This is a genomic window from Acidovorax sp. GW101-11A03 (genome assembly GCF_059424825.1).
This window is the reverse complement of record NZ_JBWKZU010000037.1, coordinates 1-54,892: the sequence shown is the minus strand read 5'-3', so window position 1 is coordinate 54,892 and position 54,892 is coordinate 1. Positions and strand designations below refer to the sequence as shown.

General features: G+C 66.8%; 55 protein-coding genes (1 of these 55 cut by a window edge). 28 read left to right on the top strand and 27 right to left on the bottom strand.

The features are described from left to right. From AC07Z7_RS16050 to AC07Z7_RS16015, 8 genes are all read left to right on the top strand, one after another. Positions 1–345 carry the final stretch of an ABC transporter ATP-binding protein gene (locus AC07Z7_RS16050; RefSeq protein WP_094289440.1) on the top strand. 441 nt of this gene lie to the left of the window's left edge, so 345 of the gene's 786 nt are visible here — the last part of the coding sequence; its start codon lies beyond the left edge, outside the window; the stop codon is at positions 343–345. A 28-nt stretch (positions 346–373) separates the two neighbouring features. Further along, positions 374–1,303 (top strand): branched-chain amino acid ABC transporter permease, encoded by a 930-nt coding sequence (locus AC07Z7_RS16045; protein ID WP_094289159.1) that lies wholly within the window; start codon positions 374–376, stop codon positions 1,301–1,303. 29 nt (positions 1,304–1,332) lie between these two features. Next, positions 1,333–2,409 carry a branched-chain amino acid ABC transporter permease gene (locus AC07Z7_RS16040; protein WP_094289161.1) on the top strand — a complete coding sequence of 359 codons (1,077 nt, stop codon included), beginning with the start codon at positions 1,333–1,335 and terminating at the stop codon, positions 2,407–2,409. 135 nt (positions 2,410–2,544) lie between these two features. Next, on the top strand, positions 2,545–3,870 hold the full coding sequence (locus tag AC07Z7_RS16035) for an ABC transporter substrate-binding protein (RefSeq protein ID WP_094289163.1): 1,326 nt from the start codon (positions 2,545–2,547) through the stop codon (positions 3,868–3,870). Between the two features lie 223 nt (positions 3,871–4,093). Beyond that, positions 4,094–4,903 (top strand): ABC transporter ATP-binding protein, encoded by an 810-nt coding sequence (locus AC07Z7_RS16030; RefSeq protein ID WP_094289442.1) that lies wholly within the window; start codon positions 4,094–4,096, stop codon positions 4,901–4,903. A 221-nt stretch (positions 4,904–5,124) separates the two neighbouring features. Further along, positions 5,125–6,372 (top strand): phenylacetate--CoA ligase family protein, encoded by a 1,248-nt coding sequence (locus tag AC07Z7_RS16025; RefSeq protein WP_094289165.1) that lies wholly within the window; start codon positions 5,125–5,127, stop codon positions 6,370–6,372. 359 nt (positions 6,373–6,731) lie between these two features. Further along, positions 6,732–7,718: a tripartite tricarboxylate transporter substrate-binding protein gene (locus AC07Z7_RS16020; RefSeq protein WP_094289167.1), complete on the top strand. Its 987-nt coding sequence runs from the start codon at positions 6,732–6,734 to the stop codon at positions 7,716–7,718. Between the two features lie 281 nt (positions 7,719–7,999). Beyond that, complete coding sequence (locus AC07Z7_RS16015; protein ID WP_494766872.1) at positions 8,000–9,118, top strand: Bug family tripartite tricarboxylate transporter substrate binding protein; 1,119 nt, start codon at positions 8,000–8,002, stop codon at positions 9,116–9,118. A gap of 36 nt (positions 9,119–9,154) precedes the next feature. Here the strand turns inward: AC07Z7_RS16015 and AC07Z7_RS16010 are convergent, their stop codons facing one another. Then, positions 9,155–9,541, bottom strand: coding sequence for a nuclear transport factor 2 family protein (locus AC07Z7_RS16010; protein ID WP_494766871.1), 387 nt, complete (start codon positions 9,539–9,541; stop codon positions 9,155–9,157). Between the two features lie 2 nt (positions 9,542–9,543). Beyond that, entirely contained in the window at positions 9,544–9,861 is a 318-nt protein-coding gene (locus AC07Z7_RS16005; RefSeq protein WP_494766870.1) for a DUF1840 domain-containing protein, read from the bottom strand. A gap of 157 nt (positions 9,862–10,018) precedes the next feature. On the opposite strand from AC07Z7_RS16005, the gene AC07Z7_RS16000 reads away from it, so the two are divergent. The 6 genes from AC07Z7_RS16000 to AC07Z7_RS15975 are packed head-to-tail and all read left to right on the top strand — an operon-like array spanning position 10,019 to position 17,002. After that, entirely contained in the window at positions 10,019–12,370 is a 2,352-nt protein-coding gene (locus tag AC07Z7_RS16000) for a bifunctional salicylyl-CoA 5-hydroxylase/oxidoreductase (protein WP_494766869.1), read from the top strand. Positions 12,371–12,376: 6 nt separating this feature from the next. Next, positions 12,377–12,868, top strand: a complete 492-nt coding sequence (locus AC07Z7_RS15995) for a MarR family winged helix-turn-helix transcriptional regulator (RefSeq protein ID WP_494766868.1) — start codon at positions 12,377–12,379, stop codon at positions 12,866–12,868. Continuing rightward, positions 12,865–13,719 carry an enoyl-CoA hydratase family protein gene (locus AC07Z7_RS15990; protein WP_494766867.1) on the top strand — a complete coding sequence of 285 codons (855 nt, stop codon included), beginning with the start codon at positions 12,865–12,867 and terminating at the stop codon, positions 13,717–13,719. Before AC07Z7_RS15995 ends, AC07Z7_RS15990 begins: the two co-directional genes overlap by 4 nt. A 4-nt stretch (positions 13,720–13,723) precedes the next feature. Then, a complete protein-coding gene (locus tag AC07Z7_RS15985; protein ID WP_494766866.1) occupies positions 13,724–14,929 on the top strand; it encodes an acyl-CoA dehydrogenase family protein in 1,206 nt (401 codons plus the stop codon). Between the two features lie 4 nt (positions 14,930–14,933). Next, positions 14,934–16,601, top strand: a complete 1,668-nt coding sequence (locus tag AC07Z7_RS15980; RefSeq protein ID WP_494766865.1) for an AMP-binding protein — start codon at positions 14,934–14,936, stop codon at positions 16,599–16,601. Between the two features lie 2 nt (positions 16,602–16,603). Next, positions 16,604–17,002, top strand: coding sequence for a RidA family protein (locus AC07Z7_RS15975; RefSeq protein ID WP_055400021.1), 399 nt, complete (start codon positions 16,604–16,606; stop codon positions 17,000–17,002). Here the strand turns inward: AC07Z7_RS15975 and AC07Z7_RS15970 are convergent. Continuing rightward, on the bottom strand, positions 16,947–17,915 hold the full coding sequence (locus AC07Z7_RS15970) for an EamA family transporter (RefSeq protein ID WP_494766864.1): 969 nt from the start codon (positions 17,913–17,915) through the stop codon (positions 16,947–16,949). The two genes, AC07Z7_RS15975 and AC07Z7_RS15970, sit on opposite strands and share 56 nt — an antisense overlap. 97 nt (positions 17,916–18,012) lie before the next feature. Here AC07Z7_RS15970 and AC07Z7_RS15965 point away from each other — a divergent pair, with 97 nt between their 5' ends. Next, on the top strand, positions 18,013–18,474 hold the full coding sequence (locus AC07Z7_RS15965) for an Lrp/AsnC family transcriptional regulator (RefSeq protein WP_494766863.1): 462 nt from the start codon (positions 18,013–18,015) through the stop codon (positions 18,472–18,474). Positions 18,475–18,510: 36 nt separating this feature from the next. Here the strand turns inward: AC07Z7_RS15965 and AC07Z7_RS15960 are convergent, their stop codons facing one another. The 12 genes from AC07Z7_RS15960 to phnG form a co-directional block, all read right to left on the bottom strand. After that, positions 18,511–19,095 (bottom strand): phosphonate degradation HD-domain oxygenase, encoded by a 585-nt coding sequence (locus tag AC07Z7_RS15960; protein WP_494766862.1) that lies wholly within the window; start codon positions 19,093–19,095, stop codon positions 18,511–18,513. Between the two features lie 12 nt (positions 19,096–19,107). Next, positions 19,108–19,914: a phosphonate ABC transporter, permease protein PhnE gene (phnE, locus tag AC07Z7_RS15955; RefSeq protein WP_252659789.1), complete on the bottom strand. Its 807-nt coding sequence runs from the start codon at positions 19,912–19,914 to the stop codon at positions 19,108–19,110. 37 nt (positions 19,915–19,951) lie between these two features. Continuing rightward, positions 19,952–20,899 (bottom strand): phosphonate ABC transporter substrate-binding protein, encoded by a 948-nt coding sequence (gene phnD / locus AC07Z7_RS15950; RefSeq protein ID WP_494766861.1) that lies wholly within the window; start codon positions 20,897–20,899, stop codon positions 19,952–19,954. 45 nt (positions 20,900–20,944) lie between these two features. Next, positions 20,945–21,805, bottom strand: coding sequence for a phosphonate ABC transporter ATP-binding protein (gene phnC, locus AC07Z7_RS15945; RefSeq protein WP_494766860.1), 861 nt, complete (start codon positions 21,803–21,805; stop codon positions 20,945–20,947). Positions 21,806–22,010: 205 nt separating this feature from the next. Next, the gene (locus AC07Z7_RS15940) at positions 22,011–23,165 is read right to left on the bottom strand and encodes an alpha-D-ribose 1-methylphosphonate 5-triphosphate diphosphatase (RefSeq protein WP_494766859.1); all 1,155 of its coding nucleotides are present in this window, start codon (positions 23,163–23,165) and stop codon (positions 22,011–22,013) included. Beyond that, positions 23,162–23,893, bottom strand: a complete 732-nt coding sequence (gene phnL, locus AC07Z7_RS15935) for a phosphonate C-P lyase system protein PhnL (RefSeq protein ID WP_494766858.1) — start codon at positions 23,891–23,893, stop codon at positions 23,162–23,164. The genes AC07Z7_RS15940 and phnL overlap by 4 nt, the downstream gene beginning before the upstream one ends. Continuing rightward, positions 23,890–24,678 carry a phosphonate C-P lyase system protein PhnK gene (phnK, locus tag AC07Z7_RS15930; RefSeq protein WP_252659784.1) on the bottom strand — a complete coding sequence of 263 codons (789 nt, stop codon included), beginning with the start codon at positions 24,676–24,678 and terminating at the stop codon, positions 23,890–23,892. The genes phnL and phnK overlap by 4 nt, the downstream gene beginning before the upstream one ends. Further along, positions 24,675–25,136: a GNAT family N-acetyltransferase gene (locus AC07Z7_RS15925; protein ID WP_494766857.1), complete on the bottom strand. Its 462-nt coding sequence runs from the start codon at positions 25,134–25,136 to the stop codon at positions 24,675–24,677. Before AC07Z7_RS15925 ends, phnK begins: the two co-directional genes overlap by 4 nt. Then, complete coding sequence (locus tag AC07Z7_RS15920; protein WP_494766856.1) at positions 25,133–26,053, bottom strand: alpha-D-ribose 1-methylphosphonate 5-phosphate C-P-lyase PhnJ; 921 nt, start codon at positions 26,051–26,053, stop codon at positions 25,133–25,135. The genes AC07Z7_RS15925 and AC07Z7_RS15920 overlap by 4 nt, the downstream gene beginning before the upstream one ends. Further along, positions 26,050–27,153 (bottom strand): carbon-phosphorus lyase complex subunit, encoded by a 1,104-nt coding sequence (locus AC07Z7_RS15915; protein ID WP_494766855.1) that lies wholly within the window; start codon positions 27,151–27,153, stop codon positions 26,050–26,052. Before AC07Z7_RS15915 ends, AC07Z7_RS15920 begins: the two co-directional genes overlap by 4 nt. A gap of 2 nt (positions 27,154–27,155) precedes the next feature. Beyond that, on the bottom strand, positions 27,156–27,794 hold the full coding sequence (gene phnH / locus AC07Z7_RS15910) for a phosphonate C-P lyase system protein PhnH (RefSeq protein ID WP_494766854.1): 639 nt from the start codon (positions 27,792–27,794) through the stop codon (positions 27,156–27,158). Continuing rightward, positions 27,791–28,303 (bottom strand): phosphonate C-P lyase system protein PhnG, encoded by a 513-nt coding sequence (gene phnG / locus AC07Z7_RS15905; RefSeq protein WP_494766853.1) that lies wholly within the window; start codon positions 28,301–28,303, stop codon positions 27,791–27,793. Before phnG ends, phnH begins: the two co-directional genes overlap by 4 nt. Before the next feature lie 75 nt (positions 28,304–28,378). On the opposite strand from phnG, the gene phnF reads away from it, so the two are divergent. From phnF to AC07Z7_RS15880, 5 genes are read left to right on the top strand one after another with little or no spacing between them, the layout of a single operon-like run. Further along, complete coding sequence (phnF, locus tag AC07Z7_RS15900) at positions 28,379–29,161, top strand: phosphonate metabolism transcriptional regulator PhnF (protein ID WP_494766852.1); 783 nt, start codon at positions 28,379–28,381, stop codon at positions 29,159–29,161. Continuing rightward, positions 29,148–29,876: a DUF1045 domain-containing protein gene (locus AC07Z7_RS15895; RefSeq protein ID WP_494766851.1), complete on the top strand. Its 729-nt coding sequence runs from the start codon at positions 29,148–29,150 to the stop codon at positions 29,874–29,876. Before phnF ends, AC07Z7_RS15895 begins: the two co-directional genes overlap by 14 nt. Continuing rightward, positions 29,873–30,487, top strand: a complete 615-nt coding sequence (gene phnN / locus AC07Z7_RS15890) for a phosphonate metabolism protein/1,5-bisphosphokinase (PRPP-forming) PhnN (RefSeq protein WP_252659772.1) — start codon at positions 29,873–29,875, stop codon at positions 30,485–30,487. The genes AC07Z7_RS15895 and phnN overlap by 4 nt, the downstream gene beginning before the upstream one ends. Next, entirely contained in the window at positions 30,484–30,906 is a 423-nt protein-coding gene (arsC, locus tag AC07Z7_RS15885; protein ID WP_252659771.1) for an arsenate reductase (glutaredoxin), read from the top strand. The genes phnN and arsC overlap by 4 nt, the downstream gene beginning before the upstream one ends. A 39-nt stretch (positions 30,907–30,945) precedes the next feature. Next, positions 30,946–32,145: an MFS transporter gene (locus AC07Z7_RS15880; RefSeq protein ID WP_494766850.1), complete on the top strand. Its 1,200-nt coding sequence runs from the start codon at positions 30,946–30,948 to the stop codon at positions 32,143–32,145. 4 nt (positions 32,146–32,149) lie between these two features. Here the strand turns inward: AC07Z7_RS15880 and AC07Z7_RS15875 are convergent, their stop codons facing one another. Next, the gene (locus AC07Z7_RS15875) at positions 32,150–32,824 is read right to left on the bottom strand and encodes a DNA-3-methyladenine glycosylase I (RefSeq protein WP_494766849.1); all 675 of its coding nucleotides are present in this window, start codon (positions 32,822–32,824) and stop codon (positions 32,150–32,152) included. A gap of 82 nt (positions 32,825–32,906) precedes the next feature. Between AC07Z7_RS15875 and AC07Z7_RS15870 the strand changes: the two genes are divergently transcribed. The 3 genes from AC07Z7_RS15870 to AC07Z7_RS15860 are packed head-to-tail and all read left to right on the top strand — an operon-like array spanning position 32,907 to position 35,192. Further along, on the top strand, positions 32,907–34,079 hold the full coding sequence (locus AC07Z7_RS15870; RefSeq protein ID WP_494766848.1) for an aminopeptidase: 1,173 nt from the start codon (positions 32,907–32,909) through the stop codon (positions 34,077–34,079). Further along, positions 34,072–34,479, top strand: coding sequence for a polyhydroxyalkanoic acid system family protein (locus AC07Z7_RS15865; protein WP_252659767.1), 408 nt, complete (start codon positions 34,072–34,074; stop codon positions 34,477–34,479). Before AC07Z7_RS15870 ends, AC07Z7_RS15865 begins: the two co-directional genes overlap by 8 nt. Positions 34,480–34,487: 8 nt before the next feature. Further along, positions 34,488–35,192, top strand: coding sequence for a nitroreductase (locus tag AC07Z7_RS15860; protein ID WP_494766847.1), 705 nt, complete (start codon positions 34,488–34,490; stop codon positions 35,190–35,192). A 21-nt stretch (positions 35,193–35,213) separates the two neighbouring features. On the opposite strand, the gene ocd is transcribed toward AC07Z7_RS15860, so the two are convergent. Beyond that, the gene (gene ocd, locus AC07Z7_RS15855) at positions 35,214–36,275 is read right to left on the bottom strand and encodes an ornithine cyclodeaminase (RefSeq protein WP_494766846.1); all 1,062 of its coding nucleotides are present in this window, start codon (positions 36,273–36,275) and stop codon (positions 35,214–35,216) included. 198 nt (positions 36,276–36,473) lie between these two features. On the opposite strand from ocd, the gene AC07Z7_RS15850 reads away from it, so the two are divergent. Continuing rightward, positions 36,474–37,394: a hydroxymethylglutaryl-CoA lyase gene (locus AC07Z7_RS15850; RefSeq protein WP_494766845.1), complete on the top strand. Its 921-nt coding sequence runs from the start codon at positions 36,474–36,476 to the stop codon at positions 37,392–37,394. Positions 37,395–37,459: 65 nt separating this feature from the next. On the opposite strand, the gene AC07Z7_RS15845 is transcribed toward AC07Z7_RS15850, so the two are convergent. After that, complete coding sequence (locus AC07Z7_RS15845; RefSeq protein WP_494766844.1) at positions 37,460–37,714, bottom strand: acyl-CoA-binding protein; 255 nt, start codon at positions 37,712–37,714, stop codon at positions 37,460–37,462. A gap of 151 nt (positions 37,715–37,865) precedes the next feature. On the opposite strand from AC07Z7_RS15845, the gene AC07Z7_RS15840 reads away from it, so the two are divergent. After that, positions 37,866–39,500 carry a wax ester/triacylglycerol synthase family O-acyltransferase gene (locus AC07Z7_RS15840; protein WP_494766843.1) on the top strand — a complete coding sequence of 545 codons (1,635 nt, stop codon included), beginning with the start codon at positions 37,866–37,868 and terminating at the stop codon, positions 39,498–39,500. A 211-nt stretch (positions 39,501–39,711) separates the two neighbouring features. Here AC07Z7_RS15840 and AC07Z7_RS15835 read toward each other — a convergent pair whose 3' ends face one another. Beyond that, positions 39,712–40,320 (bottom strand): TetR/AcrR family transcriptional regulator, encoded by a 609-nt coding sequence (locus AC07Z7_RS15835; protein ID WP_494766842.1) that lies wholly within the window; start codon positions 40,318–40,320, stop codon positions 39,712–39,714. Positions 40,321–40,409: 89 nt separating this feature from the next. On the opposite strand from AC07Z7_RS15835, the gene AC07Z7_RS15830 reads away from it, so the two are divergent. Beyond that, a complete protein-coding gene (locus AC07Z7_RS15830; protein ID WP_094289230.1) occupies positions 40,410–40,877 on the top strand; it encodes a nuclear transport factor 2 family protein in 468 nt (155 codons plus the stop codon). Positions 40,878–40,949: 72 nt separating this feature from the next. On the opposite strand, the gene AC07Z7_RS15825 is transcribed toward AC07Z7_RS15830, so the two are convergent. The 4 genes from AC07Z7_RS15825 to AC07Z7_RS15810 all read right to left on the bottom strand — a co-directional run bounded on the left by AC07Z7_RS15825 (position 40,950) and on the right by AC07Z7_RS15810 (position 46,424). Next, positions 40,950–42,584, bottom strand: coding sequence for a tannase/feruloyl esterase family alpha/beta hydrolase (locus tag AC07Z7_RS15825; protein ID WP_494766841.1), 1,635 nt, complete (start codon positions 42,582–42,584; stop codon positions 40,950–40,952). A 173-nt stretch (positions 42,585–42,757) separates the two neighbouring features. Beyond that, a complete protein-coding gene (locus AC07Z7_RS15820) occupies positions 42,758–43,777 on the bottom strand; it encodes a response regulator transcription factor (RefSeq protein WP_494766840.1) in 1,020 nt (339 codons plus the stop codon). 237 nt (positions 43,778–44,014) lie between these two features. Further along, positions 44,015–45,112 (bottom strand): M14 family metallopeptidase, encoded by a 1,098-nt coding sequence (locus tag AC07Z7_RS15815; protein ID WP_494766839.1) that lies wholly within the window; start codon positions 45,110–45,112, stop codon positions 44,015–44,017. 100 nt (positions 45,113–45,212) lie between these two features. After that, entirely contained in the window at positions 45,213–46,424 is a 1,212-nt protein-coding gene (locus tag AC07Z7_RS15810) for a M20 aminoacylase family protein (protein WP_494766838.1), read from the bottom strand. Between the two features lie 77 nt (positions 46,425–46,501). On the opposite strand from AC07Z7_RS15810, the gene argE reads away from it, so the two are divergent. Next, entirely contained in the window at positions 46,502–47,662 is a 1,161-nt protein-coding gene (gene argE / locus AC07Z7_RS15805; protein WP_494766837.1) for an acetylornithine deacetylase, read from the top strand. 45 nt (positions 47,663–47,707) lie between these two features. Here the strand turns inward: argE and AC07Z7_RS15800 are convergent, their stop codons facing one another. After that, entirely contained in the window at positions 47,708–48,856 is a 1,149-nt protein-coding gene (locus tag AC07Z7_RS15800) for an ABC transporter substrate-binding protein (protein ID WP_494766836.1), read from the bottom strand. Between the two features lie 134 nt (positions 48,857–48,990). On the opposite strand from AC07Z7_RS15800, the gene AC07Z7_RS15795 reads away from it, so the two are divergent. Then, positions 48,991–51,084: a molybdopterin-containing oxidoreductase family protein gene (locus tag AC07Z7_RS15795; protein ID WP_494766835.1), complete on the top strand. Its 2,094-nt coding sequence runs from the start codon at positions 48,991–48,993 to the stop codon at positions 51,082–51,084. A 97-nt stretch (positions 51,085–51,181) separates the two neighbouring features. Here AC07Z7_RS15795 and AC07Z7_RS15790 read toward each other — a convergent pair whose 3' ends face one another. The 3 genes from AC07Z7_RS15790 to AC07Z7_RS15780 all read right to left on the bottom strand — a co-directional run bounded on the left by AC07Z7_RS15790 (position 51,182) and on the right by AC07Z7_RS15780 (position 54,684). Then, positions 51,182–52,246 (bottom strand): alpha/beta hydrolase family protein, encoded by a 1,065-nt coding sequence (locus tag AC07Z7_RS15790; protein ID WP_494766834.1) that lies wholly within the window; start codon positions 52,244–52,246, stop codon positions 51,182–51,184. Positions 52,247–52,403: 157 nt separating this feature from the next. Continuing rightward, the gene (locus tag AC07Z7_RS15785; RefSeq protein ID WP_494766833.1) at positions 52,404–53,567 is read right to left on the bottom strand and encodes an iron-containing alcohol dehydrogenase; all 1,164 of its coding nucleotides are present in this window, start codon (positions 53,565–53,567) and stop codon (positions 52,404–52,406) included. Positions 53,568–53,766: 199 nt separating this feature from the next. Next, positions 53,767–54,684, bottom strand: a complete 918-nt coding sequence (locus tag AC07Z7_RS15780) for a LysR family transcriptional regulator (RefSeq protein WP_494766832.1) — start codon at positions 54,682–54,684, stop codon at positions 53,767–53,769. Positions 54,685–54,892: the final 208 nt, after the last annotated feature.

Here is a 54,892-nt window from a genome sequence, read left to right as displayed (position 1 = left end):
ATCCAGGCCCACCGCAAGACTCCCGTGGGCCAGCTGCCCTATGGCCTGCAAAAGCGCGTGGACCTGGGCCGGGCTCTCGCCATGGAGCCGCAGGTGCTGCTGCTCGATGAACCCATGGCCGGCATGAACGTGGAAGAGAAGCAGGACATGTGCCGCTTCATCCTGGACGTGAACGATGAGTTCGGCACCACCATCGTGCTCATCGAGCACGACATGGGCGTGGTGATGGACATCAGCGACCGCGTGGTGGTCCTGGACTACGGCAAGAAGATCGGCGACGGCACGCCCGACGAGGTGCGCAACAACCAGGACGTGATCAGCGCCTACCTGGGCACATCGCACTGAAGCCCCCGAAAGCGCAGGAGACAACAACATGGGATTTTTTCTTGAAACACTGCTGGGCGGCCTCATGGCCGGCATGCTGTATTCGCTGGTGGCGCTGGGCTTTGTGCTGATCTACAAGGCCTCGGGCGTGTTCAACTTTGCGCAGGGCGCGATGGTGCTGTTTGCGGCGCTGGCCATGGCCCGCTTTGCCGAATGGGTGCCCAAGTGGACTGGCCTGGACAACCAGATCGCCGCCAACCTGATCGCCTTTGTGCTCGCAGGCGCGGTGATGTTTGTGGTGGCCTGGGTGATCGAACGCCTGGTGCTGCGCCACCTGGTCAACCAGGAAGGCGCCACGCTGCTCATGGCCACGCTGGGCATTGCCTACTTCATGGAGGGCCTTGGCCAGACGATATTTGGTGGCGACATCTACAAGATCGACATCGGCATGCCCAAGGACCCGATGTTTGCGCTGGAAAGCCTGTTCCAGGGCGGCATCCTGATCAACAAGGAAGACGTGATTGCCGCCGCCATTGCCGCCGCGCTGGTGGTGGCCCTGTCGCTGTTCTTCCAGAAGACCTCCACCGGCCGTGCGCTGCGCGCCGTGGCCGACGACCACCAGGCCGCCCAGTCCATCGGCATCCCGCTCAACCGCATCTGGGTGATCGTGTGGTGTGTGGCCGGCGTGGTGGCCCTGGTGGCCGGGATGATCTGGGGCAGCAAGCTGGGCGTGCAGTTCTCGCTGGCCACGGTGGCGCTGCGTGCGCTGCCAGTGGTGATCCTGGGCGGCCTCACCTCGGTGCCGGGCGCCATCATCGGTGGGCTGATCATCGGCGTGGGCGAGAAGCTGTCGGAGGTGTACCTGGGCCCCTATGTGGGCGGGGGCATCGAGATCTGGTTTGCGTATGCACTGGCGCTGGTGTTTCTTCTCTTCAGGCCACAAGGCTTGTTTGGGGAGAAGATCATTGACCGCGTGTAACTCATAACAAGAACAACAGGAGACCTCCCATGCTTTACCGCGAAAACGGCCAGTTCAAGACCAGCTACCGCGCCGACCAGCAGATCTTCCCGATCGCACAGGACCGCATCGCCATCGCCCTGCTGCTGGCCGTCGCCTTTGTGGCGGTGCCCATGCTCGCCAGCGACTACTTCTTCCGCGCCATCCTGATCCCGTTCGTGATCATGTCGCTGGCGGCCCTGGGGGTGAACATCCTCGTGGGCTATTGCGGCCAGATCTCGCTGGGCTCGGGCGCCTTCATGGCCGTGGGGGCCTACGGCGCCTACAACTTCTTTGTGCGGCTGCCCGGCCTGCCGCTGATTCCCGCACTTATCCTGGGCGGCCTGTGCGCCACGTTCTTCGGCATCCTGTTCGGGTTGCCCAGCCTGCGGGTGAAGGGGCTGTACCTGGCGGTGGCCACGCTGGCCGCACAGTTCTTCAGCGACTGGATGTTCCTGCGCATCCGCTGGTTCACGCTCGACACGCCCTCGGGCTCGGTGTCGGTGTCCAACCTGCAGGTCTTCGGCCTGCCAATCGAAAGTGCCACCTCCAAGTACCTGTTTTGCCTGGCGATCCTGGTGGTCATGGCACTGATGGCCAAGAACCTGGTGCGCGGCGCCATTGGCCGTGAGTGGATGGCCATCCGCGACATGGACGTGGCCGCCTCGGTGATCGGCATCCGCCCCATGTACGCCAAGCTCAGCGCATTTGCCGTCAGCTCCTTCATCATCGGCGTGGCCGGTGGCCTGTGGGCCTTTGTGTACCTGGGCGCCTGGGAACCCGGCGCGTTCTCGGTGGACATGTCGTTCCGCCTGCTGTTCATGGTGATCATCGGCGGCATGGGTTCCATCATGGGCAGCTTCTTCGGCGCGGCCTTCATCGTGGTGCTGCCCATTGCGCTCAACCAGTTCCTGCCACTGTTCCTGGGGCTTTTCGGCATCAGCATCTCCACCGCCGGTGTCTCGCACGCCGAGCTGATGATCTTTGGCGGCCTGATCGTGTGGTTCCTGATCGTGGAACCCCATGGCCTGGCCAAGCTGTGGTCGATGGGCAAGCAGAAGCTGCGCCTGTGGCCCTTCCCGCATTGAGCGGCTGCCCCGACTTTTCCGCATCCACCAAGAGGCTTGCTCGATAACACCGATGCGTTCTGCAGCGATTGTTGTTTGACTGAAGGCCCATGTGATTTCGCAGTGCTTCAACCACTTTATTGACAGGAGACAACCATGAAGCTTCGTACCCTGGTTCTGGCCGTGGCCGCTGTGGCCGCCGGTGCATCGGTCGTATCGACCAGCGCCTTCGCGCAGGCCAAAGAACAGTTCATCCCGGTGCTGTCGTACCGTACGGGCCCCTACGGCCCGAACGGCGCGCCCTGGGCCAATGGCTACGTGGACTACCTCAAGCTGGTGAATGCCCGGGGCGGCATCAATGGCGTGAAGCTCGCGTTTGAAGAATGTGAAACCGGCTACGACACGGCCCGCAGCGTGGAGTGCTACGAACGCCTCAAGGGCAAGGGCGCGTCGTTCGTGCAGCCCCTGTCCACGGGCGCCACGTTTGCCATCACCGAGAAGGCCCCTGCCGACAAGATCCCGGTGGTGACCATCGGCTATGGCCGCTCCGAAAGTGCGGACGGCAGCGTGTTCAAGTGGAACTTCCCGATCGCGGGCACCTACTGGGTGGCGGCCGATGCCATCCTGCAGGCCATCGGCAAGAAAGAAGGCGGTCTGGACAAGCTCAAGGGCAAGAAGATCGCCCTGGTCTACCACGACAGCCCCTATGGCAAGGAGCCCATCCCGCTGATGCAGGAGCGCGCCAAGATGCACGGCTTTGACCTGCAGCTGCTGCCCGTGACGGCGCCCGGCGTGGAACAGAAGGCCACCTGGCTGCAGATCCGCCAGGCACGACCCGACTACGTGGCACTGTGGGGCTGGGGCGTGATGAACTCCACCGCCATCAAGGAAGCCCAGGCCACTGGCTACCCGCGCGAGAAGATGTACGGCGTGTGGTGGGCCGGTGCCGAACCCGACGTGAAGGACGTGGCCGACGGCGCCAAGGGCTACAACGCCGTGACCATGCAACACGGCGCCGAGCCCCAGTCCAAGCTGGTCAAGGACGTGCTGGCCCAGCTGCACGACAAGGGCCAGGGCACAGGCCCCAAGGACGAAGTGGGCCAGGTGCTGTACATGCGCGGCGCCATGAGCGCGATGCTGGGCGTGGAAGGCATCCGCGCTGCGCAAGAGCGTTTTGGCAAGGGCAAGGTCATGAGCGGCGAGCAGGTGCGCTGGGGCCTGGAAAACCTGAACCTGACCCAGCCCAAGCTGGATGCGCTGGGCTTTGCAGGCGTGATGCGCCCCATCAGCACCTCGTGCACCGACCACATGGGCGCCGCCTGGGCACGCATCCACACCTGGGATGGCAAGGCCTGGAAGTTCACATCCGACTGGCTGCAGGCTGACGAGCAGATCATCAAGCCGCTGGTGAAGGCAACGGCAGCGAAGTACGCAGCCGAGAAGAAGCTGACGCCGCGTACGCCGGAAGACTGCCAGTCTTGAGGTCATCCCCCTGAGGCGCTAACGCGCCTTCCCCCTTCTCTCGGCTTCGCCGGGAAGGGGGACGCCACCAGCGCGGCGGGGCGGCCCTTGCGCGGTCGCACTGGCATTGGGCTGCAACCGTGTTTGCGGCCTGTGATTTGTGGTTGCTCCTTCTGGGGCAGCCGCCAATCCAAAGAGTTGCCCCTGCAGCAGCTTTTTGGATTGGCACAGCGAAGGCAACACCATGGACTCTAAAAACATTGTTCTCAACGTCAACGGCATCGAGGTCATCTACAACCACGTGATCCTGGTGCTCAAGGGTGTGTCCCTGCAGGTGCCGGAAGGCTCCATCGTGGCCATCCTGGGGGGCAACGGCGCGGGCAAGACGACCACGCTGCGCGCCATCTCCAACCTACTGCAGGGCGAGCGGGGCGCGGTCACCAAGGGCAGCATCGAGCTGCGCGGCGAGCGCATCGAGAATTTGTCGCCCGCCGACCTGGTGCAGCGCGGCGTGGTGCAGGTGATGGAGGGGCGGCACTGCTTTGCCCACCTGACCATTGAAGAGAACCTGATGACGGGCAGCTACACCCGCACCAGCAAGGCCGAGATCGCGGCGAACCTGGAGAAGGTCTACAACTACTTCCCGCGCCTCAAAACGCGCCGCACCTCGCAGGCGGCCTACACCTCGGGCGGCGAGCAGCAGATGTGCGCCATTGGCCGCGCACTGATGGCCAACCCCAGCATGGTGCTGCTGGACGAACCCTCGATGGGTCTGGCGCCGCAGATCGTGGAAGAGGTGTTCAACATCGTGCAGGACCTGAACAAGAAGGAAAAAGTGACCTTCCTGCTGGCCGAGCAGAACACCAACATGGCGCTGAAGTACTCCGACTACGGCTACATCATGGAAAGCGGCCGCGTGGTGATGGACGGCGCCGCGAGCGACCTGGCCAACAACGAGGACGTGAAGGAGTTCTACCTGGGCGTGGGCGGCGGCGAGCGCAAGAGCTTCAAGGATGTGAAGAGCTACAAGCGGCGCAAGCGCTGGCTTGCTTAAGGTGCCCCCTGAGGCGCTGGCGCGCCTTCCCCCTCAGGGGGACGCCACCAGCGCGGCGGGGCGGCCCTGGCGCGGTGGCGCTGGCATCGGCCGCGCCAGTTTTCAAGGCAGCGTCTTTTCGAACCCAGTTTCAACAACTCCTGTTTTTATAGCTGCTTACGCTTGATGCAAAAGCGCTAGAGGCATATTTCACTCAAACAACCTCACAAGGAAACCCAGGCATGAGCACGTTCTATGACGCCCTGGAAACGCGCAGCCCCGCCGAGCGCGAAGCGGCCTTGATGGCGGCGCTGCCGCAGCAGATCGCCCATGCCCAGAAGGCGTCGCCCGCCTTTGCCGGCATCCTCGCGGGTGTGGATGCCAAAACCATCACCAGCCGCGCCGCCTTGGCGCAGCTGCCCGTCACGCGCAAGTACGAGCTGCTGGAGCGCCAGCAGGCAGGCCGCGCCACCAATGTGTTTGGCGGCTTCAGCGCGCTGGGATTTGGCCCCGGCATGACGCGTGTGTTTGCCAGCCCCGGCACCATCTACGAGCCCGAGGGCACGCGGCCTGACTACTGGCGCATGGCGCGCGCCATCCACGCCGCTGGCTTTCGCGGCGGGGAGCTGATCCACAACAGCTTCAGCTACCACTTCGTACCTGCGGGTTCGATGATGGAAACCGGCGCGCACGCGCTGGGCTGCACCGTGTTTCCCGGCGGCACGGGCCAGACCGAGCAGCAGGTGCACGCCATGGCCGAGCTGAAGCCTGCGGGCTACATCGGAACGCCCAGCTTTCTGAAAATCATTGTCGAGAAGGCCGCCGAGCTGGGCGTGGCGCTGCCCACCGTCACCAAGGCCCTGGTGTCGGGCGAGGCCTTCCCGCCCTCGTTGCGCGACTGGTTTGCCGAGCGCGGCATTGCGGGCTACCAGTGCTACGCCACCGCCGACCTGGGCCTGATCGCCTATGAAACATCAGCCCGTGAAGGCCTGGTGCTGGACGAAGGCGTGATCGTGGAGATCGTGCGCCCCGGCACCGGCGACCCGGTGCCCGAGGGCGAAGTGGGCGAGCTGGTCATCACCACGCTCAACCCCGACTACCCGCTGATCCGTTTTGGCACCGGCGACCTGTCGGCCGTGCTGCCCGGCCCCTGCCCCACCGGCCGCACCAACACCCGCATCAAGGGCTGGATGGGCCGTGCCGACCAGACCACTAAGGTGCGTGGCATGTTTGTGCATCCCGGGCAGATCGCCACGATTGCGCGGCGCTTTCCGCAGGTGCTGCGCGCGCGTCTGGTGGTCAGCGGCGAAATGGCCAACGACCAGATGGTGCTGCAGGTCGAGACCACCGAGACCGCCGAGGGCCTGGCCCACCAGCTGGGCGACGCCATCCGCGAAGTGACCAAGCTGCGCGGCGAGGTGCAGATGGTGGCGCCGGGCACGCTGCCCAACGACGGCAAGGTGATCGAGGACGCGCGGAGTTATCGGTAACCGGGGCCGCTTGCGACGCCGCCCCCTGGGGAACGCCACCCGTGGCCTGGCAAAGCCGGTTCCACGCTGGCTCTGGCATTGGCAGGTGCCGGTTTCAGGGGCCCGCTGCGGGTTTTCGCCCCGGAGGAGACGGGTTTGCGGCAGCGCAAGACATGTCCACTTCATGCCCATTTGGCGCGCCGGGGAACCGCAGTGTTTACCCTAACAATCGCTATATTATTGATAGCGTACAAGGCAATACAGACGAGCGCAACAGGCCTGTAGAGCTTAAAAACCATGCCACCAGTGTGCTACGTACTATCCGCAATGTTTCCGCAAATCCCCCTCGCTATCATGGCCCGTCATTTACAGGAGAGACCATGAAAAAGATGCTGAAACTCGCACTGATCGCTGCCGCCGCAGCCGCTGCCTTTGGCGCCAGTGCCCAAGAGTTCCCCGCCAAGGACAAGACCGTCACCATCGTGGTGCCCTTTGCCGCCGGTGGCCCCACTGATCGCGTGGCCCGTGACCTGGCCGAAGCACTGCGCAAGCCCCTGGGCGCCACCGTGGTCGTAGACAACACCGCCGGTGCGGGCAGCTCCATCGGCGCCGCCCGCGTAGCCCGCGCCACCCCCGATGGCTACACGCTGCTGCTCAACCACATTGGCATGTCCACCATGCCTGCGCTGTACCGCAAGCTCTCGTTCAGTGTGCCCAACGACTTTGAATACCTGGGCATGGTCAACGAAGTGCCCATGACGCTGATCGCGCGCCCCACCATGCCCGCGAACAACTTCAAGGAACTCACGGCCTGGATCCAGCAGAACAAGGGCAAGATCAACCTGGGCAACGCCGGCCTGGGCGCTGCGTCGCACCTGTGCGGCCTGATGTTCCAGAGCGCCATGCAGGTGGACATGACTGCCGTTCCCTACAAGGGCACCGCCCCCGCAATCACCGACCTGATTGGCGGCCAGATCGACCTGCTGTGCGACCAGACCACCAACACCACCTCGCAGATCGAAGGCAAGAAGGTCAAGGCCTATGCCGTGACCACCGCCAAGCGCCTGACCACGCCCGCCCTGAAGGACTTGCCCACGCTGGCTGAATCGGGCCTGAAGGACTTCAACGTGAGCATCTGGCACGGCCTGTACGCGCCCAAGGGCACGCCTGCCGATGTGCAGAAGAAGATCAACGACGCCCTCAAGACCGCTCTGAAGGACCCCGAGTTCATCAAGAAGCAGGAAGCCCTGGGCGCCGTGGTCGTGACCGACAAGCGCGTGGACGGCCCCGAGCACAAGAAGTTTGTGGCCGCCGAAATCGACAAGTGGGGCGCCGTGATCAAGGCCGCCGGCACCTACGCCGACTGACCTGGCAGCAGCGCTGCCCAACCGGGCGGCGCGGCATCGCATCACCGCCCTCCTCCAGCCACCGCGCCCCACGGCCCGGTGGCTTTCTTTTTTTGATGCCCCGTTGCGGCACCCCGACTGGCCCATCACGGCGACACGCGCGACGACTTGCAAGGTCGCGACACCCTCGGGTAATCCCATCTGCCCGGGCCGCACACACCCGCGTAGAACAGAGGGCAGACACGCCGATCAAGCACAGGCAGCGGCGCAGCTTCCACTGGTTTCAACGAGGAATGGCTTCCATGGCACAAGCACACGACTTTCGCACCCCGGCGCGCTCCAGCGCGCAGATCCAGGCCCGCGCCCATGCGCGCAGCCGCCGCAAGGCCGTGGCCCTGGCCTTCACCCTGAGCGCGCTGGGCGCACTGGCCGTGGCCGCCGCCGGTGCGCTGCTGGCACCGGGCACGGCCCATGCCCAGGCGGCCGCCCCTGCAGGTGCGGGCTGGCCGACCAAGCCCGTGCGCATCGTGGTGCCGTTTGCGCCTGGGGGTACCACCGACATCCTGGCGCGCGCCATGGCGCCGGAGCTGTCCAAGGCCTTCGGCCAGCAGTTCATCGTGGACAACCGCGCAGGCGCTGGCGGCAATGTGGGCGCCGAGGTGGTGGCCAAATCACCCGGCGACGGCTACACCCTGCTCATGGGCACGGTGGGCACCCACGGCATCAACCGCGCGCTGTATGCCAAGCTGCCCTACGACCCCATCAAGGACTTTGTGCCCATCACCCTGGTGGCCGCCGTGCCCAACGTGATGGTGATGAACACCGACAAGGCCAAGGCCCTGGGCGTGACCAATGTGCAGGACTTCATCCGCGTGGCCAAGGCCAGCCCCGGCAAGATGAACATGGCATCGAGCGGCAACGGCACCTCCATCCATCTGGCAGGCGAGCTGTTCAAGAGCATGACCGGCACCTTCATGCTGCACCTGCCCTACCGGGGCTCGGGACCGGCGCTCCTGGACATGGTGGCGGGCAACGCCGACGTGATGTTCGACAACCTGCCCTCGTCCATGGCGCAGATCAAGGCGGGCAAGCTGGTTGCGCTGGCCGTGACCAGCGCAGAGCGCTCGGGGGCCTTGCCCGACGTGCCCACGGTCGAGCAGGCAGGCGGCCCCACACTCAAGGGTTATGAGGCCAGCTCCTGGTTCGGCCTGCTGGCCCCCGCGGGCACACCGCCCGACATCGTGAACCGCATCCAGCAGGAGGTCGCCAAGTCCCTGGCTACACCGGCCATGAAGGAACGGCTGCTGGCCCAGGGCGCCATCCCCGGCGGCAACACCCCGGCCGACTTTGCCAAACACATCGACAACGAACACCGGAAATGGGCGCAGGTGGTAAAGACCTCGGGCGCCAAGGTGGACTGATACAGACAGGGGGCACAGCCCCGTCAGGGTGCGCGATCAGCCTGCAGGCAGCGCAGGGGGCCCCAGGCGCTTGGCCCCGGTGGCGAACGATGCCCGCTGGATGCGCCCACCCACCACCTCGTAAACACACAACATTTCCACCGTGCCCAGGCCCTCGGGGAAATTGCGGGTGATCAGCTCATAGTCCACCACCATGGCGCCCACCACGGTGCGCGACAGCAGGCGCGCATGCAGGTCGGGCTCGGCAAAGCGCGCCAGAAACCGCTCCCGCATCTGCGCATGGCCCTGGGCCAGACGCTCACCGTGCAGCACATACTGCTCGGCATCGGGGGCATAGGTGGCCAGCAGCGCGTCGATGTCCTTGGCGTTGTAGGCATCCAACTGCGCCTGCACCACGGCAAGGGGTGGGAAGACCGAGGCCATGGCTACACCCCCCAGACCACATCCACCTGCTCGGCGGCACTGCGGCGCAGCATCTCGATGAAGGGCGCCACGCGCTGGCGCAGGCGCACGGCCTCCATGCGCTCTCGTTCGGTCACCTCTTCACCCGCTTCATCCCCCGATGGCTGCGCCTCTTCGGCGGCCACCGCCGCCTCCAGCGCGGCAATGGCCGCAGGAATCTGGGCGGCAGTCACGATTCCGCTCGGCCCGGGGGTCTTGCCCATGATGGTCACGATCTGCCGCCCCTGGGGTTCCAGCATGATCAGATCGGCGGCGGCGCGGGACTTGAATTTGTAAAGCATGGGATAGGAAAGCCTTCTCAGGTCAGGTCACAAAAGGGCGTGCAAACGCATGCCCCCTAGGCCCTTGATTGTGCGCCGGACAGGCCGGGGTGCCCCCAAAGACCCGCACGGGAACCCCCCATTGACAGCAGTTTGTTTAGGTCTAAACTATTTTGACATGAACATCCTCTGCATTGGCGGCGGGCCCGCCGGTCTCTATTTCGCCCTGCTGATGAAGCAGCAGAACCCCGCGCACCGCATCACGGTGGTCGAGCGCAACCGGCCGTTCGATACCTTCGGCTGGGGCGTGGTGCTGTCGGACCAGACGCTGGCCAACCTGCAGGCGGCCGACGCGCCCACGGCAGCCCTGATCGGCGACGCGTTCAACCACTGGGACGATATCGAGGTGTTTTTCAAGGGGCGCAGCGTGCGCTCCACCGGCCACGGCTTCTGCGGCATCGGCCGCAAGCGGCTGCTCAACATCCTGCAGGACCGGTGCCTGGCGCTGGGCGTGGAGCTGGTGTTCGAGACGGACGTGGCCGACGACCAGGCGCTGGCCGCCCAGTACAACGCCGACCTGGTGATCGCGAGCGATGGCCTCAACAGCCGCATCCGCACCCGCTACGCCAGCGTCTACCGGCCCGACATCGACCTGCGCCAGTGCCGCTTCGTGTGGCTGGGCACCAAGAAAAAATTCGACGCTTTTACGTTTGCTTTCGAGCAGACCGAGCATGGCTGGTTCCAGGCCCATGCCTACCAGTTCGACGCCGACACCTCCACCTTCATCGTCGAAACGCCCGAGGCCGTGTGGAAGGCCCACGGCCTGGACGCCATGGAACAACCCCAGGCGATTGCATTTTGCGAAAAGCTCTTCGCGAAGTATCTGGACGGCAACGCCCTCATCAGCAACGCCACACACCTGCGCGGCTCGGCCAACTGGATCCGCTTTCCGCGCGTGATCTGCAACACCTGGGTGCACCGTGAACCCATCGGCGGCAAGCAGGTGCCCATCGTGCTGATGGGCGATGCCGCGCACACGGCGCATTTCTCGATTGGCAGCGGCACCAAGCTCGCGCTGGAAGACGCCATCGACCTCGCCAACGAGTTCGCCACCGGCCTGCCCATCGACGACGTGCTGCAGCACTACGAGGCGCGCCGCAGCGTGGAGGTGCTCAAGATCCAGAATGCGGCGCGCAACTCTACGGAATGGTTTGAAAACGTGGCGCGCTACACCGGCATGCCCATCGAGCAGTTCACGTACTCGCTGCTCACGCGCAGCCAGCGCATCAGCCACGAGAACCTGCGGCTGCGCGATGCGGCGTGGCTGGAGGGTTACGAGGCCTGGCTCGCACGCGGCAAGGCGGCGATTCCGCCCATGCTCACGCCTTTCACGCTCAAGGGCCTCACGCTCAAGAACCGCATCGTCGTCTCGCCCATGGCCACCTACAGCGCGGTTGAGGGCGTGCCGCAGGACTTCCACCTGGTGCACCTGGGCGCGCGCGCGCTGGGCGGCGCCGCCCTGGTGATGGTCGAGATGACCAGCCCCACGCCCGAGGGCCGCATCACCCCCGCCTGCCCCGGCCTGTGGAACGATGCGCAGCAAGCCGCCTTCACGCGCATCGTGAACTTTGTGCATGGCAGCAGCACGGCCAAGATCGGCCTGCAGCTAGGCCACAGCGGCCCCAAAGGCTCCACGCGTGTCGGCTGGGAGGGCACGGACGAGCCCTTGGAGAGCGGCAACTGGCCCCTGCTGGCCGCCAGCCCCCTCGCCTACGGCGCGCAGAACCAGACCCCTGCCGCCATGACCCGCGCCGACATGGACCGTGTGACCGCCGCGTTTGTGGACAGCGCCCGCCGCGCCGTGGCCTGCGGTTTTGACTGGCTGGAGCTGCATTGCGCACACGGCTACCTGCTGGCCAGCTTCTTGAGCCCCGCCACCAATCAGCGCACCGATGAATACGGCGGCAGCCTGGAGAACCGTTGCCGCTACCCGCTGGAGGTGCTGACCGCGCTGCGCGCCGTGTGGCCCGCCGACAAGCCGCTCTCTGTGCGCATCTCGGCCCACGACTGGCTCCCCGATGGCAACACCGCCGACGACGCCATTGCCATCGCGCGCTTGTTCAAGGCCGCAGGCGCCGACCTGATCGACGTGTCCTCCGGCCAGACCACGCGCGACTCACGGCCCGTGTATGGCCGCATGTACCAGACACCGTTTGCCGACCGCATCCGCAACGAGGTGGGCATTGCCACCATGGCGGTGGGCGCGATCACCGAGGCCGACCACGCGAACAGCATCATCGCGGCCGGCCGCGCCGACCTGTGTGCCATTGCCCGCCCGCACCTGGCCGACCCGGCCTGGACACTGCACGCCGCCGCGCAGCTGAGCCCCGTAGCCGCCGCCCACACCGACTGGCCGGTGCAATACCACAGCGGCCGCGACCAGATGCTGCGCGAGATCGCCAAACAAAAGCAGATGGCCGCGCAGGGCGCACCGGCGCAGGAATCCACCAAACCCGCAGCCATCGAGTAAACCCCCATGGACCTCGAAGCCCGCCTGCACGGCGCCGCCCCCAGCGAACACCCCGAAGCCCTGCGCCTGTGGCTGCGCCTGCTCACCTGCACCCAGCTCATCGAAAAGCAGGTGCGCAGCCACTTGCGTGCGCAGTTCGATACCACCTTGCCGCGCTTTGACCTGATGGCGCAACTGGAGCGCGCGCCGGACGGCATGAAGATGAAAGAACTCTCACGCCGCATGATGGTGACGAGCGGCAACATCACCGGCATCACCGACCAGCTCGTGGCCGAGGGGCTGGTCGAGCGCATGGACGTGGAGGGCGACCGCCGCGCGTACCTGGTGCGCCTCACGCCGCAAGGCCGCGCGCAGTTCAACACCATGGCGCGCCAGCACGAGCAGTGGATCGTCGAAGCCTTTGCCACGCTGGGCGAACGCGACATCGCCACCTTGTACCGCCTGCTGGGCAAGGTGAAAGAGCACACACAAAATAATTCTCTGGAGACAACGGAATGAAGCACTACATCGGCGCGAGCAACCCCATGCGCGAGCAGTTCAACCCGCAGGCCAGCTATGTCGCTGAGCACTTTGCCTGGAGCTTTGCCGATGGCGTGGGCACCGTCACACTGAACCGGCCGGACCGCAAGAACCCGCTCACCTTCCAGAGCTATGCCGAGCTGCGCGACTTCTTCTACGCGCTGCGCTTTGCCACCGACGTGAAGGCCATCGTGGTCACGGGCGCGGGCGGCAACTTCTGCTCGGGCGGCGACGTGCACGAGATCATCGGCCCGCTGACCACCATGACCATGCCCGAGCTGCTCGAGTTCACGCGCATGACGGGCGACCTGGTCAAAGCCATGCGCGCCTGCCCGCAGCCCGTGCTGGGCGCCATCGACGGCATCTGTGCCGGTGCGGGCGCGATGATGGCGCTGGCCTGCGACATGCGCTACGGCACCGAGGCCACCAAGACCGCCTTCTTGTTCACCCGCGTGGGCTTGGCCGGGGCCGACATGGGTGCCTGTGCGCTGCTGCCCCGCATGATCGGCCAGGGCCGCGCGAGCGAACTGCTGTTCACCGGCCGCGCGATGACGGCGCACGAAGGCCTGGCCTGGGGGTTCTTCAACGATTTGCACGAAAGTGCCGACCTGCTGGCCAACGTGCAGGCCACCGCGCGCGCGCTGGCCGATGGCCCCACCTTCGCCCACGGTATGACCAAGACCATGCTGAGCCAGGAGTGGAGCATGACCATTGAGCAGGCCATCGAAGCCGAAGCGCAGGCCCAGGCTATCTGCATGCAGACCGAAGACTTCCGCCGCGCCTACGAAGCGTTCGCCGCCAAGCAAAAGCCCGTGTTCCAGGGAGATTGAACCCATGCACGTTGCAACGCCCCCGGCCCCCCGCCCGCCCTCGACGGCGCACCTGGCCCTGCCCTTCTTCGACGACGCCCACCGCGCGCTGGCCGAGGGCCTGGTGCCCTGGGCTGCCGCACAGCAGGTCGATGAAACCGACGACCGCGCCGCCTGCCGCGACTGGGTGCAGCGCCTGGGCACGGGCGGCTGGCTGCGCTACTGTGTGCCCGCCGCCCATGGCGGCGCGCTGCCCGCGCTGGACTCGCGTGCGCTGGTGCTGCTGCGTGAGACGCTGGCCTACCACTCGCCGCTGGCCGACTTTGCGTTTGCGATGCAGGGGCTGGGCAGCGGCGCGATCACGCTGGCGGGCAGCTCCGCGCAGCAGGCGCACTACCTGCAGGGCGTGGCACGCGGTGAGCTGATCGCCGCGTTTGCGCTCTCCGAACCTGAGGCTGGCTCGGACGTAGGCGCTATGAAAACAATAGCTGAAAGCGCATACCCATCAGGCGGTAACGGCCTAAAAGACTCATATTCCTTGACCGGAACCAAGACCTGGATCAGCAACGGCGGCATTGCCGACTTTTACTGCGTGTTCGCCAAGACCGACCCGGCCGGGGGCACGCGCGGCATCAGCGCCTTCATCGTCGATGCGAACACGCCGGGGCTCGACACCTCGCGCCACATCCATGTGATGGCGCCGCACCCGCTGGCCACGCTGGAGTTCTCCAACTGCAAAGTGCCTGCCACTGCGCTGCTGGGCGAGGAGAACGGCGGCTTCAAGCTGGCCATGCGCACGCTCGACATCTTCCGCGCATCGGTCGCCGCTGCCGCCCTGGGCATGGCCCGCCGCGCACTGGCCGAGGCGGTGCACCACGCCCGCCAGCGCCGCATGTTCGGCCAGACGCTCGCGGACTTCCAGCTCACGCAGGCCAAGCTGGGCGAGATGGCTGCGCTGGTGGACAGTGCCGCGCTGCTCACCTACCGCGCGGCCTGGCTGCGCGACACCGGCCAGGCGCGCGTCACCGCAGAAGCAGCCATGGCCAAGATGACCGCCACCGAAAGCGCCCAGCGCGTGATCGACATGGCGCTGCAACTGCATGGCGGGCGCGGCGTGGAAGTGGGCAGCAAGGTCGAATCGCTGTACCGCGACATCCGCTCGCTGCGCATTTACGAAGGCGCGACCGAAGTGCAGCAGCTCATCATCGGCAAGGCCGTTCTGCAGGAGTAATCGCATGAAAGCCCCCTCCGCCCAGCCCGACCACTTCGTGCACGACCGCCTGCCGCCGCCCGAGGCCTGGCCCACACTGCGCTACGACCTGCCCGAGCTGCAGATCGCCAACCAGGCCAACCTGGTGCAGGCGCTGTTCGACCAGGCCGAACGTGCGGGCCACATCGACCGCCCCCTGTTGCGCGGCCCGCACCGCACGTACACCTACCGCGACGCCCGCACCGAGGCCGCGCGCATTGCCGAGGTGCTGACGCAGGACCACGGCCTGGTGCCCGGCAACCGCGTGCTGCTGCGCGGTGGCAACACGGTGGAGATGGCGCTGGCCTGGCTGGGTACCGTCTATGCGGGGCTGGTGGCGGTGGCCACCATGCCGCTGCTGCGCGCGGTGGAACTGGGCAGCATCATCGACCGCGCCCAGCCCACGCTGGCACTGTGCGACGGCCGCCTGTTGGCCGAGCTGCAGGCCGCGCAGACGCAGCACCCCGTGCTCGCCACCATCGTGCCCTTCCACACGGCGCCGGATGCGGCCGACCTGCTGCAGCGCGCGCAGGGCAAGCCCGGCACCACACCGCCCTGCCCCACGTCGGCCGACGACATCGCGCTGATGGCCTTCACCTCCGGCACCACCGGCGCACCCAAGGCCGCCGTGCACACGCACCGCGATGTGCTGGCAGGCTGCGAGGCCTGGCCGCGCCATGTACTCAAGGCCACACCCGATGACATCGTGGCGGGCTCGCCGCCCCTGGCGTTCACGTTTGGCCTGGGCGGCTTGCTGGTGTTTCCGATGTGGGCCGGGGCCAGCGTGTACTTCCCCGACCAGCCCTATACACCCGAAACCATGGTGCGGCTGATGCGCGATGCGGGCGTGACCATCTGCTACACCGCGCCCACTTTCTACCGCCAGATGGCACCCTTTGCCAAGCAGATCGGCCTGCCCCAGTTGCGCACCAGCGTGAGCGCGGGCGAGGGCCTGCCGGACGCCACACGCCAGCTGTGGAAAGAGGCGACCGGCCTGGACATGACGGACGGCATTGGCGCCACCGAAATGTTCCACATCTTCATTTCCTCGCCCGGCGGTGAGAGCCGGCGCGGCGCCATCGGCAAGGTGGTGCCCGGATACACCGCCAAGGTGGTGGACGACGACGGCCACGAGGTGCCACGCGGCACAGTGGGCAAGCTCGCGGTGATCGGCCCCACGGGCTGCAAGTACCTCGACGACCCGCGCCAGGCCAAGTATGTAAAGGATGGCTGGAACTACCCCGGCGATGCGTTCACCCAAGACGCCGACGGCTACTTCTTCTACCAGGCGCGCGATGACGACATGATCATCACCGCCGGCTACAACGTGGGCGGCCCCGAGGTGGAAGACGCCCTGCTGCGCCACCCGGCCGTGGCCGAGTGCGGCGTGATCGGCGTGCCCGACGAGGAGCGCGGCATGGTGGTCAAGGCCATCTGCGTCCTGAAGCCCGGGCACACGGGCGACGCCGCCATGGTCAAGACGCTGCAGGACCATGTGAAAGCCACCATTGCTCCGTTCAAATACCCGCGCCTGGTGGAGTTCGTCGCGGCCTTGCCCCGCACCGAAACCGGCAAGCTGCAGCGCTTCAAGCTGCGCCAGGGTGCGGCTGCATCACCCTCCGCCGCTTCGCCCAATTCCACAAAAACAACATGACGATGAAAAACACCCTTTTGCAGCCCGAAGGCTGGGTCACCCCCAAGGGCTACGCCAACGGCGTGGCCGCACGCGGCACCATGGTCTTTACCGGCGGCCAGATCGGCTGGAATGCGCAGCAACAGTTTGAAAGCGACGACTTCATCGACCAGACGAGGCAGACGCTGCTGAATGTGCGGGCGGTGCTGGAGGCTGGCGGCGCAGGCCCCGAGCACCTGGTGCGGCTGACCTGGTACGTGACCGACCGCAACGAATACAACAGCCGCTTGAAGGAGCTGGGCGCGGTCTACCGAGAGGTGCTGGGCAAGAACTTTCCGGCCATGGCCTGCGTGCAGGTGGCGGGGCTCATGGAAGAGCGCGCGAAGATCGAGATTGAAGCAACCGCTGTAATCCCGGACTGAGCTTTTCCAGCCACCGCTGCAGCGCTTGCCCGTACAGAATGAACGCCAGCGCCGCCCCAATCAACGGCAGCGCGGCAAACACCCAGCCCGTGAGCAGCTCGCCCCCCAGCGCCACGCCCACCAGCAAAGCCACCGCAGGGTTCACGAACGAATAGCTCCCCGCCAACGCTGCGGACGTGTTCTGCAGCAGCCATAGATATGCATTGAGCGCCACCAAGGTACCAAACACCAGCAGATAGACCCACGCCGCCCACGACTTGGCAGTGACCTGGCCCAGGGCGCTCAACGGCTCAAACCACAACGCCACCACCAGCCCCATGGCGCCCCCCGCAAACCACTGCGCGGCCGATGCCATGGCGGGCGCGGGGAGCGACAGCTTGCGCGATGCATACGAGCCCACGCTCCAGCACAGCGGCGCGCCAAAGGCCAGTAGCGCACCCAGCCAGGTGGCGGAAAAGTCGCCTTCCAGCGCCAGCAGCAGTGCGCCCACCACGCCCAGCGCCAGGCCGATCCAGCTGGTGAACGGCACGCGCTCGCCGCCCCAGCGCGACCACAGCGCCAGCCACATGGGCATGGTAGTGACCACCGTGGCCATCAGGCCCGAGCCGATGCCGAGCTTTTGCGCAAAACCCATCAGGTTCATGGCCAAAAACACCATGCAGCCACCCACCACCGCCGAGTTGCGCCATTGCCCCCACGTGGGCAATGCATGGCCTTGCCACAGCGCAATCAGCAGCATCACGCCACCGGCGCACAGAAAACGGATGGCATTCATCAGCAGTGGCGGCATGCTCTGCAGCGCAATACCGATGGCGAAATAGGTTGTGCCCCAGACGATGTAGACCAGCAGCAGTGCCATGGCAACCGCCCCGTTGCGTTGTGCGCGGGCTTGCGCATTGAAAATTGTCGGCATATTCTTCACCTGACCGAATAATTTATGGAAACCGCAAGGTTTTCGGAATTTTTACCAAAAACAAGCGGCTATGCAAGCAAATATTCAGACAGACGACATGGACGCCAGAATTATTTCGGCACTGGGCACCGATGGCCGACGTTCCTATGCCGATGTGGGGGCTGAAGTGGGGCTGTCCACCGCCGCCGTGCATGAGCGCGTGAAGAAGCTGCTGGACAAGGGCGTGATTCGCCGGTTTTCGATCAGCGTGGACCCGGAACGCGTGGGGCTGAACTTCACCGCGTTTGTGGCGATCCGCAACGATGGCGGCGCGCACTGCCGCGACATTGCGCCGCGCCTGCGCGGTATCCCCCAGGTGGAGGAGTTGCACAGCGTGGCTGGCGAGCACGACTTCCTGGCCAAGATCCGCACCACGCACGCGCGCGGGCTGGAGGACGTGCTCTACCAGATCAAGGCGATTCCCGGCGTGGCGCGCACCACGAGCACCGTGGTCCTGAACACCGAATTCGAGGACCGGCCGCTGGACCTGGGCTGGGTGAATGGCGACAAGGGCGGCTGATGCAGGGCGGTGGCCCCGGTCCCGCCGCGCGGCTGTTTACGCCGCTACCGGAGCGCGGTCCGCCGCAGTGGCAACAGCCGCCGGGGCCTGCACCAGGCGCTGCACCAGCGCCATGTAGTAGCCCAGCGGGGGCGTGACCAGCCCCGGCACCTTGGCATGGTCGTCATAGCGGCGCAGGCGGATGGCCTCCTGCGCAAAGGGCTGGGCCGCAAACTGCATCGCCTCTTTGGGCGTGAAGGGCCCGCCCTGCAGCACCAGGCTGTGCTGGGATGCGGGCGAGAGCGTCTCCCAGTACCCCGGCTCCATGGTGCACAGGTAGCGCTTGGCATCCACATGCAAGCGGATGGGCTCCAGCACCGCGTCGGGCAGCAGGCCCCGCAAGAACGGGATGGCCATGTACTGGTGCAGGTCGTCCTGCTCGGCCGTGTCGCCCCCGGGCGCCAGCAGGTGGCCCAGGTCGTGCAGCAGGGCAGCGACGACAGTGGCCGGGGTTTCACCTGATTTTTCGGCCCACTGTGCACACTGCAGCGCATGCTCCAGCTGGTTGACCGCCTCGCGGCCGTACTGGTTCACGCCCCGCGTGGCAAGCAGGTGGGCAACGTCTTCAAGGCTCAATGCCATCGTCTTTCCTTATCAGACCAAGGCCTTGCGGATGCGGGCCGACACCAGGTCGATCATGCTCACCGTGACCACGATGATGAGCATCACGGCGCAGGTCTCGGCGTACTGGAAGCCCCGGATGATTTCCCACAGCACCACGCCGATGCCACCAGCGCCGACCATGCCCACGACCGAGGCCGAGCGCACGTTGGCCTCGAAGCGGTAGAGCGTGTACGAGATCCACAGCGGCATGACCTGCGGGATCACGCCGTAGATGATTTCGTGCAGTGCGCTCGCACCGGTGGAACGGATGCCTTCCACCGGCTGTGGGTCAATCGCCTCCACGGCTTCGGAGAACAGCTTGGCCAAGGTGCCCGAGGTGTGGATCCACAGCGCCAGCACGCCCGCAAATGGCCCCAGGCCGACGGCCACCACGAACAGCATGGCAAACACCATTTCGTTGATGGCGCGGCACGCGTCGAGCACGCGGCGCACAGGCTGGTTCACCCACCAAGGCGCAATGTTGGACGAGGCCAGCAGCGCCAGCGGAATGGCCGTGACCACCGCGAGCGCCGTGCCCCACAGGGCAATCTGCAGCGTAACCAGCATCTCCTGCACGTAGATCGGCCACTGCGAGAAATTGGGCGGAAAGAACTCGGCCGCGTACTGGGCCATGTTGCCCGAGTCGCGGACGAGATCGAGCGGGCGCATGTCGGCGCCCTTCCACGAAGCGGCCAGCACCACGAGCAGGATGCCCCAGGAGAGATACCAGGCGAGGCTGCGCTTGGGCGCTGCAGTGCTCGCGAGGTTTGCGAGCGATGGGGTCAGTGCAGAAGACATGGTGGTGGCTGGCTGGACGCGCTGCTTGGGTACCGGCTTACTTCAGGGACGCCAGCTGCTGGTCGATCTCGGCCAGGCGGGTCTTCTTGTCGGCATCGGCCAAGGTGGCGTCGGCCTCGATCTTGTTGCGCTTGCCAAACAGGTCAAGCTGGCGGATGGGCATGAGCTGCGCGTTGGTCGAGGGCTTGAAGCCCGACAGCTTGGAGATCTTCATCACGATCTCCTTCTCGCGCGCATCGGTCTTGGCGTAGTTGTAGAAGAAGTCCTTGATCTTGGCCTTCAGCGGCTCAGGCAGGTCCTTGCGCATCACCAGCGGGTCCAGAGCAATCAGCGGCGAAGTCCAGACGATCTTGATGTCCTTGAACTTCTCGGGCTGGCGTTCCTTGATCTTTTCCAGGTTTTCGCTGTTGTTGGTGGCCACATCCACCTGCTTGTTGGCCACGGCCAGCGCGTTGGTCTCGTGGTTGGCGCTGCGCGTGATCTTGAAGTGCGTCTTCGCATCGATCTTGTTCTGCGCAAACGCGTAGTAGCCAGGCACCAGAAAGCCCGAGGTGGAGTTGGGGTCGCCATTGCCGAAGCTCAGCGACTTGCCGTTCTTGAGCACGTCGTCCAGGCTGGCCAGGGGGCTGTCCTTGTGCACGATCAGGTGCGAGTAGTAGCCCTGGGTGCCGTCGGCATTCACCATCTGCGCAAAGACTTCGCCGTTGGCGCGGTCCACGGCTTCCATCGCCGACTTGTTGCCCAGCCAGGCCACCTGCATCTTGTTGAAGCGCATGGCTTCGATCAGGCCTGCGTAGTCGGACGCGAAGAAGGCGTTGATCTTCAGGCCCGTCTGCTTGGCCATGTCGTCCAGCAGGGGCTGCCAGTCGGCCTTGAGGTTTTGCGTGGCCTCGGTCGAGATCATGCCGAAGTTGATGTCCTGGGCCAACGCGCCCGTGGTCAATCCCAGCCCGAGTGTCAGGGCAGCACACAGTTTCTTGAACATGTTGAAAGCTCCAGAGAAAGGAAATGAAGAGAACCGAATCACCGATCAGGCGGCCTGCACCATGGCGGGCGACCATTGGGGCGCAGGCACAGGTGCATGCGCAGGTGCAGGGTGGGCGCTGGATGCATCCGAGAGGATTTCGTCGGCCTGAACGCCATACAGGCCCCGCAGCAAAGCGGGCGTAAGGGCCGCCGAAGGGCCGTCGTACACCACCTGCCCATGGTGCAAGGCCACCACACGCGGGCAATACTTGATGGCCACATCCACCTGATGCAGCGACACAATGACGGTGCAGCGGTCTTCGCGGTTGATGCGCGCCAGGATGTCCATGACCTTGCGGGAGGATTCGGGGTCCAGCGAGGCGATGGGCTCGTCGGCCAGCACCACCTTGGCGCCCTGCACCAGCGTGCGGGCAATGGCCGCGCGCTGCTGCTGCCCGCCCGACAGGGTGGACGCACGCTGCGCGTGGCACTCGGCAATGCCCACGCGGTGCAGCGCTTCCAGCGCCAGCGCGCGCTCCTGCGGCTTGAACATGCGCAACCAGCCGCGCCACCAGGGCGTGCGGTGCAGCAGGCCCACCAGCACGTTCATCAACACGGGCAAGCGGTCCACCAGGTTGAACTGCTGGAACACAAAGCCCACCTGCGAACGCACCTTGCGGATGTCGCTGTGGATGCGTCCGCCCTGCTGCACGCAGCGGCCATCCACCTCGATCAGCGAATCGCTGGCCGCATCGGCTACCACCAGGCCCGCCACATGGCGCAGCAGGGTGGATTTGCCCGAGCCCGAGGCACCAATCAGCGCCACCATCTCGCCGCGTTGCACGGTGAGGTTGATGTCGCGCAGGGCGTGTTTGCCATTGGCGAAATGCTTGTTCAGTTGGTGGATGTGCAGTGCGGCGGTCATGGCAGCCTCCTTGGGGGGTTAATTCCGTTTCCAAATCATTCGTGTCTAGGCGCAAAGCCGCAGACAGTGCTGTAGCACGGCAAGGCGAAGCAACAACGACACGGATGATTTGGAAACGGAAGAAGTCGTCTAGACAACCGGAGTGTGGTTGCGGGGCGTGACAGTGCTTTGACAGTTGGGAGAAGTTTGGATGTCAGAGGTGGCCCTAGAGCACCCGCTGCCCTTCGCGCCACACGCCCCGCACCACGGCCTGGCGGCCGCCATCGGGTAGCTCGGCCATGTGCACCTGCACCAGGTCGGCCCGCAGGCCGGGCGCCAGCGCGCCCCGGTCCACCATGCCTGCCGCCTTGGCGGGGTTGCGGGTGACGGTGGCCACTGCCTGCGGCAGCGGCAGGATGTCGTCCTGTACCAGCCGCATCACCGCGCTCAGCAGGCTGCCGGGCACATAGTCGGACGAGAGGATGTCCAGCAGCCCCCTGCGCGCCAGGTCGGCCGCCGCCACGTTGCCCGAATGCGAACCACCGCGCACCACGTTGGGCCCGCCCATCACGGTGAGCAGCCCCCGCTCGTGCGCAGCCTGGGCTGCGGCCAGTGTGGTCGGGAACTCCGACATCGCGGCCCCTTCGGCATGGGCCTGCTCCACATGGGCCACCGTGGTGTCGTCGTGGCTGGCCAGCGAGATGCCGTGTGTGCGGCAGTAATCCACGAAGTACGCGCGGTGCGGCTCGGCGTACTGCGCCTGCAGTGTGGCCGCGTGCGCCACCTGGCGCTCGAACTTCTCGGCGCTCCAGCCTTTCTTGCCGGTGTAGTAGGTGCGCGCCTGCTCGATGTTCTCCCACTGGCGCTGACCCGGGGTGTGGTCCATCAGCGAGATCAGCGACAGGCGCGGGCGGCCGTGGAAGGGCTCGAACAGGTCGATGGTGTTGGGCGCGGGCAGCTCACAGCGCACATGCAGGTGGTGGTCGGCCCGCAGCAGGTTGCGCTCGGTGCAGGTGTCGATGGTGTCGAGCACGCGGTTCCAGGCGCTGCCGCGCAGGCTTTCCACATCGGCCTCGCCCACGCCCAGCGCGTCCAGCACCGTGGTGATGCCTGCAGCCGCAATCTCGGCGTCGTGCGCCAGCAGTGCGGGCATCTCGGCCCATTGCACCTTGGGTCGCGGCATCAGGTGGCGCTCGAAGTTGTCGGTGTGGATTTCGACCAGCCCGGGCAGCAGGTAGTCGCCCCCCAGGTCGATACCTTGCAAAGCTGAGGTGGCCCCGCTGTCCAGCGACGCAATGCGCCCGCCCTCCACCTGCAGGCTGCCCTGCACCACTTCGCCCGGCAGCACCATGCGGGCGTTCTTGAACACGGTCGCTGTCATGCCGATGCTCCCCGGAAGTCACCCACGTTCACGCGGCGCGTGGCCACGGCGGCCCCCACCTGCGCGTCGTGAAAAATGCCCACCAGGGCCGCGCCGCGCGCCACGGCCTCACGGATCATGGTGATCACGGTCTCGGTATTGGCCGCGTCGAGCGATGCGGTGGGCTCGTCCAGCAGCAGCAAAGGCTTGGGCTTGATCATGTTGCGGGCAATGTTGATGCGCTGCTGCTCCCCGCCCGAGAAGGTAGCGGGCGGCAGGTGCCACAGCCGCTCGGGAATGCGCAGGCGGGTCAACCACTGGCGGGCTGCCTCGCGCGCGGCCTCGATGCCCGTAGGGTCGTCGCCCGCGTCTTCGGCCAGCGGCTCGGCCACCACATCCAGGGCTGAAACGCGCGGAATGACCCGCAGGAACTGGCTCACATAGCCCACGGTGTCGCGCCGCAGCTGCACCAGCGCACGCGGCGTGGCCTGCGTCACATCCACCACGGCGCCGTCGGCCGAGCGCACGGTGATGCGGCCTGCATTGGCGCGGTAGTTGGCGTAGATCATCTTGAGCAGCGTGCTCTTGCCCATGCCCGAGGGTCCGTCCAGCACCACACATTCACCGGGCTGCACGGCCAGGTCCACGTGGGCGAGCACGGGCAGTTCGATGCCGTTCTGGTGGTGCAGGGTGAAGCGCTTGGCCACCCCTTGCATCTGGAGAATAGGCGTAATGGAAGGCTGGTTCATGGCTGCAGTACCGAAGAAACGAGGAGCTGGGTATAAGGGTGTTGCGGGTCGTCGAGCACCTGGTCGGTCAGGCCCGCTTCGACCACGCGGCCGCGTTGCATGACCACCATGCGGTGGGCCAGCAGGCGTGCCACGGCCAGGTCGTGCGTGACCACAATGGCCGCCAACTGCATCTGCCGCGTGAGCTGGCGCAGCAGGTCCAGCAGGCGCGCCTGCACTGATACATCGAGGCCCGAGGTGGGTTCGTCCATGAACACCAGGCGGGGCTGGGTGACGAGGTTGCGCGCAATCTGCAGGCGCTGGCGCATGCCGCCCGAAAACGTGCGCGGTGCATCGTCGATGCGCGCCGCATCGATCTCGACACGCTGCAGCCATTCCGTGGCCGTGGCGCGCAGGCGGCCGTAGTGGCGCTCGCCCAGGCCCATGAGGCGCTCGCCCACGTTGGCACCGGCGGATACATCCATGCGCAGGCCGTCTGCCGCGTTCTGGTGCACAAAGCCCCAGTCGGTGCGGGCCAGCAGGCGCTGCTGGGCTTCGGTCATGGCATAGATGTCCTGCAGCTCTCCGCTGCGCTGGCGGAACTGCACTGTGCCTTCGTCCGGGGCGCTGCGTGCTGCAATGGCATTGAGCAGCGTGGACTTGCCGGAGCCCGACTCGCCCACCACAGCGAGCACCTCGCCGGGCCACAGGTCGAAGGACGCGCCTTGCAGCGCCACGCGGTCGCCATAGCGCTTGCTGACGTTGCGCACGCTGAGCAGCGGCGCAGGAGGTTCGGGGTGATTCATGTGAGGGTCTCGACAACAAAGCTCAGGCCATGCTGCGCAAAGCCCAGGGATTCATAGAAGGCATGCGCGCCCTTGCGGCGGGCGTTGGACGAGAGCGCGAGCTTGTAGCAGCCCGCGTCGCGCGCCTGCTGCATGGCGTGGGCCATCATCTGGCGGCCAATGCCTCGGCCCTGCTGGTCCTGTGCCACTACCACGTCTTCCACGATGGCCGAGGGCGTGCCCCGGTGCGCCAGGTTGTGCATGACGAGCAGCGCATAGGTGCCCACCACAGCGCCGTGCTGCGCGGGGTCGCAGGCCACCCACAGGCGGTAGCTGGGGTAACGTGCGAACTGGGCCCACACGGCCTGGGCTTCTTCCAGGGTCAGCACGTCGGACGGGCTGTCTTCAATGGCGGCATACAGCACCAGCACGCTCTCCAGGTCGGCCTGCCGGGCTTCGCGAATGTGCACGGCGCTCATGCCGCGCCGCCTTCCACCTGCGCCGTTTCGGCCTGCTGCGCCTGGCGCTCGTGGCAGTAGTCCGAATCGGAACAGACATGCATGCGCCCGCCCTGGTCGTCGATGATGACCTCGTCCAGAAAGCTGTCGGTGGCGCCACACAGCGCGCAAGCAGCATCCCAGCGTTGCACCTCGAACGGGTGGTCCTCAAAACCAAGGCTCTCCACCGGCGTATAGGGCGGCACGGCATAGATGCGCTTTTCGCGGCCCGCGCCAAACAGCTGCAGCGCGGGGTTCATGTGCATCTTGGGGTTGTCGAACTTGGGGATGGGCGACGGCGCCATCACATAGCGGCCGTTGACCAGCACGGGGTAGTCGTAGGTGGTGGCAATGTGGCCGTAGCGCGCGATGTCTTCGTAGAGCTTGACGTGCATGAGCCCGTACTCGGCCAGGCCATGCAGAGTGCGCGTTTCGGTCTCCCGCGGCTCCAGGCGCTGCATGGGCTCGGGCACTGGCACCTGGTAGACGATGACCTGGCCTTCGGCCAGCGGTGTCTCGGGGATGCGGTGGCGCGTCTGGATCAGCGTGGCCTCGCGCGTGCGGGTGGTGGTCGCCACGGCCGTGGTGCGCTCGAAGAAGCGGCGGATGTTGACCGCGTTGACCGTGTCGTCCGATCCCTGGTCGATGACCTTGAGGCAGTCCTCTGGGCCGATGATGGACGCGGTGACCTGGATGCCGCCCGTGCCCCAGCCATAGGGCAGCGGCATTTCGCGGGAGCCAAACGGCACCTGGTAGCCGGGGATGGCCACGGCCTTGAGGATGGCGCGGCGGATCATGCGCTTGGTGCGCTCGTCCAGGTAGGCAAAGTTGAAGTGGCCGTCCACCGGTGCGGCGTCGGCGGGCAAGCCCATCACGGCGGGTTCCATGGGCGCGTTCATGCGGCATCCTCCTCGGCGGGGGTGGTGGGGTGGGCGGCAGCGGCGCGCATCTTGCGCACCAGCTCCAGTTCGGACTGAAAGTCCACGTAGTGCGGCAACTTCAGGTGCTGCACGAAGCCAGACGCCTCCAGGCTGTCGCTGTGGCCCAGCACAAATTCCTGCATCTGCGCGGGCGACTCCACCGGTTCACCCAGCTCATCGGCACGCAGGGCTCGGTCCACCAAGCTCATGGCCATCGCCTTGCGCTCGCTGTGGCCAAACGCCAGGCCATAGCCGCGCGTGAACTGCGGGGGCTGGCTCTTGCTGCCCGCAAACTGGTTCACCATTTCGCATTCGGTGATCTCGATGTCACCGATGTCGATGGCAAAGCCCAGCTCTTCGGGTTCGATCTCCACCGCCACCGTGCCCAGGCGCACCTCACCCACAAACGGGTGCGAGTGCGAGTAACCGCGCTGCGTGGAATACGCCATGGCGAGCAGGAAGCCCTCGTCGCCGCGCGCCAGGTTTTGCAGGCGCGTGGCCCGGTTGGCGGGAAAGCGCAGCGGCTCGCGGGTCAGGTCGGTGGGCGCGGGGTCGCCCGGGGGCACGGGGCGGGTCTCGATCAAGCCTTCCTGGTTGAGCAGGTCCACCACGCGCGGCGTGTGACCGGGGGGCACCGCCGCTGCCGCAGCGGCAGGTGGCGTCACCGTGCCTTCGGCCAGCAGCTTGAAGTCGAGCAGGCGCTGCGTGTAGTCGTAGGTGGGGCCCAGCACCTGGCCACCCGGCAGGTCCTTGAAGGTGGCGGAGATGCGCCGGTCCAGTGCCATGCGGCTGGTGTCCAGCGGGCAGGTGGTGCCCAGGCGCGGCAGCGTGGCACGGTAGGCGCGCAGCAAGAAGATGGCTTCCACCAAGTCGCCAGCGGCCTGCTTGATGGCGAGGGCCGCCAGTTCGGTGTCGTATACAGAGCCCTCGGTCATCACCCTGTCCACGGCCAGCTTGAGCTGCTGGCGGATCTGCGCCACCGAGAGTTCGGGCTGTGCGGCATCGCCCCGGCGCTGGCGCGCCAGCAACTGGTAGCTGTTGAGAATGGCGGCTTCTCCGCCTTTGACGGCTACGTACATGCTCAGGCCTCCTGAAGGGCAGTGGCACCGCGCGTTGCCCGCGTGGTGCGTGGCAGACCCACGATGTGGTCTGCAGTGGCCAGCAGCAGATCCACACCGCGTGGAAACACTCCATGGTTGGCCGCCCACTGGGCCTCGAAGTCGTCGGGCAAACCATCCACCTGCAAGGCCGCCACCTCCTGGATGCCGGGGCCACGCAAGTGCCACGCATCACTCGCGTCCACCGTGGTGGCGGCACGCGATACATCGACCACGCAAGTCGCTGACTGGTCGGGGTAGATGTCGGTGCCCAGGGCCAGACGGTTCAGGGCCGGCAGCGCATCACCCTGCGCCACCCACACAAAACGGGCTTGCGCAGCGTCGGCCACCAAAGTACAGCCTGTGTGAAAGCGCAGCCAGGCACCGGCATCACTGGCTACCAGCCTGGGCGAGAGCCACAGCGTGCATTCGCTGTCGAGCAGCGCCAGCAGCACGGCAGCCGATGCAGCATGCCCCACGGAGGGTGTCTGAGCGTCGTGCTCCACCGCCACCGTCCGGCCAGGATGCGACAGCGCCTGCAGCGCGGCGCGGAACACCGCCTGGCTGCCAAAGGCTTCGCTCGAGAATCCGGCACCCAGGGATGCCAAGGGGGTCGTGCTCATTCGGTCTCCTCATCGTTGTCAGAACCGCTCTCGCGCGCCACGGTAAAGAAGTCCACCTTGGTGCTGGCGGCACGGGCCTGGCGCTCGGCCTGGGTGGTGCGCAGGTGGGTGCGGATGGGTTCGAGCAGTTGTGCGTCCAGCACCGGTTGCTGAACAGGGTCTTGCAGCAGGGCGTCGGCCAGCGCGGCCAGTTGCACCTGCCGGTGCGAACGGCCCAGCACGTAGGCCACGCCTACAGTGGCCTCGGCAGCATCGGATGCATCGGTCACACGCAACGCGCAGCGGGTGACGGTGACCTCGCCGAGGTTGAAGCGCTCACCCGTGCCACCAGCGCGGCCCTGCACCATCATCAGGCCGGTCTCTGGCGCACGCAGCCAGCGCGCGGGGCGCGTGGCATGCTCGTGCAAGGCAGATTCGAGCAGCCCCAGCGGCGCCCGGGCCAGCAGCGCCATCCACTGCACGCGGCCCAGGGGGCGGCCCGGCCCCGGGTTGTCAAAGGCTTGAAACATGGAAGTGGTACCCTGAAAGTTGTATAGACAAATTGAACAACTGGCGCCAGCTTAAAGAGCGCGCATGTAGGTTTCATGACAGCCAGCACCACCTCCCTCCCGACCCCGTTGCAGGTACCGCAAGCACCACCACTGCGCCCTGCGCGCGACAGCTTCTGGACGCGCATAGCCGCCGAGCTGGCCGAGGCCATCGGCAGCGGCGTCTACCCGCCGGGCCAGCGCCTGCCCTCGGAACACGCGCTGGCCGAGCAGTTCGGCGTGAACCGCCACACCATCCGCCGCTCGCTCGCCAGCCTGTGCAGCCAGGGCCTGGTACGCATCACGCAGGGCAGCGGCACCTATGTGGAAGACTTTGCGGTGGACCTGGTGCTGGGCAAGCGCACGCGCCACCAGCAAGGTCTGGCGCAGGCCGGGCTGCGCGGTAGCCTGGTGGTGCTGCTGGCGCAGACCACGCGCGCCACCGCAGCGCTGGCCAAGGCGCTGCAGGTGCCCGCGCGCAGCCCGCTGCTGGCGCTGCGCGTGCGCGGCGATGCCGAGGGCCAGCCCCTGCACATCAGCGAGCGCTACTTTCCCCTGCCGCGCTTCGAAAATCTGGCGGCCGTGGTGCGCGAAACGGGCTCCATCACCGCAGGCTTCACCGCCCACGGCGTGGCCGACTACACGCGCCGCGAAAGCCGCATCACCGCCGAGCTGCCCAGCGCCGAAGTGGCCGCCCAGCTGCGCCAGCCCACCTCACGCCCTGTGCTGCAGGTAGAGAGCCTGAACGTGGACCTGGCAGGCACGCCCATCGAATGGGCCCGCGCCTGGTTTGCGGGCGACCGTGTGAAACTGACGATTGACCACAATGAACACGCCTGACATGCCACCCACCCACCACCGCTATGCGGTTTACTTTGCGCCCAACCCGGGCAGCCTGGGCTGGCTGGCCGGCAGCCACTGGCTGGGGCGCTGTGCCGCGCTGCTGCAGCCGCTGCAGCAGCTCGCCATCGACGGCGTGGCGGCCGACACGCTGCACCGCCTGACCGCAGCGCCCCGCCGCTACGGCTGGCACGCCACGCTCAAGGCGCCGTTTGCACTGGCGCCCGGCACCGACTGGATCACGCTGCACCAGGCCGTGCAGGAGGTGGCACGCGGGCTGCAACCCTTTGTGCTGCCGCCGCTGCAGGTGCAACGCATCGACGACTTTCTGGCGCTAGTGCCCCCGGCGCTGCACCCCGCCAATGCGCAGATCCAGGAGACCGCCGCCACCTGCGTGACGGCACTACAGCCCCTGGCCGCGCCCCTTTCTGACGCCGACCTGGCCCGGCGCCGTGCAGCCGGGCTCACCGCCCGGCAGGACGCGCTGCTACAGCAATGGGGCTACCCGTTTGTGCTGGACGAGTTCCGCTTTCACATGTCGCTCACCGGCAGCCTGGCGCAGGTAGACGCACCCACGCAGTCGCTGGTGTTCGAGGCCGCGCAGGAAATTTTCTCGGACCTTCCCATCCTCAAATTCAACAGCCTGGCCCTGTTCGCAGAGCCCACGCCCGGCGCGGACTTTGTGCTGCTGGACCATCTGGAGATGGGCGCATGACCACCGGTCGGTTGGTTTACTGCATGGGCCCCTCGGGTGCGGGCAAGGACAGCCTGCTGGACTGGCTGCGCGCCCACCTGCCCCAGCCCGGCCCCGTGCACTGGGCGCAGCGCACCATCAGCCGCTCCGCCATACCGGGCGGCGAAGCCCATGAAAGTGTTTCGCCAGAAACGTTTGTTGCTTTGCGCCACGAACTGGCCTTTGCCCTGCACTGGCAGGCCAACGGCCTGGGCTACGGCGTACGGCATGCACAACTGGCGCCGCTGGCGCAGGGCCACTGGGTGCTGCTCAATGGTTCGCGCGCCTACCTGCCCGAGGCCCTGGCGCGGTTCCCGGACCTGGTGGCTGTGCACATCACTGCCAGCCCGCAGGTGCTGCGCGAGCGCCTGCTGTCGCGGGGCCGCGAGACGAACGAAGAGGTGGAGGCCCGGGTGCAGCGCGCGCTGGCCTACACCCCGCCCCCGGGAGCCGCCAGCCTGGAGGTGCACAACGACGGCGCGCTGGGCGATGCGGGCCAGCGGCTGCTGAACGCGCTGGGAAATTTGCCGGGTTGGCCCGCACACAGTGGCAAACTTTCGCCCATTGCTCCCATCCTTTCCAGCACGCCATGACCACCATCACGATCTATCACAACCCCAAGTGCGGCACGTCCCGCAACACCCTCGCCATGATCCGCAACAGCGGCTTGGAGCCCGAGGTCATCGAATACCTGAAAGCCCCGCCCGACCGCGCCACGCTGGTGGCGCTGATTGCGGCGACCGGCGAGCCGGTGATCAACGCTGTGCGGACCAAGGAGGCGATCTTCGCCGAGCTGCAGCTGGACGCACCGGGCGTCACCGACGCCCAGCTCATCGACGCGATGCTGCAGCACCCCATCCTCATCAACCGTCCCATCGTGGTCACGCCCCTGGGCACGCGGCTGTGCCGCCCGTCCGAGAAGGTGCTGGACATCCTGCCCGCACCGCAGCAAGGTGCCTTCACCAAGGAGGATGGCGAAGTCGTCATCAACGCGCAGGGCCAGCGTGCCTGAGGCAATCTCGCGCGCCCCCACCATGGCCCACCGCGCGGCATGAGTGCCGCGTCACAACGCTGGACCGTGGCGCGCCTGGGCACGGCCCAGACGCTGGCCTGGGCCTCGTCCTACTACCTGCCCGCCATGCTGGCCGCGCCCATGGCGCGCGACCTGGGTGTGGCCACGCCCACCGTGTTCGCGGCGTTTTCGGTGGCGCTCATCGTGTCGGCGCTGCTCGGGCCCTTGGCGGGCCGGGCCATCGACCGCCATGGTGGCCGCCCGGTGCTGGTGGGCACCAACCTGTTGTTTGCAGCTGCTCTGGCGGGCATGGCCCTGGCGCAAGGCCCGGTGGGCCTGTTTGCCGCGTGGGTGCTGATGGGCGTGGCCATGGGCTCGGGCCTGTACGAGGCTGCGTTTGCCACGCTGGTGCGGCTGTACGGTCAGGGCGCACGCAGCGCCATTACCGGCATCACGCTGATCGCGGGGTTTGCCAGCACCGTGGGTTGGCCGCTGTCGGCCTGGATGGAGACGCAGTGGGGTTGGCGCGGCGCGTGCGCGGGCTGGGCCGCATTGCACTTGCTGGTGGGCGTGCCGCTTAATGGCTGGCTGCCCCGTGCCGACACCGCAAGGAAGCCGCACTCAACTTCGGCAGATGAACCTGTGGCGGACACTTCGGAACCGGCTGCACCCGCCCCGTCCACTGCCGCTCACCCGCTGCGCACCACCGTGCTGCTGTCCTTTGTGTTTGCCGTCACCTGGTTCACCAGTACCGCCATGGCGGCCCACCTGCCGCGCCTGCTGCAGGCCAGTGGCACATCGCTGCAGGCGGCAGTGGCAATGGCCGCGCTGGTGGGCCCTGCGCAGGTGGCTGCACGCCTGCTGGAGTTTGGCTTGCTGCGCCGCCTGCACCCGCTGCTGTCGGCCCAGCTGGCTGCCGCCACACACCCCGTGGGCGCGGGCCTGCTGATGGTGCTGGGCGGGCCTGCTGCCGCAGTATTTACCGTGCTGCACGGGGCAGGCAACGGGATACTGACCATTGCCAAGGGCACGCTGCCACTGGTGCTGTTTGGGCCAGCAGGCTATGGCGCCCGCCAGGGCCTGATGATGGTGCCCGCCCGCGTGGCGCAGGCTTTTGCACCGGTGCTGTTTGGCATGCTGCTGGACAGCGCCGGGGCAGCGGCCCTGTGGCTCACCACACTGCTGGGCCTGGCCGCGTTGGGAGCGCTGTGGCTGCTGCGTCCCGTAGCGCGGGTCTGAACGATCAGCCGCGCGGCACCACAAACGCCTTGCGCGCCGCGAGCGCTGCGGGGCGCGAGTGGCAGCCTTCCAGGTGGTCATTGACCAGCCCCATCGCCTGCATGAAGGCGTACACCGTGGTGGGGCCCACAAAACTCCAGCCACGCTTCTTCAGGTCCTTGGACATGGCCACCGATGCAGCCGACGTGGACAGGGTGCGCGCCACTTCACGCGTGAGGCGCTCCGGCCGGTCAGCAGCAGCGGGCTCGTAGCGCCAGGCGTAGTGCGCCAGCGAGCCGAACTCGCGCCGCAGCTCCAGCACGCGGCGCGCGTTGTTGATGGTGGACTCGATCTTGCCCCGGTGGCGCACGATGGCCGTGTCCTGCACCAGGCGCTCTACCTCGGCCGGGCCGAAGGCTGCCACCTGCTCGGCGTCGAAGTTCGCGAACGCGGCGCGAAAGCCCTCGCGCTTGTTCAGGATGGTGAGCCAGCTCAGGCCCGACTGAAAGCCCTCCAGGCAGATCTTCTCGAACAGCCGGCGGTCGTCTGCCACCGGAAAGCCCCACTCGGTATCGTGGTAGTGGCGGTACAGCGGCGTGGCCTGGCACCAGGTGCAACGCGGGCAACCGGTTTCGTCGGCGAACAGGCCGTCGGCCAGTGCGGGTGGGCGAGCAGGATCTTGAGCAGTCGGAGGGGTCATGCGCGGCATTCTAGAAACCACCACAGCCAGGCTGCTGACAGGGCGGGTACAAAGGGCCCGATCTGCCCATAAACTGCACTGCATGCGCCAGCCACTTCCCCGCCTGCGGGCCACCTTCAGCCTGATGTTTTGCCTGGTACTGGGCGGCTGCGCCAGCACCACCGGCCCCTCCAACGCGTGGGGCTACTACTGGCAGTCGCTGCGCGGGCACATGCAGATCCTGCATGCCGCAGAACCCATTGACGACTGGGTGGTGCGCAAAGACATCTCGCCCGCCCTGCGCGAGCGGCTGCAGCTGGCGCAACGTGCGCGGGCCTTTGCGGTCACCGAACTCGGCCTGCCCGACAACGCCAGCTACCGCCGCTATGCCGACCTGAAGCGCCCCGCTGCCGTATGGAACGTGGTCGCCGCACCGCCCTATTCGCTGACGCTGCACACCTGGTGCTTTCCGGTGACGGGCTGCATCGGCTACCGGGGCTACTTCACCGAGGCCGCAGCGCAGGCCGAAGCCGCCGAGCTGGCCGCGCAGGGCCTGGAGGTGGAGGTGTACGGCGTGCCTGCCTACTCCACGCTGGGTTACATGAACTGGGCGGGTGGCGACCCGCTGCTGTCCACCTTCATTGCCTGGCCCGAGGGCGACTTTGTGCGCCTGCTGTTCCACGAGCTGGCGCACCAGGTGGCCTATGCCAAGAACGACACCTTGTTCAACGAATCCTTTGCCACAGCGGTGGAGCGCATCGGCGTGGAGCAGTGGCTGGCCACGCAATCCACCCCCGCAGCGCGCGAAGCCTATGCCACCAGCGAGGCGCGGCGCAGCGCCTTCCGCGCGCTGACCCGGGCCACACGCGCTCACCTGGCTGCCATTTATGAGCAAAAAGAGGCCTCTGCGCGCGATGATCATGCGTTAGCAGCTATAAAAAGTGAAGCAATGCAGCGTTTCAGAGCGGACTACGCCGCGCTGCGCGAGCGCTGGCTGCAACCACAGGGCGGCGCCGCGCCCCAGGCCACCACCGCCCAGGTGGCCGGTTACGACCGCTGGGTGGCACAGGCCAACAACGCCAGCTTTGCGGCCCAGGCCGCCTACGACGAACTGGTTCCCGCATTCGAAGCCTTGTTTGAGCGCGAAGGCCGCGACTGGCCCCGGTTTTATGATGCCGTACGACAACTGGCGCAGCAGCCCCAGCCCGAGCGGCACGAGGCCCTGCGCGCCCTTATACCTGACCCCCAACACCTCAAGGAGACAGCCGGTGCCTGACATTCATATCCACCGCGAACACCACCTGGGCTTCAAGGAAGCCCGCAAGGTCGCCTTCTCCTGGGCCGAGAAGGCCGAAGAAAAGTTCGACATGGAATGCACCTACGAAGAGGGCGAGAAGGAAGACCTGCTCACCTTCACCCGCACCGGCGTCAAGGGCACGCTGCTGGTGGATGCCCACCAGTTCGAGATGAAGGCCCAACTGGGCTTTTTGCTGGGCGCCTTCAAGGACCGCATCGAGGCCGAGATTGGCGAGCAGCTGGACGCGCTGCTCAACGCGCCGCACCCCGCAACCAAGAAGCACGCCGCCGACAAGAAGAAACCGGCGGCAGACACCGAGGCTGGCAAGCCAGCCCCCAAGGCAACGGCCAAGCCTGCCGCCAAGGCCAAGAAGGCCTAACCACCGCCATGACTTCCACCGCGAACGAGGCCAGCGCCCACGGCCCGGCGTTTGACACCCTCTCCACGCTGCTCCACACCCGCTACAGCTGCCGCGCGTTTCTGCCCGAGCCGCTACCCCGCAGCACCATCGACGCCATCCTGGCCACTGCGCAGCGCACGGCATCGTGGTGCAATGCGCAGCCCTGGCAGCTCACCATTGCCAGCGGCGCCAAGCTGGAGCGCCTGCGCGGTGCACTGCAGGCGCACATGGCGGCCGCCGCTCCGGCTCCAGATCTGCCCTGGCCCCGCGAATACCGGGGCGTGTACCAGGAACGGCGGCGCGAATGCGGCTGGGGCCTGTACGAGGCTCTGGGCATTGCCAAGGGCGACCGCGAAGCCTCGGCGCGCCAGGCGGCGCAGAACTTCACCATGTTTGGCGCCCCGCATGTGGCCATCATCACCAGCGACGAGGCGCTGGGCGTGTATGGCGCGGTGGACTGCGGCGCCTATGTGAACAACTTCATGCTGGCCGCGCACAGCCTGGGCGTGGGCTCCATCGCGCAGGCCGCGCTCGCGTCCTACCCTGGCGTGCTGCGCGAGGTGCTGGGCATTGGCGAGGACCGCAGCATCGTCTGCGGCATTTCGTTTGGCAGGGCAGACCCTGCGCACCCGGCCAACCATTTCCGCACCACCCGTGCCGACCCGGGGAGTAGCGTGGTGTGGAGGGACTGAGAAGGGGTGACCGGACAGCCGTCAGGCCACAACGCGCAGCAAGGGGCTGCGCGTGCGCAACAACCCAAACAGGTTCTTGGGGTCTGACAACTCCGGAATGAGTTCAATGGGCTGGCCCATGTCCAGCTCGGCCGCCGCGTCGCGCAAGAAGCGCAGCGCAGAAAAGTCCTCCAGCGCAAAGCCCACGGAGTCGAACACGGTCACTGCGGTATCGCTGGCGCGCCCGCCGTGCTGCCCTGCCAGCACCTCCCACAACTCGGTCACCACAAAGTCGGCAGGCAGCTGCTGGATGTCGCCTTCGATGCGCGTTTGCGGCGCGTATTCCACAAACACCTGCGCCTGCCGCAAAACGTCGGCATGCAACTCGGTCTTGCCGGGGCAGTCGCCGCCCACCGCGTTGACGTGCATGCCGGGCGCCAGCAGGTCAGGGGTGAGGATGGTGGCGTTGGTCTTGTCGGCCGTCACCGTGGTCACAATGTCGGCGCCACGCACGGCCTCGGCCGTGCTGGAGCAGGCCACAGTACGCAGCCCGGTGCCTTGCAGGTTGGCCTGCAGCTTGGCGGTGGCGGCCGGGTCGGTATCAAACAGGCGAAGGGTGGTGATGCCCAAAAGGTGGTGAAACGCCAGCGCCTGGAACTCGCTCTGTGCGCCGTTGCCAATCAGCGCCATGGTGCGGCTGCCAGGCCGCGCCAGGGCGCGGGCGGCCACGGCCGACATGGCGGCGGTGCGCAAGGCAGTGGTGAGCGTGAGTTCGCTCAGCAGCAGCGGCGCGCCGGTGGCCACATCGGCCAGCACGCCAAACGCCATCACGGTGGGCAAACCCCAGCGTGTGTTCTTGGGGTGACCGTTGACGTACTTGAACGCATAGGTCTCACCGTCGGCAATGGGCATGAGTTCGATCACGCCGTCGCGCGAGTGGCTGGCCACGCGCGCTGATTTGTCGAAGGCCCCCCAGCGCAAAAAGTCGGCATGGATGTAATCTGCGATGCCGCGCAGGCAGGGCTCGACGCCCTTGCGCTGCACCAGTGCGATGACATCGGGGGCACTGAGGTAGCGGGTGGAAAAGTGCTGAGGGGCAGCCATGGTGTTTGTCTCCGGATGCGAATGAATGTGTCTCCAGGCAGTGTCCCGAAGCGCAAAAACAATAGGAATCGCCCAAACTGCTGCTTATTGCAGGGCTGTTTGCCGGTATGGCAACCCCAGTTGCCACTTTGCTCAAAACTCCCAGACCTCTCCCGGCGCCGCACGCGCTATCCTCTGCGGCTTCATTCGCCGAGCACCATGACGCCTCCAGAAATCCTCATCAGCGAAGTCGGCCCGCGCGATGGCCTGCAGTCCGTCCAGGCCACCATGCCCACGGCCGACAAACTGCGCTGGATCGACGCGCTGGTGGCGGCGGGCCTGCGCGAGATCGAAGTCGGCTCGTTCGTGCCCGCCCGCCTGCTGCCCCAGATGGCCGATGTGGCCGAAGTGGTGCGCCACGCCCTCACCCACCCTGGCATCACCGTGATGGCCCTGGCGCCCAACCTGCGCGGCGCCGAGGCGGCGCTGGCAGCAGGGGTGCACAAGGTCACCCTTCCGGTGTCGGCCAGCGCCGCCCATTCGCTGGCCAATGTGCGCAAGACACGCGAGGCCATGGTCGAAGAGGTGCGCGCCGTGGCGCAACTGCGCGACGCGCAGGCGCCCGGCGTGCTGGTGGAGGTGGGGCTGTCCACCGCTTTTGGCTGCACGATACAGGGCACGGTGGCCGAAGACGATGTGATCTGGCTGGCTGGCTTGTGCGCCGAGGCGGGCGCGGACGAAGTGGGCCTGTCGGACACCACCGGCATGGCCAACCCGGCGCAGGTGCGCCGCCTGTTCACGCGCCTGCGGGCCGAGCTCGGCGCCAAGGCCGGGGCGGCCCACATGCACAACACCCGGGGGCTGGGCCTGGCCAATTGCCTGGCTGCCTACGACGTGGGGGTGCGCACCTTTGATGCGTCGCTGGGCGGGCTGGGCGGCTGCCCCTATGCGCCGGGCGCCTCGGGCAATGTGGTGACCGAAGACCTGGTGTTCATGTTTGAGGCCATGGGCATCACCACGGGGGTGGACCTGGAGCGCCTGATGGCCGCGCGCGCGCCGCTGCAGGCGGGGCTGCCGGGCGAGCCGGTCTATGGGATGACGCCGGAGGCGGGATTGCCCAAGGGGTGGGTTCAGCGTTAGACCGCCGCTGCACCCAAAGAAAAAGGCGACCTTGGTCGCCTTTTTCTTTGGAGAGACCCGCCGTATCAGCTCAGCGAGGTGATCAGGTCCACATACTGCTGCTTGGCGTCGTCGGAGCCCGTGCCCTTGAGCTTTTCCCAGGCGTCCCACTTGGCGCGGCCCACCATGTCGGAGAAGCTGGGCTTCTTCTCGGTGTTGTCACCGGCGGTGGCTTGCTTGTACAGCGCGTATATCTTGAGCAGCGTCGCGTTGTCGGGACGCTCGCTCAGGTTCTTGGAATTGGCCACAGCGGCTTCGAAGGTGGCGTTGAGGTCGGCCATGTCAGTGTGCTCCTGGGAATGTTTTGGGGGGAGGGAAAAAACGGTGTCGGCAAGGGTTTGCTGCGTTGTATCTTACGGGCTGAGCACGGCCCGGGGCCGCTCAATCCATAGAGGCAAGCCCCCAAAAAATCAAACAATAGGTGTACATCTGATGGTGACCCGCATTCCAGCCCCCCGCAAAGCCGCCCCCGGCCACAGCACGAGTCCCCTGCGCACCCTGCGCGACCAGGGGCCTGAGGTGGCGCGCAAGGCCGCCCAGGCCCTGCCCCCCGCAGCCCGCAAGGCCGCCACCGTGGTCCAGAAGAACGTACGCCGCGCGGCCACCGGCATGCTGGGCCTGTCCGGCGAGCGCATGAGCAAGGTGGATACCGCCTGGCTGCGCATGGATTCGCACAGCAACCTGATGATGATCAACGGCGTGTGGACCCTGTCGCCCGGCATCACCTGGGAGGCCCTGTGCGAACGCGTGCAGCAGCGCTTGCTGCAGTACCCGCGTTTTCGTCAGCGCGTGGTGGAAGACGCGGCGGGCGCCACCTGGGTGGAGGATAAAAATTTCGACATCGCCGCCCATGTGCTGCGCGAAAAGCTGCCCCACCGCAAAGGCCAGAGCATGCAGCGCGCGCTGCAAGACCGCGTGGGTGAACTCGCCATGCAGCCGCTCGATACCCGCCGCCCGCTGTGGCAGATGCACCTGATCGAAGACTTTGTGGGCGACGACGGAGCAAAGGGTAGCGCACTCATCGTGCGCATCCACCACTGCATTGCCGACGGCATTGCCCTCATCTCGGTGACCATGTCGCTGGTGGATGGCGGCTCTGAGCCCCCCAAGCGCAAGGCGCGAACAGGCAAGGAAGCCGCCACCGCCGAGGACTGGATTGCGGATGCCCTGATCAAGCCCTTCACCGGCCTCACCGTGAAGGCGCTGGACCTGGCGGGCGACAGCGCGGCCAAGTCGTTGCAGATGCTGGGTGACCCAGAGAAAGCCATGCAGCATGGGCTCTCGGGCACGGCCGACATGGCCCGCGTGGCCTACCAGCTCGTCAGTGATGCCGCGGCGCTGGCGCTCATGCCCGACGACTCGCCCACCCGCCTCAAGGGCCAGCCCGGCAGCGCCAAGCGCGTGGCGTGGTGCCCACCGATCCCGCTCGAAGAAGTCAAGGCCATCGGCAAGGCGCTCAACTGCTCCATCAACGATGTGCTGCTGTCCTGCGTGGCCGGCGCCATCGGCGGCTACCTGCGCAGCCAGGGCGACGACCCCACGGGCCAGGAGATCCGCGCCATGATCCCGGTGAACCTGCGCCCCATGGAAGAGGCCTGGAAGCTGGGCAACCGCTTTGGCCTGGTACCGCTGGTGCTGCCGATTGGCGTGGCCAACCCCATTGAGCGCGTGTACGAAGTGCGCAAGCGCATGAACGCACTCAAGGGCAGCACCCAGCCCATCCTGGCGTTTGCCATGCTGGCGGTGGCGGGGCTGATGATCAAGCCCGCGCAGGACGCACTGCTCAACCTGTTTGGCCGCAAGACCACGGCCGTGATGACCAACGTGCCCGGCCCCAAGGAGCAGCTCACGCTGTGCGGGTCGCGCGTCACGCAATGCATGTTCTGGGTGCCACAGTCGGGCGACATTGGCCTGGGGGTCTCCATCCTCAGTTACGGCGGCGGTGTGCAGTTTGGCGTGATCACCGACACCACCCTGTGCCCCGAGCCGCAGCAGATCATCGATGCTTTTGCACCCGAGTTCGACCAGCTTTCACTGCTCACGCTGATGCTGCCCTGGGGCGAGTAGCCGCCTGTGCGCTGCGGCCCAGGGCGCACTGGCGGGCTCGTAGTGCATCCATGAGAGAGAAGACAGCAGGCCTAGGTCATGCGCCCCGGCCCGGCGAGAGCCCATGCGCAGCGCCCAACAGCCCCCGCCTGGAGCGCAAAGGGAATGCAATGGGTCACCGGCTGGACTGAAGTCGCCAACCCCATGGACGGCTTCGTGCCAGCCGCAGTGCTCACACGGCGCGAGGGGATGGCGCTGGCACCAAAGCCTCCACAAGACGGGACACGGTGGCGACCACCACCTTGACGGGCTCGCCCATCTGCACGCGCACGATGGCGCCCTCCACCACCAGGGTGAGCGCCTGCGCATCCTGCGCACGGTGGGCTGGCGCAGGCAACAGGCCCGCCAGCAATGCCGTCATGTCGCGCTTGTGGCGCTGCGCAATCTCCAGCACCTCAGGCACGGTGTCTCCCAGCTCGCTCACGCTGTTGATGAAGGCGCAGCCCCGAAAGTGCTCGCTGCCCAACCATTCCGCCAAGGCGGGCGCCAAGGCCCGCGTGCGGTCCGCACCTGCAGGCAGCGCGTGGGCATGGCGCTGCAGCGCATCGCCAAACCAGGCCATCCAGCCCGTGTGCCGGTACTCCAGATACGCACAGATCAGGTCGTTCTTGCTCGGGAAATGCCGGTAGAAGGTCACCTTGGTCACGCCGGACTCCGCGATCACGCGGTCGATGCCCGTGGCGCGGATGCCGTCCCGGTAGAACAGCGCATGGGCCGTGTGCAGCAGGCGGTCTCGGGCGGGCAGGTCCTGCCAGCCAGGGGGGATTGGATCAAAGGTCATTCGCTCATTGTAGACAGACCTGTCTACATAGCCTTATGATAGCGAGTAGACAGACCTGTCTACATCCACCCTTCACCTTCGAGGTCCCCATGGAAACACGCCCACCTTTGCCCCCCTTTACACAACACACCGCCATCCAGAAGGTGCGCCTGGCCGAAGACGGCTGGAACTCGCGCGACCCCGCGCGCGTGGCCCTGGCCTACACCGAAGACACACGCTGGCGCAACCGCGCCGAGTTCCCTGTGGGCCGCGACGCCGCTCGGCAGCTGCTGGAGCGCAAGTGGGCGCGCGAACTGGACTACCGCCTCATCAAGGAGCTGTGGGCGTTCAGCGGCCACCGCATCGCTGTGCGTTTTGCCTACGAATGGCATGACGACGCAGGCCAGTGGTACCGCAGCTATGGCAACGAGAACTGGGAATTCAACGACGACGGTCTGATGGCCGTGCGCCACGCCAGCATCAACGACCGCCCCATCCAGGCCGCAGACCGGTTGTTCTTCTGGCCTCTCGGGCGCCGGCCGGACGACCATCCGGGGTTGAGCGACCTGGGGCTGTGAAACCGCCAAGGCCCCATGCAGCGGCCAAAGGGCGCGCCCCGGTGGGGCACGCCTTTGCTCCACCCAGCGCGCTCAGGTCGCAGAGCAGGTGAAGCTCTCGGCCTTGGCCGGGTCACCCGTGCCGTTGTAGCGCGGGAACTGCGGGTACTCGCACACCGGGCGCTGCGCCACGGGGGTGGTGGTGCCGGGCGCGAACTTGGTGGCCACCAGTTTGTCGGGCGCCGTGCCCTTTTCCACCCAGGCGTCCATGGCGGCGAGCAGGTCGATGGAACGGGGTTCGGTCCCCACGCCGTCCAGGTCGTGCCCGTTGGAGGGCGAGGTGACCATGCGTGCAAAGCTCTGCACCTTGCTGGCGCCCAGGCGCTGCTTCACAGTGTCGAAGTATTCCACCGTTCGGTACAGCGACACGCAGGTGTCGCCCAGGCCGTACCAGATCAGCAGCTTGCCGCCGTTGTCGGCAAAGGCGGAGATGTCCGGGTCCGTGCCATCGATCATCTCGGCCAGGCGGCGGTACTGGGCCTGGTACTGGGTCGGATCGTGGGTCAGGATGTTCGCGTTGGGGTTGCCCTCCACCAGGCGCGCGGCTTCGGTCACGGCCATGTGGTTGAACGAATCGGGCGCGTCGAAGCTGGTGCCGAACATGTACGACTGCCAGTCCGACGTGGACGCGCCGCCCCGGCCAAAGCGCGGGTAGCCCACCGCGCCGCGCGACAGGGTCACGGGCGTCTTGTGGTCGCTGTAAATGAGGCGGATGGATTCGATCTGGCCGGCCGTCAGGCAGCTGTCGTTGTCGGCGCCCTGGCACAGCAGGTCGGTGGGCACGTAGTTGCAGGCCTCGACGTTGCCGATGATGCCGTCCTTCAGACCGTCCAGCCCGTCGCACGCGGCCGTCTCGGCCTTGGCGTAGAGCGCGATCTTGGCGGGGCTCATCCAGTTGTCGCGGCTCTTGAAGATGTGGCGCAGCACCGTGGGGCCCAGGTTGACCTGGTGCGCCTGCTGGGCGATGGCGGGCTCCATGGCCACCACGCCGTCGTAGTCCTTGGGGTACTTCTGCGTGGAGATCAGACCTGAGCGCCCGCCGTTGGAATGGCCCATGTGGTAGCGCCGCACGGGGCGCTTGCCGTAGAACTCGGTGGCAATGGCGGTGCCCACCTCCAGCACGAAATGGTTGGCGTCGAATGCGTGGTTGCGCAGCGCCACATCACTGTTGCCCCAGGCAAAGCCGCGCACCTGGTGGCCGGAGTCGGAGCTGATCTTCACATACGGATTGGCCGAGGGGCCCACGAGCTGCTGGTACCACGGGTCGTCGGTGGGGATGAAGCCGTCGAAGCCGCCGCCGCCAATGGTCAGCGTCTTGCCGTTCCACTGCGCCAGCGTGGGCAGCTCCACCGCCCAGTGGATGGTGGACTCGGGCGAGGACACGATCTGGCCGCGCACGATGCACACGTCGGGCAATGTGCCCTCAGCCTTGCGCAGCTCGGTGCGGGTGACCTTGGCGCCATGGGGCAAGGCGGTGGATGCGTAGGCGGCACAGGCCTCAGCCAGGGGTTTGCTGGCCAGCGGTGGGATGGCGTCGCTGCCGCCGCCGCAGGCGGTCAGGGCCACGGCGACCGCAGCACCCAGGGTGCAGGCTGCGGTCCATCGCCCTGCGCGTACCAGGGCGTGGCGCCGGGGCGCCGCAGAGAGGGAGTGAGGATGGGGGAACATGCGAGGGTCTCCTGTTATGACGGTTCTTCAGGAGTCCTGGCCGGGTGGCGGTGTGGCGCGCACCGGTGTCTGGACTCCGGTGCGAACGATAGGAAAAGGCGGCGCGATTGCAGCCTCTGCAAATGCAGAGGGAGCGGGAAACTACCAAGCCCGCGCAGCGTCGGGCCACCGCCTTACGCGTTGCGCAGTGCCGCCACCAGCTCCAGCTTGTTGCGCACGCCCAGCGCTGCGTAGGCGGTGCGCAGGTAGGTACGCACCGTGGCGGGCGTGAGGCCCAGCGTGGCCGCAATGTATTTGTGCGACTGCCCCTGGGCGTAGAGCATGGCCACGCTCAGCTCGCGCGGGGCCAGCGCCTGCTTGTGCTGGCGCGATGCGATGCTGAGTGCCACCAGTGGGCCGCAGGGCTCCAGCCGCAGGCGGCAGGCCCTGCCCAGCACCAGGTTGCAAGGCGCGCCGCGCAGCGCCTGCACCACGGCCGGGGGCAGGTGGGTGCCCGCCCATTCCGGGTGGGCCGCACGCAGGGCCTGGCTGATGCGCAGACCTGCGAACAGCAGCTCGCCCGTGGGCTGGGCCAGCGCAAAGCTGTCCCAGGGGCGCCGGGGCGAATCATTTTGCAGGCGCTGCAGACGGTGGTGCCAGTGCTGCAGCAGGTGCAGCACAAACTCGCCGAACAGCACGGTTTCGGCATCGGTGAATTCGGTGCGTGTCTGCGGGCGGTAGACCGAGACAAAAAACAGCAGCCCGCTGTGCGGCAGCTCGGCCGTGAGGGCCATGCAGTGGTAAAGGCCATGCCGCTCGGAGAAGGCCACCACCTGCGGGTCCTCGGGCAACACGCCCACCACGTCGCGCTCGCGGATCACCTGACCCAGTCGGCGCATGGACTGCAGCGCAAAGTCGTCCACGGCCGCCAGGGCATTCCATTCGTCGGCAAAACCCCGGGCCAGGCCGATGCTGCCGTGCAGCCAGTTGCGTGGTGCGGCCTGCGTTTCCCCCTCTGCGCCAGCCTCGCCCGCCGACACCTCGCCCCACCAGGCGGAATCAAAAGGCACCAGGCTCTGCAAGGTCTGCATGGCCTGGCGCAGCAAGTCCTGCGGGGCAACGTGCTGGGCCTGCTCAGAGAGCCTGAGCAGGCTGCGGCTGAGCGCACGCAGCGGGTCGGCAGGCGGCACCTGCAGGGCGGTGCGCGGGCTCATGGGGCCACACGTTCGGCGGCCGCCCGGGGGATAGCCCGGTCGCAGGGGGCGTGGGTTGCAAGGGCCATGGTGTCTCCTGGTTTTTTGGGCGATGGTAGCCGCGACCGGGGCGCTACCCCACCGCTACCCCGGCATGGGCTGCCTGGGGCACCGGGAGACAATTACTATCTTTTCAGGAGCTAAAAACTATTTACAGATGCGCGGAGACGGCCATTTTTATGTACATCCCGCAGCCATTCAGCCGGCCAGGCCATCCACCGCCTGGAACATCGACTGTCGCGCCTGGCTCACGATCTGGCCCTTCCACACATCGGTATCGGTGTAGAAGGCAGCGAGCATCTGGGCCTTGATCTGCGCATGCTGCTCAGCGGGTGCGCCGGGGTGCAGGTTGAGCCATTGCTCGGCGCGGATGGCGTTCATCACGTCGAGCACGGGCACGGTGCCGTACTCCATGGCAATGCCGGTGTACTCGGCGTGGGGGCACTCGTCGTAGATGGCGGTCCACATCAGCCCGGTGAGGAAGGCCGAGGTGGACGAGCCGTCATAGATCGAGGTGACCGGCGTGGCGCCGCCGCCGTCCCACCAGGCGCGCGCACGGGCCACGGCCACGGCGTCGTCCTTGCCGGCATAGATGCGTTCGCCATGGCCGCTGGGGCCCAGGCCCGTGTGCAGATCGATCCAGGCGATCTGCGAAGCAGCCGCGCCATGCTGGCGCAGCACCTGGCGCAGCGTGCGGTTGCTCCAGGTGGGCTCGGTGCCGCCAAAGAAGATGCCTTGCGGAAACTCGTGCTGGCCTTGCGAGATGGCAGCCTGCCAGGCGGCCTCGCCCTTGGTGGCGATGTACTGCTGCACAGCGGCCAGGTTGTCGGGGCCGGGCGGCCACTGCTCGGGCAGCAGCAGGGGCTGCACCTCGCGGTAGGCGGTGTTCACGGGCAGGGGCTTTGAAAAGTCTTGGAAGTTGCGGTTCAGGTCCACGTTCTCGTGCGTGAAGCGGCGCACATGCGAGAAGCCGTAGGGGTTGAGCGCATGGATGTAGAGCGTGGCCACGCCCGCCGCATGCGCCTTGTCGCGCCACTCCTGGTCGTGCAGTGCAAACACCTGCACGCCACTGCCACAGTAGCCTTCGGCACCATGGCAGGCGCTGCTCACGATGAGCAGCTTTTTCGCATCCGCCGGGCCGTCGCGCACCACGTCCATCGCCAGGTCTTCTCCGTCCCGGCCCTTGAGCGGGTGGGCGTGCGATTCGATGGACAGGCCAGCAGCGGCTGCGGCTTCCAGAAACTTTGTGCGCGCCTCGGCGTAGCTGGGCGAGAAGGCTTCAACGATTCCGATCATGGACGGGGCTTTCAGGAGTCAGTGAGGAAAGACAGGAAAAACCCGGGCACGCGCGCAACGTGCGCCCAGGTCGAGCGGGATCGCCGGATATCGGCGGGTATCAGGCCGCCTTGGGGGGCTGGGCCAGCCAGGCTTCGGCCAGCTTGACCCAGTAGGTCGCGCCCAACGGGATCAGGTCGTCGTTGAAGTCGTAGCTGGGGTTGTGCAGCGTGCAGGGGCCGCCGCCATGGCCCATCTCGCGGTGGGCACCGTCGCCGTTGGCGATGAAGCAGTAGGCACCGGGCTTGGCCTGCAGCATGAAGGCGAAGTCTTCGGCACCCATGGTGGGCTCCTGCACCAGCACGTTGGATTCGCCCACGATGCTGGCCATGACCGCGCGCGCAAACTCGGCCTCGGGGGCCGAATTGACGGTGGGCGGGTAATTGCGCACAAACTCGAATTCGCACACGGCGTCATGCGCAGCGCAGGTGTGCTCGGCAATCTGCTGCATGCGCTTTTCGATCAGGTCCAGCACCTCCAGCGTGAAGGTGCGCACCGTGCCCTGCAGCTCGCAGCTGTCGGGCACCACGTTGGTGGCCTCTCCCGCATGGATCATGGTGACCGAGATCACGCCCGCATCCACCGGCTTCTTGTTGCGGCTGATGATGGTCTGGAAGGCCTGCACCATCTGGCAGGCAATCGGCACCGGGTCAATGCCGTTGTGCGGCAGCGCGGCATGGCTGCCCTTGCCCCGGATGGTGATCTTGAACTCGTTGCTCGACGCCATCACCGGGCCGGGGCTCACGGCGAACTGGCCCACGGGCATGCCGGGCCAGTTGTGCATGCCGTACACGGCCTCCATGGGGAATTGCTCGAACAGGCCATCCTTGATCATCTCGCGTGCACCACCACCACCTTCTTCGGCGGGCTGGAAGATCAGGTACACGGTGCCGTCGAAGTTGCGGTGCTTGGCAAAGTGCTGCGCTGCGGCCAGCAGCATGGCCACATGGCCGTCATGGCCGCAGGCGTGCATCTTGCCCTGGTGTTTGCTGGCGTGGGCAAAGGTGTTGAACTCCTGCATGGGCAGCGCGTCCATGTCGGCGCGCAGGCCGATGGCCCGGCCGTTGGCGCCCCCATCGCGCCCCTTCACGATGCCCACCACCCCCGTGGTGCCCATGCCGCGATGGATGGGAATGCCCCACTCGGTGAGCTTTTGCGCTACCACGTCGGCGGTGCGCACCTCTTCAAAGCACAGCTCGGGGTGGGCGTGAATGTCCCGGCGCACCGCTGCAATACTGGCCGCCTGGGTGACGATGGAGTCAATAACGTTCATGATATGTGTCCTTACGATCTCACAGTCTAGCCCGCTGGCCACCCCTAGCGCCACTCCGGGTTTATTTGCACTGCAACATGACACTCTCCCCGCACGCCCTCGAACTTGCGCAAACCCTGGTGCGCATGAACACCGTCAGCCACCACTCCAACATGGAGCTGATCCATTTCATCCGCGACCACCTCGCCAGGCTGGGCGTAAAAAGCCGCCTCACCTTCAACGAAGACAAGACCAAGGCCAACCTGTTCGCCACGCTGGGCGAGGGCAAACCGGCGGGCATCATCCTCTCGGGCCACACCGACACGGTGCCATGGGATGGGCAAGACTGGACCATGGACCCGCTGAGCGCGCTGGTTCAGGACGGCAAGCTCTATGGGCGCGGCAGCGCCGATATGAAGGCCTTCATCGGCGTGGCCGTGTCGCAGGCCGAGCAGTTCCTGAACAGTGACGCACCGTTTGCGCTCCACTACGCGTTCAGCTACGAGGAAGAGATCGGCTGCTTTGGCGTGAAGGAACTCATTGCCGACCTGCGCGACGCGAACATCAAGCCCCTGGCCTGCATCGTGGGCGAACCCACCAGCATGATCCCCGCCATCGCGCACAAGGGTGTGTACCGCTACAAGTGCTGCGTGCGCGGCAAGGAGGCGCATTCGTCCCTCACGCCCCATTCGGTCAACGCCATCGAGATGGCAGCCCGCGTGGTGGGCCGGGTGCGCGACATGGCGGAAGACTTTGAAAAGAACGAGCCCCGCTTCGAGGGCTTTGACGTGCCGTTTTCGACGAGCAGCGTGGGCCAGTTCCACGGCGGCATTGCCGACAACGTGGTGCCGCGTGACGCCGAGTTCCGCTACGAATTCCGCGACCTGCCCACGGCCAACGCGGCGCAGATGCAGGCCGAGGTGGTGGCCTACGCCCAGTCGCTGGAGCCTGCGATGAAGAAGGTGGCGCCCACAGCGGGCTTCGCGTTCGAGACCATCTGCGAGATCCCGAGCTTCCTGGGCAGCAAGGACGACCCGGTGACGCGCCTGGCGCAGGAGCTGAGCGGCGAAAAAAGCACCACGCTGGTGGCCTTCGGCACCGAAGCGGGCCTGTTCAAGAACGCGGGCATCTCCACCGTGGTGTGTGGACCTGGCAGCATCCAGCAGGCCCACCAGCCGGATGAGTATGTGAGCCTGGAGCAGCTCGCGCGCTGCGAGGCGTTCATGCAGGGGCTGGCGCGCACACGCACGCTCGGCTGATCGCTTCGGAGCGGCGGGGGCCCACACGCCCCCTCCTGGATGGGGTCAGGTCCTGACCCGGCCGTCCCCGGTCAGCATCGACATCTCGACAAACTTCGACGCCGCATGGCTGGTGGCGCTGAATGACACCGGAAAGCCCGAGATCACCTGGCTGCCGATGGACTCGGTGCCGGTGATGAAGCTCTCGCGCGTGATCTTGCCGCTGGCCTGGGCCTGGCGCAGGCCCTCGGTGAAAACGCGCGCGGCCAGATAGCCCTCCATGCTGGAGTAGTTGGCCTGCACCTTGTCGCCGCCCTTCTTGATGGCCTCCAGAAACTCGCGCGTGATCTGGCGCGACGGCTGGTAGGGCGAGGGCACGACCTGCGACACCACCACACCGGCTCCGTCCTTGCCCAGCTCATCGGCCAGCGCCTGCGTGCCCACAAACGACACGTTGTAGAACGTGCCGCCAAACCCCGCCTTGCGTGCCGCCCGCACAAACGCGGCGGCCGAGGCATAGGCCGTGATCTGCACGATGGCGTCGGGCATGGCGGGCACCAGCTTGTCCACGGCCGCCTTCACGTCCACCGAGTTGCGCTCCACCGTGGCCGTGGCCACGGGGGTGAGCTTGAGTTCGGTGAGGGCCCGGGTCACCCCGTCCAGCCCGGCCTTGCCGTAGGCATCGTTCTGGTAAAACACCGCGATCTTCTTGAGCCCCAGGTTGGTGAGCTGGCGCACGATGAGTGCAGTTTCGTCGTAGTACGAGGCGCGCACATGGAAGATGAGCCGGTTGAACGGCTGGCGCAGCGCCTCGGCACCGGTAAAGGGGCCAAAAAACGGCACCTTCTCCTTAGTGAACAGCGGCAGCGCCGCCAGGCTGGTGGGGGTGCCGATGTAGCCAAACAGTGCAAACACTTCGTCGGCGATCAGTTTTTTGGTGTTCTCGGCGCAGCGGTCAGGCTCGTAGCCATCGTCCAGCGTGCGGATTTCGACCATGCGTTTGCCCACGCCGCCCTGGGCGTTGAGCTGGTCAAAAAACAGCTTGGCGCCCTGGTTGAACTGCACGCCCAGCTGGGCGGCCGGGCCGGTGAAGGCCGCGGACTGGCCCAGCACGATACGGCCCTCGCTCTGCGCCCGGGCCAGATGGAAGCCCCCCAGCGCCGCCGCCCCCAGACCCACGGAAAACTGCCTGCGCCCCAGTGCCATTTGCTTCATGGTGAAATCCTGCTCTCTCTGCTATGAATCGAGGGCGATCCCTCTGCGCTGCCGGTAAGCAGCCTCTTTGGCCCAGCCGCAAGGGTATGCACGCCGGTTCCAACCCCGATGGCAGTTTAACGACCAGCCTGCATATGTCCACGCCTTCTGCCGCCAATCCCATGCAAACCACACCGATTCAGGTGCGCGGCGCCTGCCCGCACGACTGCCCCGACACCTGCGCGCTGCTGACCACGGTGGACGAACATGGCGTAGCCACCCGTGTGCAGGGCAATCCCGAGCACCGCCACACCGACGGCGCGTTGTGCGCCAAGGTGAGCAAGTACACCGAGCGCAGCTACCACCCCGAGCGTGTGCTCACCCCGCTCAAGCGCAGCGGCCCCAAGGGCAGCGGCCAGTTCACCCCAGTGAGCTGGGACGAAGCCTTGAGCGACATCACCCAGCGCCTGCAGGCCATCGCCGCGCACGCACCCGAGGCCATCCTGCCCTACAGCTACGCGGGCACCATGGGCATGGTGCAGGGCGAGAGCATGGACCGGCGCTTCTTCCACAAGCTCGGCGCCTCGCAGCTGGACCGCACCATCTGCGCATCGGCCGGGGCCGAGGCGCTGATCCAGACCCTGGGCGGCAAGGTGGGCATGAAGGTGGAGTTTTTTGCCGAATCGCAGCTCATCCTCATCTGGGGCAGCAACTCCATCGGCAGCAACCTGCACTTCTGGCGCTACGCCCAGCAGGCCAAGCGCAATGGCGCCAAGCTGGTGTGCATCGACCCGCGCAAGAGCGAGACGGCCGACAAGTGCCACGAGCACATTGCCCTGCGCCCCGGCACCGATGCCGCGCTGGCCCTGGCGCTGATGCACGAGCTGATCGCACACGACTGGCTGGACCACGACTACATCGCCCGCCACACGCTGGGCTGGGAACAGCTGCGCGAACGCGCCCTGCAATGGCCGCCCGAGCGCGCGGCCGAAATTTGCGGCGTGCCCGTGGAGCAGATCCGCCAGCTCGCCCAGGACTACGGCACCACGAAGCCCGCCGCCATCCGCCTGAACTACGGCATGCAGCGCGTGCGCGGCGGCGGCAATGCGGTGCGCGCCGTGGCCTGCCTGCCCGCGCTCACGGGCGCATGGCGCCACCGCGCGGGGGGTGTGCTGCTGTCCAGCTCGGGACAGTTCCCGGCGCAGCGCGGCGTGCTGCAGATGCCCGAGCTGATGCCTGCGAAGACTCCGCGCACCATCAACATGTCCACCATTGGCGACGACCTGTTGCGCGCGGCCTCGCCCGCTTTCGGCCCGAAGGTGGAGGCCATCGTGGTCTACAACAGCAACCCCGTGGCCGTGGCGCCGGAGTCGGGCAAGGTGGTGCAAGGCTTTGCGCGCGAAGACCTGTTCACCGTGGTGCTGGAGCACTTCCGCACCGACACGGCCGACTACGCCGACTACATCCTGCCCGCCACCACGCAGCTCGAACACTGGGACGTGCACCTGAGCTACGGCCACACCGACGTGGTGCTCAACCGCCCCGCGATTGCACCGCAGGGCCAGGCGCGCAGCAATGCGCAAATCTTCCGCGACCTGGCGGCGCACATGGGCTTCACCGAGCCGGGTTTTGCCGACAGCGACGAAGCCCTGTGCCGCCAGGCGTTTGGCGACGCAGTGGACTACGCCTTGCTCGAAACCCAGGGTTTTGCCACGCTGGCCATCCCCGATGCCCCGTTTGCCGAGGGACACTTCCCCACGCCGTCGGGCAAATGCGAGTTCTACAGCGCCCGCCTGGCCGCGCAGGGCCTGGACGGCCTGCCCGACCACCTGCCCAACTACGAACTGCAGGGCACGGATGCGCGCTACCCCCTGGCCATGATCTCGCCGCCTGCGCGCAACTTCTTGAACTCCACCTTCGTGAACGTGACAAGCCTGCGCAACATCGAAGGCCGCCCGGTGCTGGAGATCCACCCCGACGACGCCGAGGCGCGCGGCATCGCCAACGACGCCGTGGTGCGTGTGTTCAACGACCGGGGCAGCTACCTGTGCCACGCCACCGTCTCGCGCCGCGCGCGGCCGGGCGTGGTCAACGGCCTGGGCATCTGGTGGCGCAAGATGGGGCTGGAAGGCACCAACGTGAACGAGGTGACCAGCCAGGCCCTGACCGACCTGGGTCGCGCGCCGACGTTTTATGACTGTCTAGTGCAGGTGGAGGCGTGCCCCACCGAGGTGGCGCTCCCCGCCTGAGCGGCTGCAGCAGCCCTCAATTTACTACTATTTTCATAGCATACAAGGCATATCCATTGCGCGCAGACGGCCACCTTTTCTTGAAAATCCGCCGCACTCACCGCCACTGCCGCCCCAGAAACTCCGCCACCTGGTTCTCCAGCGTGGCGTGGTAGGCCACCCGGTCGAAGCCCTCGGGGTTGGCGGCAGCGTCGCCTGCGTCCGATGGCAGGGGCCAGGCGGACTGGGCCATGAAGGCAAAGTGCCCGGCGCCTGGCACGGTGCTCGCGTCCACCCCGGGCAAGTGGGCCGCCACATGCTGGCCGTGGTACTTGCCCTGCAGCACCACGTCGCGCTCGGCCATGACCACCTTCACGGGCACGGAGATGGCGGCCAGGCTCTGGGGCGTGAAGACCACGGCCATGGGCGCGAGGGCCACCACAGCGCGGATGCGGGGGTCGGCCACCGAAACCAGCGGGCCATCTTGCGAGCCGTGTGCAGAAGATGCCGGGGCCACGGGGCTGCTGGCGCCCTGGGCCGACGTGAGTTTTCCCAGGCTGCAAAAGCCCGGGTCGTCCGAGACGCCGCGGCAATGCTGTACGGCACGGGCGGGTTCGGCCTGTGCACCGGCCAGGGCCAGCACGGTGTAGCCGCCTGCCGAGTGCCCCACGGCGCCGATGCGCCCGGCCGGAATGCGGGGGCCCCATTCGGGGTGGGCCAGCAATGCGTCCAGCACGCGGCTCACCTGGCGCGGGCGTTCGCTGAAGTAGCGGCCCGAGGTGATCATCGACCGGTCTTCCCAGTTGTCGCCCGGGTGGCGCGGCGCGGCCACCAGGTAGCCATCGGCCGCCAGGCGCGTGGCCAGGTTGTGGTGGCCCAGTTCATGGCCGCCCGTGCCGTGCGAGATGAGGATCAGGCCCTTGAGGGGCGCGGCAGCCACCGGCGCGCCCGGTGTGACCATGGGCCGCCAGGGGCCCATGGGCTGGGTGCGCGCCACGGCAGGAGTCGGGTAGTAGAGGGCCACGGTCACAGGCTCAGCACCCGGAACCACCAGGGTGCGCAGCCCGGCGTATTGCGCCGATGCGGGGGCAGCCCAGGCCAGCAGCGCGACAAACGCAGCCAGCAGCGGAGCACGGGCCAACCGCCATGCGGAGCGGAGGGCCAGGAAGAGAATGAGGGTCACAGTGCGCCTTTCGTCAATGGCCGCCCGGGGTGGCGGCTTGACGGCACTGTAGGCAGCGCCCGCAGCGGGCTCCAGTGCCCTGCGACGAAACGCTGCTGCGCGGCGCGAAATGCAGAACGAAAGGCGGGAGCGGATGCCCGCCCCCCTGCCCGACGGCTTACAGCGCGGCTTCGAGGATGCGGCGGCTCACAGCCGGGGTGATCTCGCGCTGCTCGCCCAGCGTCACCATGCCGTGCGCCTCCAGCTGCGCCACCACGGCGCCCACGGTGTCAGCGCCCAGGCCGTAGCCCGACAGGCGCGTGGCGATGCCCATGCTTTCAAAGAAGTCGCGCGTACGCCCGATGGCGGCGGTGATGCGCTCGTCATCCGTGCCGGTGGTGATGCCCCACACGCGCTCGCCGTACTGCAGCAGCTTGGCGCGCTTGGCCCCCCGGCGCTCGTTCAGCAGCGCAGGCAGCACGATGGCCAGGGTGCGCGCGTGGTCGATGCCGTGCAGGGCCGTCAGCTCGTGGCCGATCATGTGGGTGGCCCAGTCCTGCGGCACGCCCGCGCCGATCAGGCCGTTGAGCGCCATGGTGGCGGCCCACATGAGGTTGGCGCGGTCGTCGTACACGGGCTCAGGGGCGGTCAGCAGGCGCGGGCCCACCTCGACGAGCGTCTGCAGGATGCCTTCGGCAAAGCGGTCCTGCACGGGTGCGTTGACGGGGTAGGTGAGGTACTGCTCCACCGTGTGCACAAACGCATCGACCACGCCGTTGGCCAGTTGCTGGGGTGGCAGGGTGTAGGTCTTGATGGGGTCGAGCACCGAAAACACCGGGTAGGTGTGCACGCTGCCAAACGACAGCTTGGCGCCCTTGGCGCGGTGGGTGATGACACCGCCGTTGTTCATCTCCGAGCCCGTGGCGGGCAGCGTGAGCACGGAACCAAACGGCATGGCGCCCTGGACGTTGCGGCCGTGCTTTTCGAGGATCGCCCAGGGGTCGCCGCCCTCGAAGCGCACGGCGGCGGCGATGAACTTGGTGGCGTCGATCACCGAGCCGCCGCCCACGGCCAGCAGAAAGTCAAACCCGCCTTCGCGGATCTGCGCCACGGCCTTCATGGAGGTTTCGTAGCTCGGGTTGGGCTCGATGCCACTGAAGGTGGCGTGCGGGCGCTCGCCCAGCGCGGCGCGCACCTCGGCCAGCGTGCCGGTCTTTTCGGCGCTGGCACCGCCCACGAGGATCAGCACCTTGGCGGCAGCGGGCACGAGTTTGGCCAGGTCGGCAATGCGCCCCTGGCCGAAGGCGATGTGGGTGGGGTTGTGGAAGTCGAAATTCAGCATGATCGTCTTTCTCTGTCAAAGGCGTTGCCGCAGCACCGGGCACTTGGCTGCGCAGAGGGTGCGCCGCGCTCGGTGGCGGCAGCAAGGGCGCGATTGTGCGGCGCACGGGTGTGCGGTGCCGGTCGCGTGTGCGATAGCCCTGCTGCTGGCAGAGCCTCGTGCGGCAGGTCGGCGCAGCGCATGCGATTGCTGCTAGCGCTCAACGCGGCGCCCGCTCCATCAGCGCCTGCAGCCGCCCGGCCATGAAGTCGCGCAGCACATGGACCAGCGGTGTGAACTGGCGGCGGCTGGGCGCCACCAGAAAGAGCGGCACGGCCTCGGTGGTCCAGCCGGGGCACAGCGGCACCAGCCGCCCGGCGGTCAGGTCGTCGGCCACATCAAAGTACGACTTGTAGGCAATGCCCCGGCCCAGCACCGCCCAGCGGCGCACCACATCGCCATCGTTGGCCACGTTGCGGCTGCGCGCACGCACCACCACCTCCTGGCCGGAAGCGTCCCAGAAGCGCCAGCGGTCGTGCACGTCCTCGCCCAGCATGAAGCACAGGCCCTCGTGCGCGGCCAGCGCATGGGGCGTGTCGGGCATGCCGTGCGCTGCCAGGTAGGCGGGCGCGGCACAGAGCACACGCCGGTGGTCGGCGGCCAGCGGCAGTGCGACCAGGCTCGAATCCTGCGGCTTGCCGTAGCGGAAGGCGGCATCCACCGGCTCGCTGTAGACGTTGGCCACGCGGTCGGCCAGCTGCAGGCGGATGTCGATGCCCGGGTGCTCGGTCTGGAAGGCATCGAGCCAGGGCAGCAGCACATTGCGCCCCAGGTCAGACGGCGCGGCCAGCTGCAGCGTGCCGCGAAAGCCTCCGGCGCGCCCGCCCGCCAGCTGGCCTTGCACCTGCTGCAGCGCAGCCAGCGCGGGGCGGCAATGCTCCAGAAACAGCGCGCCCTCCTGCGTGAGCCGCAGGCTGCGCGTGGAGCGCACGAACAGCGCCACGCCCAGCTCGGCCTCCAGCCGCTTGAGCGCGGCACTCGCGGCAGCGGGGGTGAGGTCCAGCGCGCGGGCCGTGGCAGAGAGGCTGCCGCTGTCCACGGTGCGCACAAAGATGTCGAGGTCTTGCAGGCTTTTCATGGGGTGCCTTGGGTGCGTAGGGGCTTATTTTCAAGCAATGATTGAAGATGGATTCAATCATCAGCCCATTTAAAAACAAACCGGCAAAACCCATGATCCAGGCACCCTTTGTTTGACCCCAGGATCTCCCCATGAAAGCCGTTGGCTACCAAACCGCCCACCCCATCGACCACCCCGAGTCGCTGCTCGACATCACCCAACCCGACCC

Excerpts from the sequence above, each read along its gene's own strand:
- AC07Z7_RS15810 (WP_494766838.1), bottom strand. The coding sequence starts at position 46,424 with ATGAACGTTATTGACTCCATCGTCACCCAGGCGGCCAGTATTGCAGCG.
- AC07Z7_RS15995 (WP_494766868.1), top strand. The coding sequence starts at position 12,377 with ATGGACCTCGAAGCCCGCCTGCACGGCGCCGCCCCCAGCGAACACCCC.
- AC07Z7_RS15985 (WP_494766866.1), top strand. The coding sequence starts at position 13,724 with ATGCACGTTGCAACGCCCCCGGCCCCCCGCCCGCCCTCGACGGCGCAC.
- AC07Z7_RS15960 (WP_494766862.1), bottom strand. The coding sequence starts at position 19,095 with ATGGCATTGAGCCTTGAAGACGTTGCCCACCTGCTTGCCACGCGGGGC.
- AC07Z7_RS15920 (WP_494766856.1), bottom strand. The coding sequence starts at position 26,053 with ATGAACGCGCCCATGGAACCCGCCGTGATGGGCTTGCCCGCCGACGCC.
- AC07Z7_RS15800 (WP_494766836.1), bottom strand. The coding sequence starts at position 48,856 with ATGAAGCAAATGGCACTGGGGCGCAGGCAGTTTTCCGTGGGTCTGGGG.
- AC07Z7_RS15925 (WP_494766857.1), bottom strand. The coding sequence starts at position 25,136 with ATGAGCGCCGTGCACATTCGCGAAGCCCGGCAGGCCGACCTGGAGAGC.
- AC07Z7_RS15845 (WP_494766844.1), bottom strand. The coding sequence starts at position 37,714 with ATGGCCGACCTCAACGCCACCTTCGAAGCCGCTGTGGCCAATTCCAAG.
- AC07Z7_RS15880 (WP_494766850.1), top strand. The coding sequence starts at position 30,946 with ATGAGTGCCGCGTCACAACGCTGGACCGTGGCGCGCCTGGGCACGGCC.
- AC07Z7_RS16015 (WP_494766872.1), top strand. The coding sequence starts at position 8,000 with ATGGCACAAGCACACGACTTTCGCACCCCGGCGCGCTCCAGCGCGCAG.
- phnG (WP_494766853.1), bottom strand. The coding sequence starts at position 28,303 with ATGTTTCAAGCCTTTGACAACCCGGGGCCGGGCCGCCCCCTGGGCCGC.
- phnD (WP_494766861.1), bottom strand. The coding sequence starts at position 20,899 with ATGTTCAAGAAACTGTGTGCTGCCCTGACACTCGGGCTGGGATTGACC.
- AC07Z7_RS15780 (WP_494766832.1), bottom strand. The coding sequence starts at position 54,684 with ATGAAAAGCCTGCAAGACCTCGACATCTTTGTGCGCACCGTGGACAGC.
- AC07Z7_RS15975 (WP_055400021.1), top strand. The coding sequence starts at position 16,604 with ATGAAAAACACCCTTTTGCAGCCCGAAGGCTGGGTCACCCCCAAGGGC.
- AC07Z7_RS16040 (WP_094289161.1), top strand. The coding sequence starts at position 1,333 with ATGCTTTACCGCGAAAACGGCCAGTTCAAGACCAGCTACCGCGCCGAC.
- ocd (WP_494766846.1), bottom strand. The coding sequence starts at position 36,275 with ATGGCTGCCCCTCAGCACTTTTCCACCCGCTACCTCAGTGCCCCCGAT.
- AC07Z7_RS15965 (WP_494766863.1), top strand. The coding sequence starts at position 18,013 with ATGGACGCCAGAATTATTTCGGCACTGGGCACCGATGGCCGACGTTCC.
- AC07Z7_RS15940 (WP_494766859.1), bottom strand. The coding sequence starts at position 23,165 with ATGACAGCGACCGTGTTCAAGAACGCCCGCATGGTGCTGCCGGGCGAA.
- AC07Z7_RS15785 (WP_494766833.1), bottom strand. The coding sequence starts at position 53,567 with ATGCTGAATTTCGACTTCCACAACCCCACCCACATCGCCTTCGGCCAG.
- AC07Z7_RS15795 (WP_494766835.1), top strand. The coding sequence starts at position 48,991 with ATGTCCACGCCTTCTGCCGCCAATCCCATGCAAACCACACCGATTCAG.
- AC07Z7_RS15820 (WP_494766840.1), bottom strand. The coding sequence starts at position 43,777 with ATGAGCCCGCGCACCGCCCTGCAGGTGCCGCCTGCCGACCCGCTGCGT.
- phnL (WP_494766858.1), bottom strand. The coding sequence starts at position 23,893 with ATGAACCAGCCTTCCATTACGCCTATTCTCCAGATGCAAGGGGTGGCC.
- argE (WP_494766837.1), top strand. The coding sequence starts at position 46,502 with ATGACACTCTCCCCGCACGCCCTCGAACTTGCGCAAACCCTGGTGCGC.
- AC07Z7_RS16030 (WP_094289442.1), top strand. The coding sequence starts at position 4,094 with ATGGACTCTAAAAACATTGTTCTCAACGTCAACGGCATCGAGGTCATC.
- phnH (WP_494766854.1), bottom strand. The coding sequence starts at position 27,794 with ATGAGCACGACCCCCTTGGCATCCCTGGGTGCCGGATTCTCGAGCGAA.
- AC07Z7_RS16000 (WP_494766869.1), top strand. The coding sequence starts at position 10,019 with ATGAACATCCTCTGCATTGGCGGCGGGCCCGCCGGTCTCTATTTCGCC.
- arsC (WP_252659771.1), top strand. The coding sequence starts at position 30,484 with ATGACCACCATCACGATCTATCACAACCCCAAGTGCGGCACGTCCCGC.
- AC07Z7_RS15815 (WP_494766839.1), bottom strand. The coding sequence starts at position 45,112 with ATGATCGGAATCGTTGAAGCCTTCTCGCCCAGCTACGCCGAGGCGCGC.
- AC07Z7_RS15850 (WP_494766845.1), top strand. The coding sequence starts at position 36,474 with ATGACGCCTCCAGAAATCCTCATCAGCGAAGTCGGCCCGCGCGATGGC.
- AC07Z7_RS15825 (WP_494766841.1), bottom strand. The coding sequence starts at position 42,584 with ATGTTCCCCCATCCTCACTCCCTCTCTGCGGCGCCCCGGCGCCACGCC.
- AC07Z7_RS16035 (WP_094289163.1), top strand. The coding sequence starts at position 2,545 with ATGAAGCTTCGTACCCTGGTTCTGGCCGTGGCCGCTGTGGCCGCCGGT.
- AC07Z7_RS15895 (WP_494766851.1), top strand. The coding sequence starts at position 29,148 with ATGAACACGCCTGACATGCCACCCACCCACCACCGCTATGCGGTTTAC.
- phnN (WP_252659772.1), top strand. The coding sequence starts at position 29,873 with ATGACCACCGGTCGGTTGGTTTACTGCATGGGCCCCTCGGGTGCGGGC.
- phnE (WP_252659789.1), bottom strand. The coding sequence starts at position 19,914 with ATGTCTTCTGCACTGACCCCATCGCTCGCAAACCTCGCGAGCACTGCA.
- AC07Z7_RS16005 (WP_494766870.1), bottom strand. The coding sequence starts at position 9,861 with ATGCTTTACAAATTCAAGTCCCGCGCCGCCGCCGATCTGATCATGCTG.
- phnC (WP_494766860.1), bottom strand. The coding sequence starts at position 21,805 with ATGACCGCCGCACTGCACATCCACCAACTGAACAAGCATTTCGCCAAT.
- phnK (WP_252659784.1), bottom strand. The coding sequence starts at position 24,678 with ATGAATCACCCCGAACCTCCTGCGCCGCTGCTCAGCGTGCGCAACGTC.
- AC07Z7_RS16025 (WP_094289165.1), top strand. The coding sequence starts at position 5,125 with ATGAGCACGTTCTATGACGCCCTGGAAACGCGCAGCCCCGCCGAGCGC.
- AC07Z7_RS15980 (WP_494766865.1), top strand. The coding sequence starts at position 14,934 with ATGAAAGCCCCCTCCGCCCAGCCCGACCACTTCGTGCACGACCGCCTG.
- AC07Z7_RS15915 (WP_494766855.1), bottom strand. The coding sequence starts at position 27,153 with ATGTACGTAGCCGTCAAAGGCGGAGAAGCCGCCATTCTCAACAGCTAC.
- phnF (WP_494766852.1), top strand. The coding sequence starts at position 28,379 with ATGACAGCCAGCACCACCTCCCTCCCGACCCCGTTGCAGGTACCGCAA.
- AC07Z7_RS15870 (WP_494766848.1), top strand. The coding sequence starts at position 32,907 with ATGCGCCAGCCACTTCCCCGCCTGCGGGCCACCTTCAGCCTGATGTTT.
- AC07Z7_RS15875 (WP_494766849.1), bottom strand. The coding sequence starts at position 32,824 with ATGACCCCTCCGACTGCTCAAGATCCTGCTCGCCCACCCGCACTGGCC.
- AC07Z7_RS16010 (WP_494766871.1), bottom strand. The coding sequence starts at position 9,541 with ATGGCCTCGGTCTTCCCACCCCTTGCCGTGGTGCAGGCGCAGTTGGAT.
- AC07Z7_RS15860 (WP_494766847.1), top strand. The coding sequence starts at position 34,488 with ATGACTTCCACCGCGAACGAGGCCAGCGCCCACGGCCCGGCGTTTGAC.
- AC07Z7_RS15830 (WP_094289230.1), top strand. The coding sequence starts at position 40,410 with ATGGAAACACGCCCACCTTTGCCCCCCTTTACACAACACACCGCCATC.
- AC07Z7_RS15990 (WP_494766867.1), top strand. The coding sequence starts at position 12,865 with ATGAAGCACTACATCGGCGCGAGCAACCCCATGCGCGAGCAGTTCAAC.
- AC07Z7_RS15970 (WP_494766864.1), bottom strand. The coding sequence starts at position 17,915 with ATGCCGACAATTTTCAATGCGCAAGCCCGCGCACAACGCAACGGGGCG.
- AC07Z7_RS15835 (WP_494766842.1), bottom strand. The coding sequence starts at position 40,320 with ATGACCTTTGATCCAATCCCCCCTGGCTGGCAGGACCTGCCCGCCCGA.
- AC07Z7_RS16045 (WP_094289159.1), top strand. The coding sequence starts at position 374 with ATGGGATTTTTTCTTGAAACACTGCTGGGCGGCCTCATGGCCGGCATG.
- AC07Z7_RS15840 (WP_494766843.1), top strand. The coding sequence starts at position 37,866 with ATGGTGACCCGCATTCCAGCCCCCCGCAAAGCCGCCCCCGGCCACAGC.
- AC07Z7_RS16020 (WP_094289167.1), top strand. The coding sequence starts at position 6,732 with ATGAAAAAGATGCTGAAACTCGCACTGATCGCTGCCGCCGCAGCCGCT.